Raw genomic sequence first — 57,671 nt, forward strand, 5'->3', positions numbered from 1 at the left:
CGACCTACTTGACCATTGAGCTGCATGTTCTCTTTGGCCCAGTTGAGATACGTCTTAGACATATCCACTGTTGTCGTTGAACGTGCACCACCACAAGCAGCATGTACCGTTGCTGAACCAGTGTAAGCAAACAAGTTTAAGAAATCTTTGTTATCTGCCATTTGGCCAAGGCGACGACGAGTCAGTTTATGATCCAAGAACAGACCCGTATCCAAGTAATCATAAAGATTGACTTGCAGTTTCACGCCATACTCTTGAACAACCATGGTTTCTGATTGCTGTGCCAATTTTTGATATTGGGAGGTACCTTTCTGTTTCTCACGAACCTTCAGTACTACTTTGTTCGCATCCATATCCAACACTTGGATTGCAGCACGAATAATATCGGTTAAACGGCGTTTTGCTTTCTCTTCAGGAACGTCTTTAGGAGCCGCGTACTCTTGAATAACAAGGCTATCTTGATAGATATCGATCGCAACGTTGTATTCAGGTAAATCGGCATCGTAAATACGGTAACACTCTAACCCTTCACGTTTGGCCCATTTTCCGATCTTTGCTACGTTTTTCTTCAAACGGTTAGCAAAGTCCGGAGCCACTAAGCTTTGTGTTTGATTCAGCTCATTCTGTTCACGAACAGCAATCGTGTAGTTCTTTTGGTGACACGGTAACGCACCGTTATTCAATTTAAACTGTTTGTCGGCACGCATGCGCAAGCAGCTTAGTAACTCGTCAGAGCTTGAGAAGATAGAAGCTTGGCAGCCACCAAATTCGGCTTTCAACTGACCGCCAAATGCTGTGTATAGTGCGATCAAGCCTGGATGCGTACCAAGACGCTCACCATAAGGCGGGTTACACACGATAACACCATTATCAAATCCTTCTGGACGAGCCAATTTCGCGGCATCTGAAAGAGAAAAATCGATCAGCTCTTCAACCCCAGCACGACGGGCGTTATCACGTGCGGTTTGTAATACTCGAGGGTCATTATCCATACCGAAAAACTTAGCGCCAACATTCTTGACACCACGTCTTGCTTGAACATTTGCCTCAGCTTTAATCTCAGCCCATAGCTCAGGTTCAAAGTCTTCTAGCGCTTCAAAACCCCATTTTTGACGTTTCACACCAGGTGCCATATTGGCCGCCATCATTGCCGCTTCAATGACAATCGTCCCTGAACCACACATAGGGTCAAGAAGCGGTTTCGAGGCATCCCAACCACTACGCAAAATGATTGCAGCAGCGAGAGTTTCACGTAGTGGCGCTTTACCTGCTTCAGGACGATAGCCACGCATGTGCAAACCACCGCCTACCATGTCGATACCTAAAATGGCTCTTTCTTTGTTCAGACGCACGTGAATACGCAGATCAAATCGATCTTTATCGATCGAAGGACGTGGCAAGTTCTTTTTGGTGAAGCAGTCAACAATACCGTCTTTTACCTTCATTGCACCGTACTGGCTGTTACGAATTTCACGGTTAGTACCGTTAAAATCCACCACAAATTTCTTTGAGCTATGGAAGTGATTGACCCAATTCACTGCAGACGTCGCAAGATATAAGTCCATATCGTCTTGGCAGTTAAACTCACTCACGATGCGAACAAAACGTGAAGCTAACCGGCTCCATAAACAGCAACGATAAGCTTGTTCATTTGATGCAGTAAAACGCACCCCTGCTTGAACAGGTTTTGCGTCAGAAATTCCTAATTGGGTTAGTTCTTCAACTAATAGGTTCTCAAGTCCGTTTGAGGTAACCGCCAGATACTGATTCATAGTGCTCTTTGACTGGTAAAAATGGTCTGTGATTATAACTGACATTGGTAACCATTCCTAAATCTAACTGACGCTTTTTACTAAAAAACCCGCTAATTGCTTAACCAAGCATCAATTCATCTCCACCAACAAACAAATCGCCTTCCTATAAAAATAACTACCCATTTATAAGGCTCAACCGGTAAGTGAATACTTATTCACACTATCATTTGGTCTATACCAGACGTTAAAAATAGCTGTAATTAACCTACATTTTTACGCAAAGGGGGAATTTTTGGGGGCAAGATCAGCTAAAACGAGTGACAAACGTGTCACTTTTGCGCGGGGAATGACCGATTAATTTGCACAAATCTCACACAATGAATGCGGTTCTGCGGCAAAAAATCTCCTTGAGGACGTCTCATTTGCTAGACGCGATAGTAGACTGGCGGTTTAACAGACAAAAAAAATCGGCGTTAAGCCGATTGGAAAATAAAACAAAGGAACGAAATGACTTAGGGAAAAGACCTCAACCTTAACCAACCATGGCTATGGTATGAGGAATAAGTACGTGGTTTGCACAGGCCATTCTATCGTGCATCACTTTAATGACCTGACCGAATTCTAAGGATTTACTCCCGTTTAAACTAAATGGCTCTAGATCGACCAACGCCACTAGGCTAGCGTTTTCCCCTACTTCAAGCACAATGAAATGCCCGTGGTTGTAGCTGTTAGTCAAACTGACCACATCACCGATATCAGGCTCATAACCATGACCTTGATAATCAAAGAACCAACTCTTTGGCTGGACAGGCTTGTGAAAACGTTTCGCAGCCACACAGTAAAGGCCTAATTCCGCCTTACGGGGCTCACTTAAAGGCAAATAGGCTATCTGCTCTTTGTAGGTTTGGTAATCTGAAGCATCGTCAACTGAGAATGGGTGACGTTCGAAAGCACAATCAACCAATAGATTACGACTAAGGTTGGTTCTAAACACCATATCCTCGTCCAGGTCTAGCATCAGATAGCCTTCACTATCTGAGTAGTACCAAGTCCATTTGTCACTGGGTTTAAGCATTGTGCCCTCTCTATACGCTCTTCATTTTTAGAATTTAGGTAAACGCTTAATTACCTTTGCCAACGAATAGAGGTAATTTTATTAGTGAGTTAGGAAAAAAAAAGAGGAAATGAATCACTCATTTCCTCTGAAAGTCACCCTGTCACATTCATTCAACGATCGAATAATATGTAGTGTTATATGATGGGATCTACAGATTAGTTACGATATCACGTACTAAACCCGGGCCTTTATAAATAAAGCCACTATATACTTGGACTAACTTCGCCCCTGCCATTAATTTTTCTTTGGCTGAGACATAGTCATCAATGCCACCGACACCAATGATTGGAATTTGCTCACCCAATTCTTGATACAAGCATTTGATCACTTCAGTGCTACGCGCTGTTAAAGGACGACCACTCAAACCACCAGTTTCGGTCGCAAATTTCATTCCTTCAACCAAACTACGATCCAACGTAGTATTCGTCGCGATTACACCATCAATATTATTTTTAAGCAGTGACTGACAAATTTGGCGCAATTCATCATCACTTAAATCTGGAGCAATTTTCAGAGCAAGCGGAACGTACTTATCGTACTGTTTAGCCAATTCGGTTTGTTTAGCTTTCAGAGCTGCCAACAATTCATCTAATGCTTCACCGTACTGCAGCGTACGAAGTCCTGGAGTATTAGGAGAACTGATGTTAACGGCAATATAACCAGCACAGTCATACACTTTGTCCATGCAAATTAGATAGTCATCTACCCCATTTTCAATCGGTGTATCTTTATTCTTACCGATATTAATGCCGATGATGCCGTCGTATTTGGCTTTTTTCACATTCTCAACAAGAACGTCAACGCCTTTGTTGTTAAAGCCCATGCGGTTGATGATCCCTTCAGCAGGAATCAAACGGAACAAACGTGGTTTGTCATTACCTGGTTGTGGACGTGGCGTTACTGTACCTACTTCAACGAAACCAAATCCCATCGCACCAAATGCTTCAATGCACTCACCGTTCTTATCCAAACCGGCCGCTAAGCCAACAGGGTTTTTGAAGGTTAAGCCCATACATTCGACAGGACGATTAGGAAGGTGTTGACGATAGAAAAGATCAAGAGGAGTGCCGGTGAAACGTTTGAAATTTTGGATGGCAAGATCATGCGCCTTCTCTGCATCCAATTTGAAAAAGCCAGTTCTGGCTACGCGGTAGAGCATTGTGCCTCCGATAGAAAAAAGCCCCGATTAAACGGGGCGTTATTATTGACGCATTCGGCGGACAATTCAATTATTATTCCGCAACTTGACAGTTTAAGTTGAGCAACATCAACTCTCGCAATGCAACAGAGAATTTTGCAAACTCATGAACCGACCCAACTTTGAACTCATTGAGGATATTTTCCCAACGATGCAAAGAGGGTCCATTGAGTTTCAACCAGCTCTCTAAAGCGTTCATCACGTCCAACTCTTGCGGAGCACAACGACAAGACAGCACCTGCGCAGTTAATTGACGTTGCTGCCAATCGAGATCTTCACGAAATGAGGCTCGAGCTAATGCTTGCCAGTTGTTGTCCACTGCTTGACTGTTGATCTGTTTCAAGAACCAATGCAGTGATAGCCTGTCACCCAGCATGAAATAAACCTGGGCGGTTTTTTCCATAGTTTGACCTTTCTCTTTTGCCACACAAGAGATATCCAGAGCCGAATACAAGCTTGATAGTCGCGCCACATAATTTGCAGTATCACTATCAATACCCTGCTCAACCCAACGTTTGGCACTCTCATTGTGTTCTGCAACTTCTTCAGCCACCAACACTTTGTCGAGTTGCGCAGTTAACGTTTTCACATCCACTTGGAAACGATCGATCAACTCTTGCACCGATTGTTTACCCGGACGATTACGCAGCAACCAACGAGTTAAACGTCTTAATGTTCGGCGCACCGAGAACATCACATCATACTGCGCTTTAGCGGTTGCTTGGTTATCAAGCAGACGCACCTTTTTCAAAACATCGGCGAAGCTGAAGATTTCCCGCGCAGCTGCATAAGCATTGGCGATATCGACCACGTTAGCACCGGTCTCATCATGCAAACGGGTAATAAAGTTACAGCCCATTTCATTGACCATCTGATTGGCCAGCGCCGTTGCGATAATTTCAGCACGCAGTGGATGATTGGGCATGTGCGCTTTATAGTGCTCACGAAGTTCAGTTGGGAAATAGTTCACGAGTTGCTGAGCATGGTAAGCATCATTAGCGATGCCTTCGCAAGCCAACTCCTCTTTCAGGACCATTTTTCCGTAAGCAACCAATACCGCAAGTTCTGGACGAGTCAGGCCAATGCCTTGTTTTTCACGTTCTAGCAGAGTTTCATCATCAGGGATGTACTCCAAGCCACGATCCAAATGCCCCGCTTTTTCCATAGTATGGATAAAACGGATCTGCTCTTTCATCACCGAGACGCCTTGATGCTCAGTCACTGAGATCGATTCAGATTGACAGTAAGCATCATCGATAACGATAGCACCCACTTCATCTTCCATTTTTTCCAATATCTGGTTGCGCTGCTTCATAGTGAGATCACCATTGGCCACCAGCGTATTCAGGAAGATCTTAATGTTCACTTCATTATCGGAACAGTCCACACCGCCCACGTTATCTACAAAGTCGGTATTAACCCGTCCACCTTTCAGTGCGTACTCGATACGACCACGCTGAGTCATACCTAAGTTACCACCCTCACCGACAACCCGCGCATTCAAATCTCGCCCGTCAATGCGCAATCCATCGTTGGCACGATCCCCCACATCGGTATGCGTTTCTACCGATGATTTCACATAAGTACCGATCCCACCATTCCACAACAGATCCACTTCCATGCGCAAAATGGCTTTAATCAGATCATTAGGTGCCAGAGAGGTCTTTTTCACGCCCAGCATTTTCTGTACTTCGGTCGATAATGGGATCGACTTGGCTTTGCGCGAGAAAATACCACCACCTTTAGAGATCAAATCCGCTTGATAATCTTCCCAACTGGATCGTGGCAATTTAAATAGACGATCCCGCTCTTGCCAACTGGCTTCTGGGTTCGTCGGATTAGGATCAAGGAAAATATGAATATGGTTAAAGGCCGCCACTAACTTAGTGTGCTTAGATAAAAGCATCCCGTTACCGAAGACGTCGCCAGCCATGTCACCAATACCAATTGCGGTAAAATCAGTGGTCTGTGTATCAATGCCAATTTCACGGAAATGGCGTTTTACCGATTCCCAACCACCTTTTGCGGTAATCCCCATCGCTTTATGGTCGTAGCCATTTGAACCACCGGAGGCAAAGGCATCCCCTAACCAGAAATGGTACTCAGCCGATACCGAGTTTGCCAAATCAGAGAAAGTAGCCGTCCCTTTATCGGCCGCTACCACCAAATAAGGGTCGTCTTCATCATGGCGAATCACCTGCTTAGGTCCGACTACTTCACCTTCGATGATATTGTCTGTCACATCGAGTAACGCACGAATAAAGCGTTTGTAACAGCGCTGACCTTCTGCAAAGATTTCATCTCGCGTACTGAGTAGTGGCTGCTTCTTACACACAAAACCACCTTTAGCACCCACAGGTACAATAACGGTGTTTTTCACCTGTTGCGCTTTTACTAAGCCCAAGATTTCGGTACGGAAGTCTTCTTGCCGATCAGACCAACGCAGACCACCACGTGCGACTTTGCCACCGCGTAAATGAACCCCTTCCATATCAGGTGCATAGACGAAGATCTCATACACTGGCACAGGCGCTGGAATTTCCGGAATAGCGCGCGGCTTCATTTTAAGAGCTAGCCAAGGTTTAGGCCGCTTTTGTTCGTCAGTCTGATAATAGTTGGTACGTAGTGTCGCTAAGATCATGTCCATGTAGCGACGAATGATCCTATCGTCATCCAAGCTCTCAACGTTTTCGAGTTGCTCAGTCATCTTATCGATCAACTCTTGCTGACCTTTTTGCGCTCCTTTGTATTTAGGATCAAAACGGCGCACAAACAGATCAACTAGTCCCTTAGCGAGATCAGGATAATGAGTTAAGGTGTCTTCGATGTATTGTTGACTGAATGGGAAACCTACTTGGCGCATATAACGAGCATAAGCACGTAATATCGAGACTTCTCGACCAGTCAAAGAGGCACTCAACACCAAACGGTTAAAGCCATCGCTCTCTAATTCTCCAGCCCAAACCTGAGCAAAAGCTTGTTGGAAACGATCGCGAGCCTCACGTAAATCCACGTCGGTGTCGCTCTTATGAAGCATGGAGAACTCTAAGATCCAATAAGTCTGCAGATTGGTTTTCACCACTTCATATGGTGATTCACCAATCACACGCAAACCTAAGTTTTCTAGCATTGGCATCACATCAGACAGATGGATAGGCTCTGCACGGTGATAGAGTTTTAAGCGTACCGCTTTTGAGTCTTTGTTCTCTTCCTGTGGACGATAGAACAACATTCCCAAACGGTTATTTTCATCTAGTGCTTCTAGACGTTCGATGTCTGCCACAGCAGAACCCGGCATAATGTCTTCTTTGTAGGAGCGAGGGAAAGCACGCATGTACTCTTTCGACAGTGGCAGACCTTTACTCTCACCAAAGTTAGCAATGATCGCTTCAGACAAACGATCATCCCAACTGGTGGACGCTTCCATCAAGTTTTGTTCGATCTTATTGATGTTAATTTCCATATTGTTGTCATCTACCCTGACAATGTAATGGGTGCGAGCAAGCGGACTCTCTGAGAAGTAAGTCGTAAATTCTACTTCTTGTTGGCAACCAAAATAGCGTTTAAAAATACGCTGAGTTTGGCGTCTTAGCTCAGTGTTGTAGCGCTCTTTGGACACATACACCATACAGCTAAAGAAACGGCCGAACGGATCACGACGCACGAACAAACGCAGCAGATCCCTATCTTGCATCTGCACAACGCCCATTCCCACTTCCAACAACTCTTCTTCTGTTGCTTGTAGCAGTTCGTCTCTTGGGTAATTCTCTAGAATGTTATGCAAGGCTTTATGCGCGTAGGACGCTTGACGATAACCACTCGCCGCAATAATGCGCTGCACCTTTTCACAAATCAGTGGAATGCTCTCAACACTCTGGTTGTACACTGCCGAGGTATACAAGCCGCTAAAGCGATGTTCGCCAATCACTTTGCCGTTAGCATCAAACTTCTTAATGCCCACATAGTCGGTATAAGCGGGTCGATGAATCCGAGACTGTTTATTGCCTTTAGTGACAATCAGCAGGTAAGGTTTCTGCGCTTCTAAGCGAGCGGAATTTGGGAAGTGTGATAGCTTCACACCGCGAACTCGCGCAGGATCAGAAAAGAGTCCTAATCCTGCGGTTTTGGTTGGTCTGAGTTCATTTTCCCCGTCATTTTCGACCAAATCGAACTCTTTATAACCCATAAAAGTGAAGTTATGATTCCCAAGCCAGCGCAAGAACGCCACGGTTTCAGCAAAACGATCATCTTCGATCGGAATCTGCTTACGGTCTTTCTCCAGTTGATCAACGACTTGTTGTAATTGATTGACCATAGGTTGCCAATCTTTCACGACTAAAGCGGTATCAGCAAGAATCGACAGTAGCTCTCCTTGCAACTCATCCATCTCTTCTTGAGTGCTTAAACGATCCACCTCAATATGAAATAGGGAATGCAACTGCCCTTTGTTTTGATTGATACTGGCGATTGACCCCCTCTTGTTGCGAGCAATTTGGGTCGGGCCATTGAGCATAAGATGTGACGTCAAATCCAAACGACTCAACGCCATTTTTATCGAATCCACCAAAAATGGTGTATCGGGGACCACAATTTCAACTATGGTATGGGTGGATTGCCAACCTTGGCGACTGACTGTTGGGTTAAACACCCTAACAGATTGTTCTTCCGGTGATTTTTCACTGATGTGATGCCAGAGACTGACAATCGCACCATACAGATCAGACTCGTTCCGTGAGACTAAATCGTCCTGAGAGATATTACTAAATAGATGCTGAGCTAGCTGAGTCACTAAAGGCTGTTGGGCAAGCTCTATACGGTCTTGAATTAGTTGATACACCTTTTCAAGTAAAACCGGCATCAGAGTTTCACGCGCGGTCATAGGCAACTCCAAGATTACAATGACGTTTTGTTATTGGTGTGTTGTAAGCATAGCGCTTACATTGGATTATGCATGCCCATTGTAAATACTTTATTTACATTATGTTAACCACTTTAAATCATTTGTTAGAACAAATGTTTAAATTTGTGCGTTAGATAGGAATTTGTCGCTGGTGTGACTCGGGGATTTATAGAATATCTATCTGTTTAATTTTATTGTTTTGGTCAGTTATCAGCCTAAACCGCCCTCTTATCCCTAGTTGACTTAGGTATGGACGTAGACGAGCTGCGGGAAGTTGCAAACGTAGACCGTTTTCGGTGATAACAAGCACTGTCGACGCTTGGCCAGAATAGTGGCTGAGGAAAGTTTGGTAAGAGATGTTGAGAGTAAAAAAGTATTGATTCATAAATAAAAAAAGTGGCACCGAGATGCCACTTATTGTACGAAGTTATTGATTACGCTTCTAACGCTTTGGTCACTTTTTCGAACAGATCACGAGCCAAATTGTCCATCGCTTTCAACGCTTCTAGCTCTTGTTTAATCAAGGCTTGACGAGCTTCATCGTAGCGGCGGAACTTCAATAGCGGGTCGATAAGACGAGAAGCAACTTGTGGGTTACTGCTGTTCAATTCACGCAAAATTTCACCAGCAAAACGGTAACCTTCACCTGATTTTGCATGGAAGTTCACTGGGTTGTTATTGAAGAAACTACCGATCAAACTGCGAGTACGGTTCGGGTTCTTCAAGCTAAACGCTTTATGCTCCATGGTTTCTTTGATGGTTTTCAGTGCATTTCCTGCTGGGTTAGTCCCTTGCAGAATAAACCATTTATCCATCACCAAACCATCGTGAGCCCATTTATCACTATAGTCCGCCATGATCTCTGCGCGGCAAGCAAGTTGCGCATTATTTGCTGCACTCATTGCGGCCATCGTATCGGTCATGTTGTTAGCAGCTTGGTACTGCGCTTTCACTAGCTTGTTACCCTGCTCGGTAAACGCTAGGTAGCCAAGACAAGTATTGCGTAATGCTCGTTGACCAATCGCAGCATGATCAATGGTGTATTTATCTTGCTTCAATGTGTGGTAAGTCGCACTGAACTCATCTTCTAGTTCTGTAGCCAATTGAACTTTCATTGCGTGCAATACAGTGGCAATGGCATCTACATCCACACATTTATACCAACCAGACACCTCATTGTGACCCGGTAACGCAAGCATCTCTGCGACAAACGCAGGTTCAAGTTCATCACTCAATAGTACGCCACGGAAAGCATCGACTACGGTTTCAGGCAGTTCAACGGCTTCACCGTTTTGTACTTTGATCACATTGCTGCGGATATATTTTGCTAGCAGCATTTGACCTGCGTCCCAACGAGCAAACTCGTTACGCGCGTGAACCATCAAGAAGGTCAACTCGGCATCGGAGTAGTTGTATTCCAGTTTCACTGGCGCAGAAAACTCGCGCAGTAATGATGGAATAGGTTGCTCTGCTACGTTATCGAACACGAACGTTTGCTTAGCTTCTTTCACATCGAGTACGTGATGGACAGGCTTTCCGTTACGTTGTAACTCAATAACCGAACCATCAGCGGCATACAGCTCAATATCAAACGGGATATGTAGCGGTTGTTTTTCTTTCTGTTCGTGAGTCGGTTCAGTCACCTGCGCGACAGTGAGCGAGTAGGTTTTCGCTTGTGCATCGTATTGGCTTTCAACTGTAACCGTTGGCGTACCAGACTGGCTGTACCATAAACGGAATTGTTTTAGATCCACGCCTGATGCATCTTCCATTGCCGCAACAAAGTCTTCACAGGTTGCAGCAGTACCATCATGACGTTCAAAGTATAACTTCATGCCTTTTTGGAATGCCGCTTCACCTAGCAAAGTGTGCATCATGCGAATCACTTCACTGCCCTTTTCGTACACGGTTACCGTGTAGAAGTTGTTCATTTCAATCACTTTTTCAGGGCGAATTGGATGAGACATTGGGCTTGCGTCTTCAGCAAACTGAGGACCACGAATCACACGTACGTTATTAATACGGTTAACCGCGCGAGAGCCGAGATCGGAAGAGAATTCTTGATCACGGAAAACGGTTAAACCTTCTTTTAGGCTTAGTTGGAACCAATCGCGACAAGTCACACGGTTACCAGTCCAGTTATGGAAGTATTCGTGACCAATCACGGATTCAATGCCAAGGTAATCGGCATCAGTCGCAGTTTGGTCATTGGCTAGCACATATTTAGAGTTAAAGATGTTCAAGCCTTTGTTTTCCATTGCGCCCATGTTGAAGAAGTCAACGGCAACCACCATGTAGATATCAAGATCGTATTCAAGGTCGAAACGTTCTTCATCCCACTTCATGGCATTGATGATAGAGACCATCGCATGGTTTGCTCGATCCAGGTTACCTTTATCAACAAACACTTCAAGTGCAACATTGCGACCAGATTTCGTTTGGTATTGGTCACGACGCACATCAAAGTCACCTGCAACCAAGGCAAATAGATAACATGGTTTTGGATGAGGGTCTTGCCATTTCACCCAATGGCGACCGTTATCGGCTAGGCCTTCTTCGATGCGGTTACCGTTGCTAAGCAAGAATGGGTAAGCGGCTTTATCAGCAATAACAGTGGTTGTGTATTTTGCTAGAACGTCAGGACGATCTAGATAATAGGTAATGCGACGGAAACCTTCCGCTTCACACTGAGTACAGAAAGCGCCGCCAGATTTGTACAAACCTTCTAAAGCGGTATTCGCTTCAGGATTAATCAAAGTCACAATCGTCAGTTCGCACTGCGATGGCAATTCACGAATTTCCAGGCTTGATTCGTCAGCGGTATAGTTCGACCAATCAGCACCGTCCACTTTTAATGCTTCGAGTGTCAGTCCTTCACCATCTAAAACCAGAGTTGTTGAATCACCAAGCTGCTTAACGTAAGAAACAGCAGTTACAGTCGTTGCCGTATCGTGTAAGTCAAACGTCAGTTCGATATCAGTGATGGTGTGGGAAGGCTGTTTATAATCTTTTCTGTATTTGGCTTGTGGAGTTTGAGCCATTGCCGTAATCCTTTTGACATAATGAAATGTGACTAAATGCCAACAACCTAAGCGACGATACAAATTTTTGCATCATGAGCAAACGTATCAAATAACTAATGAACTTAGATTAAGTTGGTCTTACCGATCTTAGGCTTGTTAGATTGAATAACAACCCCTAGGCAGAAAAAAACGAGGCATTTGCAGCAAATACCTCGTACTGTTTGGATAGAGTTTAATCAGTTGGACGGATTTATATCTGTTGCATAGGTGCTATTTGACGCGATCAAGCACAGCAAGCATGGCGCCATTTTCCACTTCAAGGGTGAGCTTGTTATCGGTCAATTTGTAACGCGTGTCGTGCTCACCTTGCTCATAAAACAAAACCAAGTGATCTTGCTCTGTGTAATAGACACCTTGATGAACCTTCTCTTCCCCTTTCGCATCAATCGCTCTGAATAAGAAGACAAAGTCCGGCTGGAGTAACAAATCGACACGAGTGACAGCGTCACTTAAATGACTATCATCACTGGTGACATATTCACTCGACCACATTCCCGCTAACGCGTTGGGCAGTGCCTTAGTGAAGTAAAGACCATTAACATAGAGCATGTTGTGATTGCCCTTGTAATGATAAATTTGCGGATGGTCATTGCCCATATCCATCAAAATCGTATCTTCAGTGGCAGAATAAAGCCCTTCCCAATGGTCAATTTCAAAGTCCTGCTTTTGCACATCGATTGAAAATTGATAGTTGGAATGGAAACTGAGCTTAATCGCAACAAATTTGTCAGGTGCATTTTCAGGATCTGGATTTAAAAAGTACCAGTCCCCCAGCAAAAGTGGCTGATCAAACTGGGTTAGGTCTTGGGAATTGTCTTCGTGACTCCACACCCAAGGGGCAAATACCAGAATGAAAGTGGAAAAAACTCGCTTAATCCATTTCATTGTTCTCTCCTTGTTAAGCATCGACTTAACTTAAGCGTAGGAGAGATCATGTTGTGCGCCCTACAACTTCAGGGTAAAACCTATTGCACAAGTCACACCATCAAATGAAATTGGTTGAAATACTGGGGCGAATGCCAAAATTTGGGTAGAAAAAAAGCGGGCAACGCCCGCTTTGACAATTTTTCTAGAACCCGATTATTTCTGATCGTTCACCATGTCGACAGTGATATCCACTGCTTCATCAAGGTACGCATCAGGTGCTTGATAATCTTTTGGCACATCTTGCAACGTTTTGAAAGTTGGCTTACCTGCCGCTTTCTCGCGTTCATTAATGCGCGTTAAACGCAATTGATCAGCTTCTTCAGTCTGTTGCTTACGTACATTTTCATTCAAAGACAAGGTATTATCGTCTTTCTCTGCTTTGTACTTGGCAATATCCTGAGCGATGAAACCAAACTCCATATCTTTTGCAATACGTTGTTTGTGCTGCGCAGTCAGTTCAACAATCAGTTTTGATTCGTCCTGCACAGGTTGGTAGTTCGCTTTATCAATGCTATCCCATGGCAGTGCGTTATCTTCAACACTTTCCCCAGTATCTTTAGGATCGATTGGGGTTGGGAACGGGATGTCAGGCACGACACCTTTATTTTGCGTACTACCCCCATTGATGCGATAAAACTTCTGGATAGTGTATTGAACATAACCTAGTGGTTGGTCAAACAGATCGTAAATATGGTTAAGCGAACGATGCTGTTGCACAGTACCTTTACCATAGGAGTTTTCTCCGACGATAACGGCACGTCCATAATCTTGCATTGCTGCAGCAAAGATTTCTGACGCGGAAGCACTATAACGGTTGATAAGCACCGTCATTGGTCCGGTGTAACTCTCTTTACCGTCCGTGTCACTGTTGACATTGACACGACCATAACTGTCGCGCACTTGTACAACTGGGCCACTGGTAATAAATAGACCGCTTAATGCTGTCGCTTCTGTCAGTGCACCGCCCCCGTTATCACGAAGGTCAACAACAATACCATCAACGTGCTTGGCTTTCAGATCGGTAATTAACTTATCGGTATCAGCAGCAAGGCCAACATAGAAGCTTGGTACTTCTAGTACACCAATCTGCTTACCGTCTTGTTTCATGATCTTAGATTTAACCGCACGGTCTTCAAGACGAATCTTGTCGCGAACAATTGTGACAACGTGACTTTTAGCATCTTTTCCATCAGGGATGACTTGCAGTTTTACCTTAGTCCCTTTCGGTCCTTTGATAAGCTGCACTACATCATCTAAACGCCAGCCAACCACATCGACGATTTTTTCACCATCTTGACCGACGCCGATAATTTTATCGCCTTCAGCCAGTTGTTTACCCTTCTCTGCCGGTCCACCTTTTACCAGTGAACGGACGACCGTGTAGTCGTCAGTATCTTGCAATACCGCACCTATCCCTTCGAGAGATAAGTTCATCTCTGTCTGGAATTGTTCAGCACTACGCGGAGAAAGATAGCTAGTATGAGGATCAATAGAGCGCGCGAAGGCATTCATGTACATTTGAAATACATCTTCGCTGTGGGTTTGAGTTAGACGTTTAATGGCATTGTCGTAACGCTTTGCCAACGTCTTTTTGATTTCTGGCCACTCTTTACCTGATAACTTCAGGTTAAGCGCGTCATATTTCACTCGCTTACGCCATAAATCATCAAGCTCTGCCACGTTTTGCGGCCAAGCTTCTTTAGAACGGTCTAACTCGATTGACTCATCGGTGTCGAACTTAATTTCATGATCAAGTAGAGATAACGCGTATTGATAACGTTCAAAGCGTTTTTTCTCAGACAAGTTATACAAATCAAACGCGATTTGGTTATCACCTGCCTTAAGTTGATCATCCAGTTCTGTGGACCAAGTTTTAAATGAATCAATATCCGCTTGGGTAAAAATGTTGTGGTTGTAATCCAACATATTTATATAGCGGTCAAAGATCTTCTTAGAAAACTCGTCGTCGAGATTGAAATGTTTGTAATGAGAACGGGTGAATCGAGAAGTCACTCGCTTGCTTGCAATTTCATGTTGAGCTTGAGGTGCAAGAACAGGCAGGTCTGATTCATGAATGGTGGCTTCGACAGCCTCAGCTGAAAAGGCTGCTAGCCAAACGCTAGCAGCAATCAGAGTCAATTTTGAACGGCATTTCATGCGTAGGAATGTCTCCTTTATGCGCGTAGATGCTCCACTTTCACAACCATTTGTAGGCCGTTGCCAAGCTGAACACGCACATCTTCCTTATTGATTTCAACGATGGTCGCAGCCATGTTGCCTTTGCCCATGTTGACATTCACTTGTTTACCGATGATCACTTCATCAGCATTCAAAGAACGAGTTTCCACTGGCTTTTCTGCTTTTGGTGCTGTTTTTACTTGTGGACGACGAGGCTGTTGTGGCTTTTTCGCTTTTGGCGATTTTGCTTTTGCTTCTTCACGAGCTTTTTTGTTCTGCTCTTTACGACGTGCATCAACACGAGCTTTGCTTTCTGCAAGTGCTGCTTGAGCATGATCAACATGTTCTTGCTCTAGTGCACCACACTCGTTTCCATCTAAGTCCACACGTACAGCACCAGGTTTAACACCGTGCAGATAGCGCCATGAAGAAGTGTACTGTCTTAACGCAGCACGCAGCTGAGTTTTGCTCACTTTCGGGTCGTCACTTAGGCGATCAGCAAGGTCTTGAAAAATACCAATTTTCAAAGGTTTTGCTTCACCATCTAAAGTAAAGCATTTAGGGAAACATTCAGCAATATATGCAATCACTTCTTTGCTGTTTTTTAACTTTTCAGTGTTTTCCATGAGGATTCCTGGTTTGTGCGGCTAAGTCCGCTAAACATTTTGACAAATATGTCCGGTATTATAGTGACCTGTCTAGGAAAAACCACAGGTAAACACCAATTTATGCGTTGTTAGCGTGTGAATTAAGCAGCTTTTCCACCTCAGTCATCAAATTGGTCAATCCTTGTTGATCAATTTCACTAAATCGGCCAATAGATGGGCTATCAATATCAAGCACACCTGCTACTTTGCCATTGATAGAAAAAGGAATAACCAATTCAGAGTTACTTGCAGCATCACAAGCAATGTGACCTTCAAATTCGTGTACATCGTAAATACGTTGCACGCTATTAGTAGCGACAGCCGTACCACACACGCCTTTACCAACCGGAATACGAACACAAGCGGGTAAACCTTGGAATGGGCCTAAAACCAATTCATCTTTATCCATTAAATAAAAACCGACCCAATTGAGGTCTTCAAGTTCCATATTTAATAGTGCGCTGACGTTCGCTAGGTTAGCAATGAGGTTAGGCTCTGACTCGACAAGAGAGACAGCTTGTTTGGTTAAACGTTGGTATTGTTCGATATTCATAAAAACTTCCGATTGAAAAAAACAAAGACTTCACTAAAAGGAGTTCGTACAATGTTGCCCTACTTATTATAAGGATGCACTCACTACTCTAATGACGTACTCCAGTGACACTATTAACGGTTCTTGGCTCATAACACAAGCGAAAAGACATAGGTCAAAGCTGATTTTAGCCAATATCATCGCCCTGCTTGCTACCGCAGTCAGCGTTCCTGTTCCCCTCTTAATGCCACTGATGGTCGATGAGGTTCTCATGCATAAGCCTGGTAAAGGCTTAGAGATCATGAATCAGGTTCTACCGAGTGCTTGGCAAACCGCCATTGGATATATCTTCTTTACGCTGTTCCTTGTTGTGCTCATGAGAACCATAGGCCAGCTACTTAATATCTTGCAAAACCGGCAATTTACGTTGGTGTCAAAAACCATCACGTATCAAATGCGCTGCAAGATGATCGATAAATTGGGACGAATTAGCATAAAACAATATGAGACTCGTGGGAGTGGTGGAATAAACGCCCATTTAGTCACAGATATTGAAACGATTGACCAATTTATCGGCACTACCCTAAGTAAATTTCTTATCGGCATTCTCACGGTAACAGGAACCGCTGCAGTTCTTCTCTGGCTTGACTGGCGCTTAGGGCTGTTTATTTTGCTGGTCAATCCCATCGTGCTCTACTTCTCGAAAAAACTGGGAAGTAATGTAAAGTCGTTGAAGAAGCGCGAAAACCAAGCCTTTGAATCTTTTCAAAATAAATTGGTAGAAACCTTGGATGGCATCTATCAACTGCGTGCAGCCAATCGCGAACGTGAATTTCTCCAACGGCTTAAAGAGCAAGCCAATGAAGTTCGTGCCAACGCTGACAAATACGCTTGGCAGTCAGAAGCCGCTGGTCGCCTCTCTTTTCTGCTGTTCTTAATGGGCTTTGAACTGTTTCGTGCCATGGCGATGCTGATGGTGCTATTTAGTGATATGACGATTGGGCAAATTTTTGCCGTATTTAGCTATCTTTGGTTTATGCTCGGCCCTGTTCAAGAACTACTGGGAATTCAGTTTTCTTGGTATGGAGCCAAAGCCGCGTTGAAGCGCATTAATGATCTCTTGGAACTCGAAGAGGAACATCGCCCAGTCTCCAAAGTGAATCCTTTCACCAACGAGCGTCATGTTGAGGTTCAAGTGGAGGATGTGTGCTTCTCTTATAACGGTGAAAATGCAGTGCTCGATCACCTTAGCCTAACGATTCCTGCAGGGAAAAAAGTCGCTCTTGTCGGAGCCAGTGGCGGTGGTAAATCGACGTTGATTCAACTTCTTATCGGCGTTTATCGGCAGAATTCTGGCACCATACGCTATAACGGTGAAGCTACTGACGATATCTCATTTTCTATCATTCGCGATAAAATTGCCGTGGTGTTACAGCAGCCGGTGTTGTTTAACGATTCACTGCGCAATAACCTCACTTTGGGTAATGACTATACTGAAGAGGCGTTATGGAATGCCCTTAATGTGGCTCAAATGAATGATGTGATTAAACAACTAACTAATGGACTAGACACCCAAATTGGTCGTAATGGCATTCGTCTTTCTGGCGGACAGCGTCAACGCCTGGCTATCGCGAGAATGGTGCTCTGTGACCCGCAATTTGTGATCCTCGATGAAGCGACGTCCGCTCTCGACACAGCTACAGAAGCAGCGTTACATCATGCATTAAGTGTGTTCCTTCAGGGCCGCACGACTCTGATTGTTGCGCATCGATTATCTGCGGTAAAACAGGCGGATCTTATCTATGTCTTAGAAGATGGTCGCGTCACTCAATCCGGTACGCATGGCGAACTGGTCAATCAAGAAGGCTTATACCAAACTCTTTATGGTACTGTACAATCCCCACAATAACTTAACGTCGGGGCGAAGCATGACACTAAGTAGTGACGTTGTAACACGAATGGATAAAAGAATTGCACGATAAAGATACACCTATATTTCAATCCTTTACCCCTCTAAATGACAAGGTTCGCTTATGTCAGGGGTGCGATTTGCCAATCCGCGTCCAACAAGAGTTACCTTACGGTAAAAATGCCTATTGCCCGCGCTGTGGTACCCAGCTAAGCCGGGGCGGAAGCCCATCGTTATCAGGTAACTTAGCTCTGGCGATCACCTGTTTACTGCTGTTTATTCCTGCGTTTATCTTCCCGTTTATTTCTATTCATTTACTTGGCGTCACTTTCAGCGCGACGGTTCCAGAGGGCGCATGGAATTTAATGAGCCATGGTTTTCCTTTGCTCTCACTGTTAGTGCTGTTTTGCAGTGTTATTGCCCCTATTGTTCTTTGTGCAGCTTTGGTGGTTTGCCATCTAGCATTACATAAACACTGGTTTACCGGCATGAAGCTTGGAACAACGATAATTTATCGTTTAAAACCGTGGGCAATGATTGATGTTTTTCTTGTCAGCGTGGCCGTCGCTTGCTTTAAATTAAAAGACTATTCCGACATTATTGTGGGTCCAGCTCTTTATGCATTGATAGTGCTGCAACTGCTCTCGGTGCTGTTGATCAGTCGAGTCAGTTTGCGTCGTTACTGGGAAGCGTGGCGACCAGAGCACACCTTTGAACATCAAAGCAAAGAACGTCACTGTATTTACTGCCATCTTTCGCAACCGGTTGGCACTCATTGCCAACGTTGCCATCAACCGCTGCATCATCGTAAGCCGCGCTCACTTGAACGCACACTGGCGTACCTTTTAGCTGCCAGTTTGGCGATATTTCCAGCAAACCTCATCCCAATCTCAATTTTGATCACCAATGGACAACGCTTGGAAGATACTATCTACTCCGGTGTGATTTCCTTGTTTAACAGTCAGATGCCTGGGATTGCGATTATTATTTTTGTTGCCAGTATTCTCGTGCCAATGGCAAAGATATTGGGCTTAGGTTATCTATTGGTATGCGCCCATTGGCGCAAAGAACGTTTTCAGCGCCAACGAATGAAAATCTATTTTGTGGTCAAGGTGATTGGCAAATGGTCAATGTTAGATCTGTTTGTCATCTCCATCATGTTGACCTTGGTCGACAGAGGCCAAATTCTCGATTTTGTGCCCGGCATTGGTGCCATCGCTTTTGGTTTAGTGGTGTTTCTCACTTTACTCGCCACTGAAAGTTTAGATTCAAGATTACTTTGGGATAATCACCCCAATTCTCCTACTTCTGGCAGGTCTATTAATGAACGATAATCCCTCTTACTCACCTGACATCAAACGCAGTCGTGGTATTTCTCCCCTGTGGATTCTACCCATTATCACCATGCTGCTGGCTGGCTGGTTGGTGTTTAAAGCCGTCAATGATGCAGGCGAACGTATTCAAATTCACTTTTCTAATGGTCAAGGTTTAGTCGCCGGACGTACGACAATCCGCTACCAAGGCCTCGAAGTGGGTATGATTCGAGACATAAAACTTTCTTCCGATTTAGAAAGTATTTACGTTGATGCTGAAATCTATCCAGAAGCCACCAAGCTTTTGTCCCCTGAAACGCAATTTTGGCTTGTTAAGCCGCAAGCGAGCTTGTCAGGCATTTCAGGATTGGATGCTTTAGTTTCAGGTAACTACATTGCCGTTCAGCCGGGCAATTTGGACAGTAACGATCATCCAAAGGAGTATCACGCTCTCGATAATGCTCCCACTAATCAAGTGTCCCATAACGGTTTGTTATTAAGCCTAAAAGCAAAAGATTTGGGCGGATTATCGGTAGGTTCTCAAATCATTTATCGCAAAATCCCCATTGGTGAAGTGCTTAGTTATCAACTCAATAAAGACAATCAATCGGTGTTGATTCAGGTATCCATCAAAGATGAGTACCAACAAATCATTACCAAACAGAGCCGTTTTTGGAATGTCAGTGGCGTCTCAGCTGATGTGGGATTTGATGGCATGGATGTTCGCCTAGAAAATATGAGTGCTCTCATTGGCGGTGCTATTGCAGTGGATTCACCCGACGGCGGAGAACCGGTTGAACAAAATGCCCAATTTATATTATACAAAGATGTGAAGACTGCTGGTCGTGGTATCCCTATCACTATCCAACTGCCAGATAATAGCCAAATTAACCCTAAGGGTTCGCCAATCGTTTATCGCGGCATCGAAATTGGCCAAGTAACCGATATCTCTTTTAGTAAAGATCGAAAGCAGCTCATCGCTGCAGCCTCGATTGAACCGGCATTTAGTGACATGCTTAATAGTGGCACTCATTTTGTGGTTGAAGAGCCAGAGTTGTCGCTAAATGGTATGCGTAACGTATCAAACTTGGTTAAAGGTAACTTTCTCTCTATCAAACCAGGCACTGGGGAGAGAAGTCGCCAATTCACTGCCCAACGGGCGCAGCTGACACCGGATGCAAAATCCATCAGCCTCACTTTAGAAGCGAGTGATTCCTACGGTTTAGAAGCCGGAAGTAAAGTGCTTTATCGTGGCATTCCTGTGGGTATGGTCTCTGCGGTGAGCTTGCAAGACGACCACGTGCTGTTTAATGTGAATATCGAAGAGCAATATCGCGCTTTGATTCGTCACCACAACCGTTTTTACATCACCGGAACAGCAAAGGCTGCTTTGGATGAAAATGGCGTAAATCTTACTGTCCCACCAATGAAGTGGTTATTGGCTGGCTCGATCAGTTTTATCAGCGAAGGCAAAGAAGGTAACGAGGCGCACTATCCTCTTTATCCTAATCAGTCGTTAGCGGAACTAGCACAATTTCATGAACAAGGTTCGCAAACCATCACGCTAACCTCACCAGCATTGCCTTCGGTGCAAATGGGAAGTCCACTGCTCTATCGCAATTTAAAAGTGGGCAGCATTACAAAATACGCTTTATCAACCGATGGCGTGACCATTGAAGCGAAAATTGACAATCAATATCAATATCTTATTACTCCGGACACGGTATTTTGGAACCATTCTGGCGTAAAGATTGATGCCTCATTGGCAGGTGTTTCCGTTCAAGCCGCTCCACTACAAAGTTTAATCAAAGGTGGGATCGCTTTTGATTCGATCAAAGGTGTAGAAAATAAAGTGGGTGAAAAATGGAAACTCTATGATAGCTACGAACAAGCCAGTCAGCATGGCAGTGCTATCACCTTAACCAGCTCATCCAATCCGGGAGTAAAAGTGGGCACTCCTTTGGAATACCAAGGCGTGAAAGTGGGTGAAATCAAACGAATCACGCCTAATTTTAAACAAAACAGTGTCGCCTTTATTGCGGAACTGAACCCTCAATACTCAAGCCACATTGCTAAACAGGGCTCGGTATTCTGGCTGCAAAAAGCGCAAGTCAATCTCAACGGCATTGATAATATCGACAAGCTCTTGCAGGCAAGCATTGCGGTAAAACCAGGTAAAGGCGAAGCGCTCACCCAATTCACTTTGCAAGATAAAGCAATGCAACCTAACGGTGTTCAGTTTGTACTGCAAAGTCGCTCTCGCGGTTCTGTTACCCTGGGGACTCCTGTGCTTTATCGCGATATTGAAGTTGGCCACGTCACCGATGTGCGTTTAGGGGATTTATCCGATCGCGTGATTTCAACCATTGAAGTTAAACCAGAATACGCGTATCTAATCCGCAGTAATACTGTGTTTTGGAACGCATCAGGCGTTGATGTCTCGATTGGTTTAAGCGGAGCCAATATCAAATCAGGCACTATGGATAGCTTGCTGCGTGGCGGCATCAGTTTTGCCACTCCACCAGATCTGCCACTAAAACCCATCGCCACAGCAGAGAGCAGCTTTTTACTGCATCGTTCCGTCGAAAGCGATTGGCTCACTTGGCAAACACCGATCCCTAAGCCATAAAGCATTAACTTCTGCTTTAATTAGGTTATTTCTCACAAAACCACCGCTTGCGGTGGTTTTATTTTGCTTGGTTAGATCTGCCACCGAGCCTTGTTTTAGGTATAATGCGCGCCAAGTTTAAAAATCGAGATACCGTTTTGCATTCCAATATCCAACTTCCAGATGCGTTTATCGCTGCCATGAAAAACTCCATGCCAGCTTCCCTTTCTATGGATGAGTTTATTGCTGCCTGTCAGCGACCTCTGCGCAAAAGCATTCGTGTTAATACGTTAAAAATCTCGGTGACGGATTTTGTAAAGCGTGCAGAAGAAAAAGGCTGGCAATTATCACCGGTTCCTTGGTGCGAAACCGGCTTTTGGATTGAAGCTGATGAATCTCAGGTGCCGCTGGGCAATACTGCAGAACACATGGCTGGTCTGTTTTATATTCAAGAAGCCAGCTCCATGATGCCACCCGCCGCCCTGTTTTTTAAACAAGACGATCATTTTGCTGCTGTACTCGATACAGCCGCCGCCCCTGGTTCCAAAACCACCCAAATCGCAGCCTTAATGAATAACGAAGGTGTGCTCGTCGCTAACGAATTTTCTGCCAGTCGCGTTAAAGTGCTGCATGCCAATATCGAACGCTGTGGCGTACGTAATGCAGCGCTAACCAACTTTGATGGCCGAGTCTTTGGTGGCTGGTTACCAGAGCAATTTGATGCGGTGTTGTTAGACGCCCCATGTTCTGGTGAAGGTACGATTCGTAAAGACCCTGATGCGATGAAAAACTGGAGCATCGAATCGATTCACTCCATTGCCCAGACACAAAAAGATCTGATTGAAAGTGCTTTCCAAGCGCTTAAGGTCGGAGGCGTGATGGTCTATTCAACTTGCACGCTCAGCGTGGAAGAAAACCAACAGGTTTGTCACCATCTTAAAACGTTATACGGTGACGCGGTCACGTTTGAATCTCTTGAAGGACTTTTTCCACAAGCAGACAAAACATTAACCGCAGAGGGTTTCCTACATATTTTCCCTCAAGTGTATGATTCAGAGGGATTCTTTGTAGCAAGAATTCGTAAGACAGCATCAGTTCCTACACCAGAGGTAAAGAAAAAGTTGGGTAAATTCCCATTCGAAAAAGCCTCAAAGAAAGTGGATCAAACCATTCGTGACCAACTGTTGGCAACTCTAGGTATTTCCCTGCCAGAAAGCGGTGTCATTTGGCTTAGAGATAACGACGTTTGGCTTTTCCCACAAGCGCTCGAACCGATGTTAGGTGAACTGCGTTTCTCACGTATGGGCATCAAAATCGCTGAATCTCACAGACAAGGCTATCGTTGGCAGCACCAAGTGGCAACCTGCCTCGCAATGTGGAATGAAGATCACAGCGTCGCACTAAATACTGAGCAAGCTCGTGAATGGTTTATGGGACGTGATGTTCGACCAGAGCAAGCATCAGGAAAAGGTGAAGTGATCGTCTGCTACGGTAAGGATGTGATTGGGTTAGGGAAATGGGTCGGAGACCGAGTTAAGAATGGACTACCTAGAGAATTAGTCCGCGACAAAAACCTATTCTAGCCACAAAACCATAAGCGATTTCGCCTGTGAGCGAAGTCGCTATTTCGACAGCCTGTACTAAACTTGAGTGTATGAAATAACGCTTCTTCGTATTAGCGCAGGCTCTTCGGAGCCATTCCCCTAGGCCCTTAACTTGTGAGGTTATGGGCCTTTTTTTAGGCTTTAGATCAGAGGCTTAGTTAGCTTTCACTAAACGAATGCCATCCGCTTCAATAACAAGAAGACCTTGTTTGTAAAGAGAACCAATGGTCTTTTTGAATGTACCTTTACTGGTACGGAACTCTGCGAAGATTGCTTCAGGAGAGGACTTATCAGAGAGAGGAAGAAATCCCCCTTTCTTTTCTAAAACTTCAATAATTTTAGAGCTTAAATCGTCCATCTTAGCCGTACCGACTTTTTGCAGAGCTAAGTCGATTTTGCCATCTTCACGGATGCTCTTAATGTAGCCTTTCAGCTTTTTACCAATAAAGAGCTTACCAAATACGTCTGATGGGAAAATCATGCCCCAATGGCTGCCATTGATAATCGCTTTGAAACCCAATTCTGAACGCTCAGCAATGATCAAATCCACCTGTTGATTACGCTCGTAACGCGCAGGAGATTTATCCAACCACTTGTTAAATTTGGTGGTGCCGACGATGCGTCCTGACGCTTTATCTGTGTAAACATAAACGAGAATTGTCTGACCTACCGTCAAACGACCACGTTGTTCACTAAATGGTATCAGCAGATCCTTGCCTTTGATTCCCCAACCGGCAAATGCACCTGTACTGTTAACGCCTTCGATTTTCATCAAACCCCACTCGCCTACTTGAGCAACAGGTTGTTCTGTTGTGGCAGCGATTTGGTTTTCTGAATCGAAATAGAGAAACACCTCTAACTGTTGGCCGACGTCAGTTCCTTCAGGAACGAAACGATTCGGTAATAAAGTGGTGCCATACTCTCCAGCATCTAAAAAGACGCCAAATTCAGCGATTTTAACTACTTCCAGGCGGTTAATTTGACCTACATTAATCATCTAAAACTGTCTCACATCAAATTTGCAGAGATTATACGTTATCTCTGATATCCTTTCTCTAAAGAAAAGAGAAATTTATAAGTTTTTGGGGAGTTTTCTTTGATCACGGTAGATAAACATGATGCAGTGACACTTAAAATGGCCACACAGGTGTCCGAGAGTAAAGAATTGGATCTCGATGTGTATCTGTTTGTTCCCGGGGAATTGGGTCTTGGCCCAGATATTCTCTCCGAAGTGGAGTTTTACCTAAGCGCGATTCACCAAAAGCGCGCTTATTTCAGTGACCAGATGCACCTTCCGTTGGTGCACAGCCGCTTAGCGCAGCGTGGTGGATTATCCAGCACTCAATACCGTGTCAGTTTGAGTTTGTATGCATACCAATATGTTGTTGCGTTGGATAAAGCGGTGAATCATCTCAAAGGGACCACAGATACCGAACTCTCCGATGAAGTCGATACAGTGATTGAACTCTCTATCGATATTCTAAAACGCCTGCGCCGTACTATTCCCTACGAAGAGAGCCTCAAGCGCTACTACGCCAATATTGATAACTATCTTTCGTGGTACACCGAACAGAAGTTTCTCTCGATTGTCGCCGACTTACCCCGCGACCAAGATTACACCACCATCAAAGAGCGTTTAATTACGCTTGCGGAGAAAGAGCAAGCCCATCGAGCTCTGAATCATTACAACAGTGATAAAGCCGACAATGACATCACGCGTCTCAGTAACAAAATGCGCTTGTTACGCCGTTTGATTGAACACCCGATTGTGCTCAATGAACAAATTATCTCGCTCGGTAAAAACGTCCAACGTATGGTTAAAGGTGGTGCTACCGGTTTTATCATGATCTTCGTGACTATCTTAGCGGTCACAGCACGTGACTATCTTGGTGAAATCACCGCATCCTTTATTATTGCCATGTCGGTACTCTATGCGATTCGTGAAATCTTTAAAGATGAGATGAGAGAATGGCTGTGGCGCTGGGTGCGTAAAGGAAAACCGAGATGGCGCCGCCACTATTTTGATCCCAGCACAGGGAAACAAGTCGGTCAAAAATACGAATGGCTTGATTATGCCAAGCTTGCTGAGCTACCCGATACCATTCAAGCGATTCGTAAAAAGCGCATCGTGCAACGGGAAGAGCAAATTTTGCATTATCACTCCAAAGTAAAAATGAGTACTTCGCGCTTTTTGAGTGGTTATGAACAGACAAAAGAAACCATGCTCTTTGACTTACGTGACATCACCCGATTGATGGACAAAGGCTCAAATAAGATTTACGTACTCAATAAAGGACAAGTTAGTCGTGAGCGCGTTGAAAAGCGCCACCTCATTAATTTCATCGTAAAAGAGAGTGACCATATCTCGCCACCGCGCTTTTATCGGTGGAAAGTGGTTCTCAACCGCAGCAAAATCGTTGATATCGAGGCTATTCCATTACCCGACAACTTGAATCCTATTGATAGTTAACGAGAAATTGTTTACAGCGCAACTCAACATCGTTAATAAAAAAACCAGAGGCTCGCCTCTGGTTTTTTTATTAATTCATTAACAATCGGTCGCTAAAAATTAAACAGACATGTCGTCGGTTGATTTTCTAACAAGTACGCCTGAAGCTTTGGATACTGATCCAGTGCAGTGGTCACAATCACCAAAGGTTTATTCGCTTGTTCAGCCGCTTTAGCTGCCATTTCAAACAGCAAGGTTACCGCTTCACTTTCTGGATTGTATAAGTGCTCTAGCTCAGGATTTTGTTTATCAATCCCCAAAGTACATTGAGTCAAGAGATCCCAGTCAATCACGACACCGTCAAAATATTTTAACAGGCGATCGGCCAGAAGAGCTGCCGATGGAACGCTACAGGTATAGGACACTTTCAAACCGTTTAAGCCGCGTGGTAGTCCTTGCTCTGCAAGACGGTCAATGATGGTTGCCGCATCACTTAGAGTACGCACAAATGGCACCACGATTTCAATATCGTGACCTTTCTCACGAAGTGTTTTGATCACTTTACACTCAAGAGCAAATCCCGCTGCATAAGCATTCGATGCGTAGCGAGCCACCCCACGTAAACCAATCGCTGGATTCACTTCACTTTTTTCTACGCTTCCACCAATTAATGCCTGAAAGTCATGGCTATCAGCATTGCTCAAAGAGACTCGGATTGTCTGTTGTCCAGAAATGGCTTGCTCGATTTGCGTCACAAGAGTGTTAACAAAATGCGCTTCAATGGATTGTCCAGCCAATAAAGCGGCCAGAGAGCTTTGTTCCAACTCAGTTAAGCCATCGGTTGAACCGGCTAAAGCGGGATGGTAGAACACACTCTCTGCAATCAGCTCGGACAGAGAGACAAACAGATATGGGCTGTTACCAGGTTGTTGATTGCCTGATAAGCTGTTTCCCAGAACCAATTGTTCGTGGATCATGCTTGGATGTTCAAAACTCATTACTGCTCCATTTATCGTTATGATGATATGAATGAAAATACCTATACCGCGCGCGAAACACAAGCACAAAATCAATATTTATTGACTTATACTGCATAAGTTTTCACTTTTACACTCTATGTACTAGTCAATTACACACAACAGTTTATTCCTTGCACTAAATTCGTTATCTTAAGCGCTTCGTAATAAATGGACAGGCACCCCCATGCCACTGAAAACAGATGAATTAAGAACCCGATCACTGGGTCCTATGCCAACACCGGCACAGCTAAGTGATACCTACCCTATTTCCGACGACGTCGCGCAACGGATTGCCAAATCGCGCCAAGAGATCGAACGCATTCTTACTGGACAAGATGACCGCCTACTGGTGATCGTCGGACCATGCTCTATTCACGATACTGATGCAGCGATTGATTACGGACGTCGTTTAAGTGAACTACAAACTCACTATAGCGAAGAACTCTTCGTGGTAATGAGAACCTACTTTGAAAAACCGCGTACTGTGATTGGTTGGAAAGGATTGATCACAGACCCTAATCTCGACGGTTCTTACGCGTTAGAGCAAGGCTTAAACATGGCTCGTCATTTACTGCTTAAAGTCAATGAAATGGGTTTAGCAACGGCCACTGAATTTTTGGACATGATCACTGGTCAATACATTGCCGATTTAATCAGCTGGGGCGCAATTGGCGCGCGTACAACCGAGTCACAAATTCACCGTGAAATGGCGTCTGCGCTCTCTTGCCCTGTGGGATTTAAAAACGGCACCAACGGTAACGTTAAGATTGCTGTGGATGCCATTCGTGCTGGGCGTGCGTCACACTATTTCTACTCTCCAGATAAACATGGCCAAATGACCGTTTATCAAACCAGTGGGAACCCGTATGGCCATGTTATCCTGCGTGGGGGCGATACAGGACCAAACTATTTCGCTGAAGATGTTGCACAAGCATGTCAGCGTTTAGCCGAATTTGACTTACCACAGAAGCTGATTGTCGACTTTAGTCATGCAAACTGTGAGAAAAAACATCGTAAACAATTGGATGTTGCAGCAAATATCTGTGAACAAATTCGCTCAGGTAGTGATAAAATTGCTGGCGTGATGGCGGAAAGCTTTATTGTTGAAGGTAATCAGTCCATGGACGATTTACAAAATCTAACCTATGGTCAATCCATTACCGACCCTTGTTTGGGTTGGGACGATACCGCAGACATGCTTGCGATGCTAGCAGAAGCAATAAAAGCCCGTCGCACTCGTAACTCACTAACAGGACAAAATTGATTTATGCCTTCTTTTGATATTGTTTCAGAAATCGATAACGTTGAACTACGTAATGCTGTCGATAATGCGAACCGTGAATTGTCGACTCGTTTTGACTTTCGTAACGTGCAAGCTAGCTTCGAGCTATCTGATAGTTCGGTAAAACTTTTGGCAGAAGGTGATTTTCAGTTAACCCAGATGATGGACATTCTGCGTGGCAATTTGGCTAAACGCGGTGTTGACCCTCGTTCTATGGATTCAAAAACAGCAACGCAATCTGGTAAAACTTGGCATAAGGAAGTGGTCTTCCAACAAGGTATTGAGACTGACGTTGCTAAGAAAATCGTTAAGATGATCAAAGACGCCAAACTTAAAGTTCAAGCGGCAATTCAAGGCGATAAAGTACGCGTAACTGGTAAAAAACGCGATGATTTACAATCTGTTATCGCTATGATCAGAGAATCTGATTTGGACTTACCATTCCAATACAATAACTTCCGCGACTAACTTTTCACAGGTTATACAAAAGCGTTAAAAATTTGAAAACCATTTAAACAAGAACCCCAGCCAACTGGCTGGGGTTCTTTTTATTGATGCTTAAAAAGGGTGTCACACTGATTAATTGACCCCAATTTCGTCAGCCAGCTCTTTCATCTGTTGCAGGTCTAATTGGTGAACATGAATCATTTGATCAAGCTGGCTTAAGCGCGCCTTGGCCTGATCTTGTTTGTCACAAGAGTCCGAAGTGGCATCCCAAGAGGTACCAGCCAGATAGACATCACACTCTTTTTTCAATGCTGCAATTTTTGGAACTAGGCTGTCACGCTCTTTTTGTAGTGATTCCAGCTCTTGTTTGGTCGTTAACTCTTTTTGAAACAACTCACGCGAACGCTCAAAAACACCAGCCTGGATATCGGTTTTACGCACAAGCTTAGTATTAGCAGCATCGGCTTTGGCCAATTCCTGCTTTTGATCAGTCACTTTGCTATCTAAAGTGGTATTCACTTTCTCAAGCTCTGACACTTGTTTTTCCAATTGCGCTATTTTTTCTGCCTGCTCTGCTTTTGCCTGCTTCACAGCCTCATCAATTTTTGCCTGCAATGCTTGATTGGCATTATCCAAATCAGACTGAGCTTGTTGGGTAAGGTCAGAATTGGTGCTCGTTAATTGGTGATACTTAGTTTCCAACGTATTGTAGGCACCCTCCCATTTAGATGAGGTCACCGTTGAGCCAATCAATCCACCTAATGCAAGCCCGAGCACAGCTGCAATACCAATGTATAAATAGCTGCGCTTATCACGCTGTTCAATGACGACGACATCGTCGTTTTCGTCGATATTGTTTTTTGGGTCCACGTTGTTCTCCTAGCTACTGTCTAATGCAGTAGCTCCATAATTACCACTGATACTGTATATATAATCAGGCCTGCAACTACAGTAATTACAAAGCCTTTTTGCAAACGAGCATTAGTACCATAACGAACCAATAAAAACGCCAATACGAGCAGCACAGCTATCGCGATGAGTCTGGTCATAATCAATGCTCCCAAGAGATTTACTATTTTATACCACTTAATGCTTAGAATAGGTCAGAGAAAAGTGGATTAAATGGCAAATTACCCCCTGATTTTTCTCTTCTCTCTAAGATTTGACAAAAGTTGAATTTGTAGATGACATCACATTGACTTTTGGTTAGTATGCGTAACGCAAATTATCTGAAATACAGATAATTGTTCCGTTGAAGACTGCAGGAGAGAGGATGTTAACCTATTTTTAACAATTAGGTTAGGCATACCCGCCGAAGAAGTAAATCTTTCAGGTGCATTATCCTTTAAAAAGGATAAGCGAGGACTGTAGTTGGAGGAACCTCTGGAGAGAACCGTTAAATCGGTCGCCGAAGGAGCAAGTCCCAATTTCTATTGGGGTGAAACTCTCAGGCAAAAGGACAGAGGAGAGAAAGGCTATGATTAGCTCGCTATTTATATTCAGCGGGTTTCTCGATCGTTTTTTTCGTGAACCACCTTTCCCTCTTCTCCTTAGATGTTGTTTATTAAGGGGAAAAAATGACAAATCTACAAAACATACTGCAAGCAATTGATAACTTTGTTTGGGGACCACCGCTACTTATTTTGTTAGTTGGTACCGGCATCTACTTTACATTCCGTCTTGGAATGATCCAATTTCGCCATCTGCCAACCGCACTCAAAATGGTGTTTAGCAAAGAAAAATCAGCACATAAAGACCAAGAAGGTGATGTTTCACCTTTCGCCGCATTATGTACTGCACTTTCTGCAACCATTGGTACAGGTAACATTGTTGGTGTCGCTACCGCGATTAAGCTCGGTGGACCTGGCGCCCTATTCTGGATGTGGCTAGCCGCCCTATTCGGAATGGCAACCAAATACGCTGAGTGTTTATTGGCAGTAAAATATCGCCAAGTCGATGATAAAGGCCAGATTGTTGGCGGACCAATGTACTTCTTAAAAGATGGCGTGGGTTCGGCACTGCTTGCCAAACTGTTCGCGGTGTTTGCTATCGGTGTTGCCTTCTTTGGTATCGGTACCTTTGCGCAAGTTAACGCGATTGTCGATGCAACCAACATCTCTTTCGGTGTTTCAAAAGAAGTGACGGCGGTTGTATTAACCTTACTTGTTGCTGTAGTAACAATTGGTGGTATTCAATCGATTTCAAAAGTAGCCAGCAAAGTGGTTCCAGCAATGGCACTGTTCTACATTGTTGCGTGCTTGAGCATCATCGTAAGTAATGCTGATCAATTAGTTGGTGCAGTGCAGCTCGTACTGACTTCAGCCTTCACCACCACCTCAGCAACTGGCGGTTTCTTGGGTGCGACCATCATGCTAGCTATCCAATCGGGTATTGCTCGTGGGGTGTTCTCGAACGAGTCTGGTTTAGGCAGTGCGCCAATGGCCGCTGCGGCAGCTAAAACCAACTCATGTGTTCGTCAGGGGCTTATCTCTATGACGGGTACATTCTTCGATACCATCATCATCTGTACCATGACTGGCCTTGCATTGATCCTCACTGGCGCATGGCAAAGTGACTATGCAGGTGCATCGATGACTACCTATGCATTTGCTGCAGGTTTGAATGCTCAGCAAGTTGGACCGATGCTGGTTTCTATCGGTTTAATGTTCTTTGCTTTCACTACCATGTTAGGTTGGAACTACTACGGCGAACGTTGTGTAGTATTTTTGATGGGCACGAAAGCTGTATTACCATACAAAATCATCTTTATCTGTTTGATCGCTTCAGGTGCTTTCCTGCAACTCGACCTCATCTGGATTATTGCTGATATTGTTAACGGTTTGATGGCTATCCCTAACCTAATTGGTCTCATCGTATTACGTAAAGTGGTTGCAGAAGAAACGCGCCTCTACTTCAGTCAGCAGGTTGAAAATAACTCTGCAGTATTAGAAACAAACTAATACTCTAGACCAAACGAAGTTAATTGCAGTATGAAAAATGGCGACCTTGTGTCGCCATTTTTATTAATGAAGACAACTCTCTGTTTTTTCGATTGTTTTTAAGCACTCCTGCCCATCTTTTAACGCAAATTTGGCTTACGTTAGACATCGCTTTTCTCTACGATATTTATCTTGTATCGCATTGAAATAATGGAGAATACAATGAATCGTAGCGGACATCATGCTACATCGGTCCTCACTATGAGCGTGCCGATTACTTTAGGGATCACTCATTCCTTACCTTGGTCTGTCATTATCGCGTCCGTTATTGGTTGCTGTTGGGGAGTGACTGCCCCAGATGACGTGGAAATTCGGTATACCACCGACAGTGAAACTGAGCGAAATGAGGATGGCAGCGAAACACAAGTATCCAAAACCCTACTCGCCCACCGTGGTGTGTCTCATGATGTACTGATTTGGCTGTGCTTATTGGCAGGTTCTTATTGGTGGTTATTCATTTCACCTTTCGCGTTAACAACTTGGTATCAACCCTTGTTAAAAGGTGCACTCTTTGGCGTGACTTATGGGGCAATTATCCATTTATTAGCAGATCTCCCCAACGGCAAAGGCATTCCCCTCTTCCCTTTTGGCCCGCGAGTATGTCTTCATCTGTGGAAAGCATCAGAGAATCAAGCTTTGATGTGTTTTTTGTTATTTATTGCAACTACTGCCTTATCGGTGAAGATCGGCATGGGTTACTTTGAGTTATCTATGGATTGGCTTATCACAATGAAACATCAAATCTTGCTGCATGCAGAACACTTCAGCCAATTTTTGATCAACAGTGCTGACCAGATAAATCTGCTATTTCATACCTATATTCCAGACCTACCACGATAATCACTGATACCCCAAAGAAAACCCACTCCACCGCGCGAGATTTCTGGTAAAATTCGCGCGCTCCAGGAATCACGTTGATTGTACTGGTATTTCGTAAACCCTAGGATTCACTTTGACTAATAATGAAGTTTTGCGTCTTGTTCGTTCAGCGCTTGTTTTAAAAGAAAGTCACCTCGTAAAAATCTTTGCTTTAGCAAACAGCAATGTTTCTGCTAATCAAATTGCTCAGTGGTTAAATAAAGACAACGACAGCAACGCTAAAATGAGTGACAGCAAGTTAGCCTCGTTTCTAAATGGCTTGATCATCCATAAACGCGGACCACGCGATGGTGAGCAGCCAAAACCAGAAACGCATCTGAACAACAATATGATTTTCCAAAAACTTCGCATCGCGTTGAACTTGAAAACCGAAGAGATGCTCAACATTTTAGAAACTGTTGGTCTAGAAATGAATAAGTACGATTTGGGTTCTTACTTTCGTAAGCCAGACAATAAACACTATAAACAGTGCGACGACGAGACCCTACGCGAGTTCCTTTTTGGTGTAAAACTGCAAAGTAACCCAGACGCCGATCTAGAAGAGTGATATAGGCATTCGCTATCTCGATTGGCTAAAACGTGAAGAGACAAAAAAGGCACCGTGATAGGTGCCTTTTGCATATAACAAGAGTGATTTAACGACGCTCTAACATCAATTTAATGCCCAAAGCAACCAGCACAAAACCGGTTGTTCCTTCCATCCAGCTCATAAAATGACGACTTTTTAGCAGATTCTTCGCTTTCGTTAACGCACCAGAGAGTGCACACTGCCAAACCATCGCAATCACAAAATGCACCGCCGCCATAAACAGAGACTGCAATAACGCCGAATGTTCTGGGCTAATAAACTGCGGTAGGAACGCTAAGTAAAACACGGCTGTTTTGGGATTCAGTACATTAGAGAGAAAGCCTTCACGCAGTGAGCGTCGTACATTAAGGTGCGAATTACTCAACGATTCAACATGCATACCATGGGTTTGTCCTTTTATTAACCCCTTCAAGCTGTTGTAACCCAACCAAATTAAGTACGCCGCACCAATCATTTTTACCACTTGGAACAGCTCTGCAGACGAAGCCAAAATCGCCGAAATACCAATGGCGGAACAAGTTGCGTGAACAAATAGCCCACTGCAAATACCAAGACTGGTCACACAACCATCGCTAATCCCTGCTCTTGAGGTATTGCGAATAACCAGCGCAGTATCAAGCCCTGGGGTTAACGTAAGAATGGTGATTGCTACAACAAACGCTTCAAAGTTCTGGATATACATATCATTCCCTGACAACAGCAAACATGAGATTTCTCAGGAGGTTATACCGCAAATGCTAACGAATGTCTTGAAGAGATTATCACTGAGTGGGAAAGAGTTAGTGACCGACATTGAAGAAGCGCAACTAATTCACTGCCTACATTCTTAAAGCGTTAGTTAACTTTGTTGCTGTCTCTACTGGTCTACTCTATTTTTCCCTTTCTAAACACTACCTTTTTAGGCAGATAAGGTGTGCTATCCGATTTCGAGGTTTTGTTAAAAACAAGTGTTTGCCCTTGTAGACATAATATCACATTGGCGTATTCGCTAAAAAATGCATCATATAACGTTGAAGTGTAACAACCATCATCAGATTTAATTAACATATAAACTTTAGCACCGCTTTCATTTATTTTATTTCCATTCATATGTATAAACGAGTACTTAAGATGTGTTTTATTTTGTATGGTTTTAATATCCAAATTATAAACGCTTTTTCCATTGTTAGATTGATAACCCCAAATGCCGTTTATATCTTCAGCCCATACACCAGAAGAAACCGCCATCAATAAAATAAGTACAGATTTCATCTCCCCCTCTCACTAACAAATAATATCATTTCCAATAGACAATTATTTAATATAATTTAAAATTCCGTTCAAATGAAGATGATAATACAAATGAATTACAAGAAAAACACACTGCCAGTGTAAACATTATGATTTCAATAATTATTCATACCCTTATATAAACAATGTAATTTTCGAGAAAAATTAAAATATTTCATATCATATATCTTAACTATTTCGTTAGTTGAATAGATTCTTTACGAAGCCACCTAGTTACTGTCTTTTCACCTGAAAAGGTGATATTTAACCAATCACCAACACCTTCATTAACAACTACTGAATCGCTTTTTACTAGATACATTCTGCTCTTAACAAAACTTCCATTTTCTTTTTTGTATAAATATACTTTATCATTTTTTATCTTTGCTAAAATTTTTAAATTTAAATAACCAGTTAGATTTACACGTTCTAAGTTTCTGAACTTTCCATCAAGAGCATAACAATAGCCATTTCCATTAGGAACTCTTGAATACACGTAATAATAATCTCTTTGATAATGAACAGTGTTGCAGTCCTTAGTATCACTAATAAAATAACTTATTGTTCCATTTGGTGTTACACTTAAAATCTGATCATTAATGACAATCTTTGCAGCTTCATCAACTTGATAGGTAATACCATTATTATCATTAATAACAAACTTATTGCTTTGCATTGTACTATTATCAATACACTCCAAATAAGTACCATTGACAAAATTAATCCTATGGACGCTATCATAATTTTTACACTCTTCCTCAATATCGTTACTGGCGGAGAAAACACATTGAGAAATAGTGATTAAAATAAATACAATTATAAACTTCATGATGTTACCCTATTTTTACTCCTATGAGCCAATCAACTATTGTTAAATATGTATCGTTTATCACGGATAACTACATGAACGTTCCAGTCATTCAAGGCTTCCGAGCACCTTACTTAAGTAATTTTCATCCATTTCGCAGCGCATTATCTTACACTGAATTCCGCCTTTCGTTAGCTCATGGCAGTCTTTCATCCAATTAATAAAGGCCGATGGGAATTCTTTCGGATTGAGTAAACCCACCAATCTTGCCACTGTATACCCGCTTAAAAATGTATAAGCGGATTCGCTAAACTGGTCTTGAAAAGGCTCCGTTTTTAATGCGAAGCCTCTAGAAGACAATGAGAATGATCTACATACCGATCCTTTATAAATGTAAACACATACTAGAAAGGTCAATAAAAATCGTGGTGATATAAAGAATTCTGTCCTTAATTCAGTACTTAAGAATCAAGGATGTTAATGCGGCTTGCCTAATTCATGATCCTTGATACATTCAAATACAGTTCTTACATACCTATTTTCTTTGTCATAATTCGATTTATTCTCAATGTCATCATATGATGACGAATGTTAAAAAAACACAAAACCCTATATTCAAGATTGAATATAGGGTAAATATTTATATCCTATTCTATACAACAGATAGATAGATTATAGCCAGTTACAACGTTCACCACTCCACTTATGAACTTGTTCTGGCCATTTGTGGCGCAATGGGTTAAACCACAAAGAAAATAAATGAGGTCTTACAATTAGAACAAAAGGTATCATGAAGATGTAATGACAAATATTTAGGAAAATATTACCTTCAAGCAACTTTCTTTTAAATCTAGGGACTCTTGGTCTTTGAGATAGTTCAAACCAAAGCGGTTCTTCTCCTGTCATATAGCGGCGAATATATTCCCACTCGCCATAAATGGAAGAGTGTTTTCCTCCCACATTTTGCAAAACTAAACGGCAATACTTTTGTCCTGATAAGTCTTTATTAATCGCATGCTTAGGGTTTAACCATAATGCTAAATCGTAACCATCGGATAAGTGTCCATACCCCATATTAGATTGCATAATCAAGGCAGAGATTTCACACTCTTGCCAAGGAATTCTATACAAAACCCCTTTATGCCAAACATACACTTCCTGATTACTTTTATGAAATCGAACAGGAGTCGCTAATGGTCTAAATAAATCAATCAGAGCAATACCTAACAGAACCCCGATAACAGCCCAATCGAGCCAAAATAAGCCAGTGTCACCATCTGAAAATGCCTTGGAGTTCAATCTTACTAAGATCCCACAAACTAGATAAATTGTCCCCAAAAATAAGGCTAGAAATACGCCTTTACCTCTAGAGTTAACTGAGCTAACTCGCATATCTAAAAATTGCTCGTGACCTCCGGCCGAATATTGCTCAAAAAATTCACCAAGATGTTTAGTTTCTTCATTAAGTTCGAATCCTATTATTTTATTATTAGGTTGTAAGGGTTCTTCTCGGACAAATGCCCCTAAAGGGTAATTTTTTCTACCATGATCTGTAACACAAAAATGTGGCTGATAACCATACTGGGCTGGAGCAGTCCAATGATTGGAGCCTACTTTTTTTATATTGCTAGCCAAAACTAACTCTCCACTTCAAACTTATTAAATGTTGCATTATCTAAAATGTTAAAAACCCTATATTGAAATTTTAATATAGGGTTTTTAACATTTACACGCTATTTCATACTAATGACAGGAGGTTATAACCAATTACAACGTTCACTACTCCACTTATGAACTTGTTCTGGCCATTTATGGCGGAATGGGTTAAATTTTAATGATAAATGATGAGGCTTAAAAAATAGCAATGCGGGGATTGATAAAATGTAGAACAATAATCCAAGAATAATTCCTTTAGAAAAAAAATCTTTGGCATCAAATGTCGCAGTCCTTGGCTCTTCACTAATTGGAAACCAAATCACACCATCTCCAGTCATATAACGGCGAATATATTCCCAATATCCATAAACTGAGGTGTGTTTAGAAGCCGCATTATGTAATACTAAACGGCGATATTTTTCATCTGATAAATCTTTATTAACCGCATGTTTAGGGTTTAACCATAATGCTAAATCGTAACCATCGGATAAGTGTCCATACCCCATATTAGATTGCATAATCATGGCAGAGATTTCACACTCTTGCCAAGGAATTTGGTACAAAACCCCTTTATGCCAGACGTACACTTCCTGATTTTTTTTATGGAACCGAACAGGGGTGGCTATTGGCCTAAATAAATCAATCAAAGCTATGCCTAACAAAACCCCGATAACAGTCCAATCAAGCCAAAATAAGCCAGTATCACCATCAGCAAAAGCCCTAGAATTCATTCTGACCAAAACGGCACAAACGAAATAAATCGCTCCCAGAAATAGAGCAAGAAATACGCCTTTCCCTCTTGAATTAACAGACTCGACCCTCATATCCAAAAAATTCTCGTGACCACTGGCTGCAAATAGGTCAAAAAATTCCCCCAAATTCTCTGTATCTTCGTCAAGATCCAAATCTATTCTTTTATTAAAAGGTTGTAGCGGCTCTTCACGTACAAAAGCCCCTAATGGGTAATTTTTTCTACCATGCTCTGTAACACAAAAATGTGGCTGATAACCATACTGGGCTGGAGCAGTCCAATGATTTGGTCCCACTTTTTTTATAGTACTCGCCACAATTAACTCTCCACTTTAAACTCATTAAATGTTGCATCATCAGAAAATAGCCATAAGAATGTGTTAGTATCATCTATTTCCACTTTCTTATAATCTAATACAACTGGATAACCTGATGGTGAAACATAAGAAAGATTAATTTTATATTTGGAAAAATAAAATCCCAAAGATTTTCATTTATATGAATCACGATTACTTTCTTGCTAAACAAGCAATTAATTAGTGAGAATAGAATTGGGAAACGGCTTTCAATGTTAAATTTTAATATAGAAAAAGGAGCTATCTGCTCCTTTTTACAAATTTTATCTATAATAATTTCTTTAGTTTTTTCCAAAAACTCTGCTCGTGAGTATCGTTATAGAGTTTTTCCCAAGAGCTTATATCTCCAAGATATCCGTGAGACCCCCAACCAGCGCCGTCATTAATCTCTATTGCTTTTTTATATAATGGTAAAGTGTATTTGCTAAATTGACTATCATCATAATCACTACGAATATAATCATATAACCGATCATCATTTGATAGATCGGAATTCCAATTTTTATATAGAATCATAGCATCGAACGCACCAATATTTCCTTTCTTAGCTAAATTATACATAAGCGTTTTTTGTTCTTTATCATTCAAACAAACTGGATAATTTCTTCTACTTTCATGAGTAAAACATTCTAAGTTAGGAACCGAACCTGCATACCAGGACTTTGCTTCTATTATTATATTTTTTGTGGATTTATAATAATATTCAGCATTTGACTTAGCTCCGGTTATTTTTTTTTCTTCTTGGCTTTTATAAAAATTATATAATTCATAACTGCACCTATAGCAACCCAAGCTGGTTCCTTCTTTAAGAATTTTTTCACCTTCAATAGATAACTCGTTACCATAGTTATCCTTGTAACCCCGGAATTTTGAGGTTTTAACAAAAGCTGAATAATACATATTTATAACTAGGGGATCTTTTCTCACCCAATCTAAATAAGCTTTTTTTAAAACATTTCGGTAACCATTTTCATCACATGCATTTTTATACTTATCCAAATCACAAACACGCTCTTCTCCATAGCTTTCCATTGCATAAGGATAGCCTTCTATACTTAGTTCTTTTATCATTTTCAATGCTGATGGAAACTTATATTGATATAAAATACTTAATGCATATAAGTATCTCATTTCAATATTATCTTTGTCTTCAATATATTTAGGGAAGTCTTTTAAGATTGAATCAGGAACCCCCTTACTAGTAAATAAATATATATCAAATCTAATCTGAGACAGCTCTTTTGGCGTTAATTTACTCGACCAAGCGGCTGAATTTAACTCAGGCAATCGATTTTCATCAGTATTGGCCAGACACAAATTACCAAATATCAAGCTTGATATAAAAATCATGATCGAAATAAATTTCATTATTTAATTTTCTCCATTAAATTTTCCATATCTACTTTATCCAAATAAGTTAGCGCATCGTTAAAAATTGATTTCACTTCGGATTCAATATCTTGTTCAATTTTTTGCTCTGCTTTCGAAATCTTTGAAATAATAATAATTAATTCCTTGAATAAAATATCTTTTATTTCATCCATTACTTTAGACGTTAGCTTATCTGTCGTATTCTTTAGTCTCTTTTGTAACTCCTCACGCCACTTTTTGTTATCTGTAATGAATTTCACAAATTCGTCTGACGTTTTTTCATATTCTTTAGGAAAAATCTCTTTTCTCGCCAGATGATAATAGCCAAAGTCTATCACATCTTGAACAGACACTTTCGCTCCGCTTACTTTCATCGTCACGTTATCATTTGATATTTCTATTGATTTAGCCGACTCATCATTTCGATAGTCACCTATATATACTGAGTACTTAATACCCCATTCAAACGTGTCTTTTTTTAGCTCATTACCCCAAAAATCATCCACATGATAATTAGAGATAAAACTAAATTCTTTTTCTCTATATCTCTTCACTGAGTAAAAATATTTTTCAAACCTATCATTCATTTCTTTTGCATTTTTCATTGTGTTTATTAACACAGGATCAAGAGTATTTATAATAGTTACTAAGTCTATAAATCTTTGCAAAAAACCCCTTATTTTCTCCCAGACAATTATTGGCATCACCTTATTACCATAATGGTTTGCCATCATCAATTTACCATCGGGATTAAACCTTGCAAAGCTTTCTTCTATTTGCCGATCTATTTCTTTATTATTTGAAATTTTTGATTCAGAATTAAACCAATATGTTAATAAATACATTACTGCTATTACACGATCATTTTCTTCCTTTAAAGTTAAAAGTACTTTATCAGTTTCTTCTTTAACTAATTTATCTTTCGCATCAATTTTAGCCATTAGTTTTTTATCAATGTATTTCGTCTCATTGACCAATGAATAAAGAAGCCGTCCCCGTGTTTCTGGTGGCAGGTGACTAAACCAGGCTTTATGCTGTCCTTGATTTTTTTTATTTCTCTCAAAAAAGCGTTTAATTTGAGTTGCTATTGTATCTGTATAAGTGTGAGAGATAAGCGCATTTTCACTTTTTATAGTTTCTTTGATGTCTAGTAATGCCAAGTTTGCTAAGTCTACACCCGTAACTAACGTCATGGTAATCAGAGTATTAAGCAATTTATAGCCACTTTGATCCGGTTCATTCTCATTTTCTGTGAAAATAGGTACACGGTGGAAGTCCTCTCTACCTAAGATATCCGTTAGTGTATTAACAATATCAACCAAATTTTCCGGATAGATAGCTACGGCGTAGCAAACTGTGCCACCAACACCATACGTTAAGCCTCCCTCGCATTCGATTATAAATTTTTTATTTATGTAACCAAATTTAAAATATCCCCGTAAGCCTACACCCACGCTTAATTCACCACGTGCACACAGTGAGCCAAGAACTTTCCAATCCTCATCTAAGTTACTGATTGGTGTCCTATCTTTGAATAGAGTCTCTCTTTGTTGTTGGTTTAATGTATCAAACCAATATTTATCTGTATTGCGATCTTTGGGCTTTGGTTTACACCATCTAACATCGCCACCAAAAGCTATTCCGGCTTTCGCTCCAGCGAAAAGGTCAAGCTGTCCTGTATAGGCTGGATTTCCAATGGTATTTGTTGTTGCGGGAATGACTGGCGCTAAAGCCAACCCCGAATCAACAGAATTGATTTCAAGTGACGCCGCCATAGCAAATCCAACACCAACACTGCCTTGAAAAGTCATATCGGTGTCGACACGCAAATCGCCCAAGTGGAAGTATTGATACTTGCTATCGTTATTAACAGAAGGAATTATCATTGATAATCCTTTTCTATCTGGCAGCATTTTTCGCGATTTTATGTAGCCAGCAAGTAAGTCAACACTCCCTTCTGAGTCCAAACTTATAAGCTGTGCTTGTTTTTGACTGATTGCATCTTTCAAATCTGCCAGACTTTCTGGATAAGTAGTATCAAATCGGAATCTATCTGCAGAAAACCTTAATAATTCAGCATGTGCTGTAACGGTATAATCGAGGTTATCGCCACCAGCCCATTGATAAGTGCCTTGTATTGCTGAGGTATAGTTGACAAATTTCTCGGTTGATTCATCAGGTATACCACTTGCATTAAGGTCTATCTCACCCTTTTTGTTTTTAATAGCCTGTTTTACTGCACTGCCGATTCCTTTGAGTAAATTGCTCTTAAGGTTATTCACTTCTGTTGCTGTCAACTTAGTCGGGTCTAAATCTACTTCAAGCAAATCTGCACTCTCTTTTACTTGAAGTTTCTTTATCTTATGACTTTTTAAAAGATTATCGATATCTGTCAATCTTGGACTCAGCATATAACGAGGTCTATTTTGCTCACTAGCTAGAAAATATTCTACGACATGTGTATCCGTTTCTTTCCACGCAAAATTATACTCATGTAAATTTATATCATCCGCTTTCCACAACACAGAATTTATGCTAATAAAAGAAGCATTTTTTATATAATCATTATTTGTCACACAGAATTTTAAATTTTCGGACTTTAGATTGCATTCACCTTGATACTTAAGATATGAAATCTGATATTCAATTGCTTTCAGGAAGTAAAACCCTTCACTCGCAAATCCTTCAACTGTAGCATTATTTCCCATAATGCCTTCAACAAACCCTTGTATATAGTTAGCGAGTTTAGCTTGCCAAAAGGAGTATAGATTCTGTAATTGATAAAATCCCATCGCGTCAATAAGGCTAGTACATTCGTCTAACAATTGATTATTTAATGTTTTATTATCAATATGAGAATTTTCGTATAATGGCTTTTGTGCAGATGGTAATGATGTAATAAATTCTTTAAATGACTTACCTTTAGCATGATCAAATACAATACTATTTAATGAAGTTTTATTTGTGATCTGAGCTCCCCAACTAAAAATTTTTTTCCTTGTGTTATCATTATACTCAGTTAATATTTCATTATATTTTTCAACTTGATTTTTATCCGAACCAAATATTTGTTCTTTAGTTAAAACTTGCTCTGGCAATACAAGACCTAACTTGTTCAATTTATAAAAGTAGTCATATAGATTTCCTGATATATAACTAACTTCATGAAGCTTTTTATTTTCTGGTATAGTTAAAACTGGAGCATTGTTTCCTAAACCTAACTCAATCATCCTAAATAGAAAATATTTAAAATCAGTTTCTACATTAACACTCTGATCTTCATAAAGATCTAAATATAATTTCGCTTCATCTGGTGATTTTTCATATATATTCAGAAATTTAGTTAATATTTGAAGATATGAGTTATATACATTCTCTATGTCCACTTCATCATTTTTCACAAATCTATATTTGCCAGTGATCGAACTCTTGTACCACGTATATCCATTTTCTTTAGCTGACTTTTTAGATTTCTCTTCAAATATTTCAATTTTTTCCAAAAAAAGATCTAGCATTTGTCGTTTATAATATGGCAATCGCTCTCTTGTAAAGCGAGACTGTCTAGGTACGCGATTAGCCTGAGCAACGTAGTGTTGCAATTCATCGATGCCCTTTCTAGCTTCAGCACCTTCAGTAATATCGGCAGCAGATAATCCTAACTTGTTTGCATATAGCTCTAAGTCACGATCATATAACTCTTTAACATCTTCAATTGTTGGACGTTTTTCAGTTGATTCGAAAACCTTAAAATAGGTTTTCATAAATTCATACATATAAACAAGCTGTGCGTACGTCTTTTTATCATTGATATCTTCTAGGAAAAACACACTAGATCGAGTTTTATAATTTTCTAAAATGCCCTTGGCATTGATTGCTTGTAATGCCGCGTTTTGTAAAGAATTGATCTGTTTCTTATCAAGATTATTTTCATAAAGCCCCAAAGCAAATTCTTTTACTTGATTATCTAAATCAGCAGCATCACTCGTTAACTGTTTTGCCAGATCACATGATATCAAATACCATGTTCTTCTTTGTGGTATGTACAAAACATCATTAAATGTTTTGTCTGTACAAATACTCTGACTGATACCATCATCTTCCACTTTAACTAACTCTACCTTATTGCTGTTAGTTAGGTCTTTCAATTCAATTGCCATAGCCATTATCCCGAGCACTGTATGCTTTTTTAAGCATTTCCCATTCAGGTTTATTTATTTTAAACCAAGCGACGTCTTTCTTATTTGTTAAAATGCTCATCTGAGCGTTATTTATTTCATTGTGAGTTTTATTAAAAAAATATTTTATAGATGAAATTGGTCCTAGCAGTAAATTTATCCGCTCTTGACCTATTTTGCTCAACCAGTTATGTAAATAAGCTGGTGTATAAAACCTTACTAGATATCCTTTTCCATCGGGACCTTTCATTAATATCAGGCTTTTAACATAACGTAAGAAATCTTGATCTTCTACTTGAGTGCAAAAAATAGGACAATCTGAGTAAATAGCTGGGAAATGCCCATCCAAACTTTTTACCTTTACCCAGACAGGAGATGCATCTAAAGCCTCTTCCAAAGCTGTTTCTTTATACCAATAATTGAACGGCAAATTTTCTAAACGCGCGTCTTTTTCTGCCTCTTTTGCCTTTTGCATATCAACAAGGAACCAATGATTTAAATAGACTTCACTCATTTTCTTCTGTTCCTTGGTCCTGATATCCGCATAAAGAACAACTTGTTTTTCCTCCGTCAGTTTCTTGTTTTAGACAAACACCAATAGCAATTAGGTTTTGTTTGACTGCTGCGATGATTGATTCCAATGGATTCGTGACTAGCTTACCAATATAACTGGTCACCTCCGGCGCCTCTAATCCTCCTGGTAACAAAGAAGCTAGTGCGCTGATTGCCGTACCACTCCCTGCGCTACCGCCAGAGTTGAGGTTAACGCCTGCGCCTGAAAGGTGAACGCCTGCAGGGTCGACTTTGACAAAGCTACCGCCGGCCGTCAGGGTGATTTCCGAGCCAGCTTCGATGACCACTTTTTGGCCTGCTTTAATGTGTATCTCTGTGGTGGATTGGTTTACCCACACCTTGCCTGCTTTAATATGCAGTTCACCATCTACGATCAAAGTACGGTTGCCTGTCACGCTAGTGCGGCTTTCGCCAGTCACTGTGGTATGACGGTCGTTGGTGATCTGCGTAAAGTGGTCGTTGTCGATGGTGAGATGTTTATCATGGTGAATCAAACGGTTGTGATCGTTCTCCACAATGCCATCATAATCTTTCTGTGCATGCAGGTAGATTTTTTGCTGTTCTGATTGATCCTCAAAACTCAGTTCATTGTAACCTTCGCCTTGATGGCTTTCGGTGCGGATCACAGTTTTTGTCTTGTTATCCGGCAATACATACGGCGGTATGTTGTTTGCGTTGTAGGTACCCCCCGTCACTATCGGCTGATCTGGGTCGCCATTAAGGAACGTCACGATCACTTCATGACCAATTCGGGGAATAGCAACCATACCGTATTGACTGCCCGCCCAACCTTGCGCAACACGCACCCAACAAGAGCTGAGTTCATCGCTGTTTGAATAGCGGTCCCATGGGAAATGGAGTTTGACTCGGCCATATTCATCACAGAAGATTTCTTCGCCGTCTGGCCCAACCACCACGGCAATCATAGGGCCATCCACTTGCGGTTTTGGTTGTGGTGTTGCCTGCCAAAGCTGCGTGCTTGGGATCAGTTCAAATTGGTTCGCATAAGTGGTTGCGCCACTGCCCGCCTCTTCTTCTAGAGCCTGCGGCTGTTTACCTTGGCAACTGAATGTCACTACTAAGTAGTCTTGGTTGAACTCTGCGTTAAGGTGCTCTTCCAAGCTAAACTGCATTGCACCTGCCAAGCCCATATGGTTACCTTTGCCGTGCCATGTTTTAGCTTCACGGCGCAGATAGGACAAACGAATGTCGTTATAGGCTTTACCGTTAATGTCATCTTTGAAACGCCCAGGAGCGTCAAAATGCTCATACTGGGTAAGTTGGTAATCTGCATCGGCCGCTTCTGCCGTCTGAGCAAAGCTGTAGGTTGTTTTTTTGAAGCTGTAGTCTTGAGAGGCAGCCGTTGTCACTTCAAATTGGCTGTTGGCAAACAGTTCGCTGATGTACTGTGTATCTGCAGCGCCACCAGCAATGGCGTTGTATGGAACGCTTTCACTGACAAAAGGAAAACTGTCTGTCTTATCGGTGAATAAGAGGGTGTGTTTACCCGTTTCGTGGGTAAAGCCATACACTAGCCCTTCTTGAGCGGCAATACGATGCAAAAAGGCCAAATCGGTTTCGCGGTACTGAACGCAAAATTCGCGCTGTGTGCACTCTCTTTCAACAGCAAAGGCAAAGTTAGTGATTTTCATCTCTTGCAATAACACAGAGATAATTTCAGGAACGGTCAGTTGTTGGAATATACGGCTGTTCTGACGCAGAGCAAGGCGCTCTAAGGAAGGAACCAAGGTTAATGAGTAAAAACTAAAATGATGACCAATATCACCCTGAGTAAAACTGCGTACGATACCATTCACTGTGCGCACCAGTTCTCCATCGCGATAGAGGGTTAACTCTGCACCTCGGTCTACGACCTGCTCAGCAGTGATATTCGATTGTCGACTTGCCAGTTCAATCATGTAGCGAAAACCATAGCAAGGCTCGCCATGAAATACGCTATCTGACACCGACTCATGGCCATCAAAGCCATGAACCACTAAGAGGTCGTCTTCTAAGCCATCAACTTGTATTTTGTAACTTAACGTCGCCATCCTGACCGTTCCTATAATATTTTTATATTTTATATATACGTCAAAACCTTAAGCACAAAACATCGACTCATTTTGGCGCTGATGCTCTGTGCTTAAGGTTTAATGTATCGCCCACCGAAGTGGGCGATAAAGCTGAAACGCGATTACGCTTCAACGGGTTTACGCCAGTCATCAGCACCTGATGTACCTGCGTTAACGTGATCCCAAGTGATCTTACGGTATGTCATAGACACAGTAAGGTTTTGAGTGAAATCAGATTTCGCTGGATCTTGACAGTGTGGCATTTCACATTCGATGTCGACGATAGACGCGTTTTCTAATTTAGTGGTAAAGAAGTTTTCTTGTTTACCTTCAATTGACGTACGGTACCATTTCAGTTCTACGCTTGTCATTTTCTCACCTGCCGCCAATGCGTTATACAGAAGAGGAACAGCTTTGTTTAAAGTTACTGTAAATTTGAAAGGTTTGTGTACACGTTGACCTGAAGGCTGACCTGATTGAGGGTCGGTTGGTACAGTGATGATGTGGTCAAATTGTTGAACCAACATTTCGTCTTCGTGACCTTCAACATATGAGTCACCAATTGAATCTGAAGTACATGCACCAGCAGTGATAAGACCTTGAGTTTGACCTTCAATTGAGATGTAACATGGAGTTGGCATTTTAAATTCCTTCTAACGTTGTTTGTAATAGCGCTTTGCGCTTGTTGTTATCTATAGAGCAAGGTCGATGCCAAAATTGGCATCTTTAAAATTCAATCACTTATATAAACTTAGTGCCAAATAAAGCAACAAACTGCCTGTCTCTGAGCAAAAACTTGCTCGACAGGCAAAGTTAAGCTCAATCAAACGCTTTGCTCGATGGAGTGTTGCTGAGCGATTTGCTACTATCGATGTTTCTTATCCTTTCTTTTATAGGTCAAGTCTATGAGTGCATTTGAAAAACTGGTTAAGCATTCCAAAAAAGTTTCCCATTTCCAGCATCTTTATTCTATCTCTAGCTGGGACCAAGCCTCAGTAATGCCCTCTGGTGGCGCAGAAGCCCGCGGTGAGGCGATGGCTGAACTCTCTGTTCATATCCATCAGTTGATGACTCAACCACAACTTGGCGACTGGTTTGATGCGGCTCAAAACGAATCACTTGACTCAACTCAGCAAGCTATTTTGCGTGAAATGAAACAGCAGTGGCAGCAAGCGACTGTTCTGCCTGACGAATTTGTCGAAGCCAAATCCCTTGCTGGTTCAAAATGTGAACACGCATGGCGTAAGCAGCGCACCGAAAACGACTGGGCAGGTTTTGCTGAAAACTGGAAAGAAGTCGTAGCGCTGTCTCAAGAAGAAGCGCAACGTCGCGCTGATGTCAGCGGCTTAACACCTTACGACGCCATGCTCAATCTGTATGAGCCGGGCACCACCAGCGCCTCACTGGATGGCGTATTTAACGACGTAAAATCTTGGCTGCCACAGATGATTGACCAAGCAATTGAAAAACAAGCTAGCGATATTGTGATTCAACCAACGGGAATCTATCCAGCGCAGACCCAAAAAGCGGTTGGCCAAGAAGTGATGAAGCTGCTGCAGTTTGATTTTAACCACGGCCGTCTTGACGAAAGTGTCCATCCATTCTGTGGTGGTGTGCCAACTGACGTGCGTATTACAACGCGTTACGATGAAAAAGAGTTTGTGCAATCCATCATGGGCATCGTACATGAAACAGGGCACGCTCGTTACGAACAAGGGCTACCACGAGCTTTAGCGGGCACGCGTGCCGGTGAAGCTCGCTCCATGGGTGTGCACGAATCTCAATCGCTATTTTTTGAAATGCAACTAGGTCGTAACCCACACTTTATTCAGCATCTTGCTGGTTTTACTGCAGGTCGCTTTGCCGATGCAACACCAGGGCTATTTTCGGTTGAAAACCTGCAAAAACTCTACACGCAAGTGAAGAAAGATTTCATACGTATTGACGCAGATGAGCTCACCTACCCTGCACACGTGATTTTGCGTTATGAGATTGAACGTGATTTGATGAACGGCAACATTTCTTATAAAGACGTTCCTGAGCTTTGGGACACCAAAATGCAAGCTTATCTCGGTATTTCAACTAAAGGAAATGACCGCCAAGGCTGCATGCAAGATATCCACTGGACCGATGGCAGTTTTGGTTACTTTCCAAGCTACACATTAGGCGCAATGTACGCGGCGCAGTTTATGGCCTCAATGCGTAAAACCATCAATGTCGATAGCGTGTTAGATAGCGGTGACTTGTCGCCTATCTTTGCTTGGTTATCTGAGAATATTTGGAGCAAAGGTAGCTTACTGACCACCAATGAAATTTTGACCGCAGCAACCGGTGAAACATTAAATCCGCAGTTCTTTAAACAGCATTTAGCAACACGTTATCTTTAAGCCGTTGAACACGATTGCCGATATGTCATCCGTAACAGCGTGAAATGAAGACAAAAAAATAGCCGATTAATATCGGCTATTTTTATCTAACGCTTTAAATCACGTCAGCTTATAGAAGGTTGATAGAAACTGTTAGCGAGTAAGTTTTCGCATTGTCACCATCAATAACGTAATTCATGAAGTTAGCACCGATAGACACTGGACCAAAAACTTCGTAGTCAGCGCCAACACCATACATAGTGTCGTAACCATCATCGCTGTCGCCATTACTGTATGACGCATCCCAACGATGCAAACCCGCTTTGCCGTAAACTTGCAGAGGGCCAAAGTTGATGCTTGGTTTTAACGCAACATAAGTGTCGTCAATTTTGGTATCGCCCATATGGTCGATATCTTGGAATTTGTTGTAACCAGCTTCAACACCAATAATAGGCAAAAGACCAGTCCCCACATGGACGTTGTAAGCTGTACCAGAATTGCCTTCTAGATCAACATTACCTACTGATGCGCCGCCGTAAATCCATGAATCGGCAAATGCGGTTGATGAAGCACCGATCAGTGCCAATGCTAATAACGTCTTTTTCATGATTAACCTTCTCTCAGTTGTACAACAAGGGAAAGAACCGGCCATCCCTTGCCGCAAGTAGCGCCAAATTATAGTGATATGTCAGTTAGATGCAAATACTATACCTGCTCTTTACTAACATTCATCAATCGCATTTTTCACTCGCTTATCCGAAACCGGATAAGGAGTGCCCAATTGCTGAGCAAAATAGCTCACACGCAGCTCTTCCAACATCCAGCGAATCTCTTTCACCTTATCTGGAATCGCCATTCCTTTAGGAATTTTGTTGAGCAACTCTTTGTAGTCATTCGCCACAGACTCAATTTTTAGCATGTGCAGACGATCTTTGTTCGGGTCGATCGGCAGCTTTTCCATCCGTCTTTCTATCGCTTTCATATAGCGTAGGATATCCGGTAAGCGTTTCCAACCACACTCGGTCGCAAAGCCTTTAAAAATGAGACCTTCGATCTGTGCTTTTACATCCGACAGAGCAAACGCCATAGTGAAATCGATTTTGCCCTTTAAGCGTTTGTTGATGTTGAACGCGGTCGTCAAAATGGTTTCCACTTGTTTAGCAATCTCTACCACAGTGTCACCGAGTTCTGCACGGACATACTCTTTCAACGCATCAAAAGATTCCGGTTGCCACGCCAAACCGCCGTGCTGCTCCACTAATTTATCCACGCCGCAGGCGATACAGTCATCAATCAAATCCAACACTTTACCGTAAGGGTTAAAGTACAGACCCAATTTCGACTTGTTTGGTAAGTTCGAGTGCAAGTATTTGATTGGCGATGGCACATTCAACAAAATCAAACGGCGTTGACCTTGACGCATGGCTTGAATCTGCTCTTGCTCCGTTTCAAAGAGCTTAATTTCGACACTGTCTTTATTGTCGACTAAGGCAGGATACGCACGCACTTCAAAGCCACTGCGTTTTTGTTGATACACTTGCGGCAATTCGCCAAATGACCAAGTATGCAGATCTTTCTGCTCGATATCGTCATCAGCAACTTTAGACAGAGTCTCTTGTACTTGCTCTTTTAAGCTCTCTTTGAGCGCGTAGAGGTCTTTGTTCTCTTTGATCTTACGCTGTTTATGGTCAGTAGCGCGGAAAGTCACTTTTAAGTGATCAGGCACTTGATCCAATTTCCAATCGTCACGCAAAATCTCGACACCACTCATGCGACGCAGCTCTTTCTCCATCGAGTCCAACAGTGGCAATTCCATTGGTGTGGCACGTGCTAAGAAGGCTTCGGCGTAGTTCGGCGCGGGTACAAAGTTTTTACGTAGCGTTTTTGGCAAAGACTTGATCAAACTCATCACCAATTCTTGGCGTAAACCAGGAATCTGCCAGTCAAACCCAGCAGGTTCAATTTGGTTAAGAATAGGCAGTGGAATATGAACGGTCACACCATCACTATCTTCACCCGGTTCAAATTGGTAGGTCAGTTTGAGTTTGATGCCATTTTGATACCAGAAGTTAGGGTAATCCAAATCCGTAATGTGGCTGGCATCCCCTTTTAACAACATCTCTTTTTCAAACGACAGTAAATCAGGCTGTTTTTGACTCGCCTTCTTCCACCACGTATCAAAGTGACGCCCAGAAACAACATCCGTGCCCACTCGTTGATCGTAGAATTGATACAGCTCTTCATCGTCGACCAAAATATCGCGGCGACGTGATTTATGTTCTAACTCTTCAACTTCGCTGAGCAAGGCACGGTTCTGTTTAAAGAACTCGTGTTTGTTGTCCCAATCGCCTTCAACCAAAGCACTGCGGATAAAAATCTCACGGCTCATCACCGGATCGATATTGCCGTAGTTGACCAAGCGTTTTGCCACAATGGGAATACCAAACAGCATCACTTTCTCGTAAGCCAACACCGCAGCGCGACTCTTCGACCAATGCGGTTCACTATGGCTACGCTTAATCAGATGTCCAGCGAGTGGTTCGATCCATTCTGGTTGGATTTTGGCAACGATTCGCGCCCACAGCTTAGAGGTTTCCACCAGTTCAGCCGACATCACCCACTTAGGCTGCTTTTTAAATAGGCCTGAAGCGGGGAAGATATTGAAGCGCGCGTTACGCGCCCCTTGGTAATCGTTCTTTTCCTGATCTTTAAGACCAATATGGGACAACAGCCCCGTTAAGATTGCGGTATGCACCCCTTGATAGCTGCCCGGTTCGCTGTTGCGTTTGAAATCCATCTCGCGCATGGCTTGATGCAATTGCAAATAGACATCTTGCCACTCACGAACACGTAAGTAGTTCAAGTAATCCAATTTACACTGACGGCGGAACTGGCTATTGCTCAACGCTTTTTGCTGCTCTTGGATGTATTCCCAAAGGTTAACAAAAGTTAAGAAATCAGACTCTTCGTGATGGAAACGACGATGCTTTTCATCAGACGCTTGCTGTTTATCACTTGGACGTTCACGCGGGTCTTGAATAGAAAGAGCGGATGCGATGATCAGCAGCTCTTTCAAACACCCTTGTTTTGGCGCTTCCAACACCATACGCGCTAAGCGTGGGTCAATCGGCAAGTTAGCTAACTGGCGTCCCATCGGAGTCAGTACTTTGACTGTGCTACCCGCTTTGGCTTTCTCATCAATCGCACCGAGCTCTTCAAGCAAACGCACGCCATCTTGGATGTTGCGTTTGTCCGGCGCTTCAACAAATGGGAATGCTTCGATATCACCTAGCCCTAGCGAGGTCATTTGCAAAATAACCGATGCCAAGTTGGTACGAAGAATTTCTGGATCGGTAAATTCTGGACGTGAATTGAAGTCTTCTTCGGAATAAAGACGAATACAGATACCCGCTTCTACACGACCACAACGACCTTTACGCTGGTTAGCGCTCGCCTGAGAAATGGCTTCAATAGGCAAACGTTGAACTTTGGTTCGGTAGCTATAGCGGCTAATACGAGCAGTACCTGGATCAATAACGTATTTAATACCCGGAACGGTTAGCGATGTTTCAGCCACGTTGGTAGAAAGGACAATACGACGGCCAGCATGGGGTTGGAAAATCTTATTCTGCTCACCAGCGGATAAACGGGCATAAAGCGGTACAATTTCCGTGTCACGTAATTTAAGCTTGGTCAACGCATCCGCGGTATCGCGAATTTCTCGTTCACCACTCATGAACACCAAAATATCGCCCAAGCCCTCATCGCACAGCTCTTCAACCGCTTGAATGATGCCTTCGATTTGATCGTGATCGCTCTCCGACTCTTCCGTACCACCCAGTGGGCGATAACGTGTTTCAACCGGATAAGTACGGCCTGATACTTCAATAATAGGCGCATTATTAAAGTGTTTAGAAAAACGTTCAGGGTCAATCGTTGCCGACGTGATGATCACTTTGAGATCCGGACGACGTGGCAGAAGCTCTTTTAAATAACCCAAGATAAAGTCGATGTTGAGACTGCGCTCGTGCGCTTCATCGATAATGATGGTGTCGTATTGGTTGAGGTAACGGTCGTTTTGAATTTCCGCCAGTAAGATACCGTCGGTCATCAGCTTGACTTGAGTTTGATCCGAAATCTGGTCACTAAAGCGGACTTTATAACCGACAAAATCCCCAATCGTGGTTTCCATCTCTTCAGCAATACGACTTGCCACCGAACGCGCAGCCAATCGACGTGGCTGTGTATGACCAATTAAGCCATATTTACCACGTCCTAATTCCACACAAATCTTCGGTAACTGCGTTGTTTTACCTGAGCCAGTTTCACCAGCCACGATCACCACTTGGTGAGATTCTATCGCTTTGGCGATATCCTCTTTTTTCTGGCTGACGGGCAGAAATTCAGGATAATCAATCTTAACTTGACGCTCCTGACGCTGCTGCACGACGAGCATAGACTGCGCAATATCCAGAGCGATTTCGTCAAACACAGCATGGCGAGCTTTATCATTTTTGATTTTACTGGCTCCGCTGATGCGTTTGTTTAGGCGAAAACGGTCTTTAATCAAACATTGGTTTAATGCTTTTTTCAGTGCGCCTGCACTGTTTTCCTGCGCTTTGGCAGGATTGCCTGAGTTGACCTGAGATTGAGTCAAAGCGTTTCCTATTGTTTCTTGTCTTAAAAATTCTGCGCGGATTGTAACACAGACTGAAACGAGCAGAACAACCCTCTCCAAGTTCACAGCCATTCAGCAACATTAAAATTTGTTCCCATGGAGAAAATTTGCCCAAATTTCCTTCATTTTATCCACGGGTTAACCGCTTTCTTACTAAAGAGACAAAGTTGTTCGTGTTCGTTCGATATTTTCGAACAAGTTAAGCAATTTTCCCTACTTAAGCTGCTGCTAACAGACCGCTAATATGACCACATCGAACAAGACCCCATTCAATGGATAAGGAAACTCTCTATGTCTCGCGTACTTGCACTTAAATCAAGCATTCTTGGTGAATACTCTCAATCAAGCAAACTTCTTGGCGAATACATCGCTAAATTTGACCAAGACCAACTGACTCTGCGTGATTTGGCTGCAAATCCAGTGCCTGTTCTAGATGGTTCTGTTATCGGTGCTTTCGGTGCAGCAGCAACAGGTGAATTGACTGCAGACCAACAAGCGGTTGTTGATCTTTCTAACACCCTGATTGAAGAGCTAAAAGCGGCTGACACTATCGTGATTGCAGCGCCTATGTACAACTTCACTATCCCAACTCAATTGAAAAACTGGTTCGACCTAATTTGTCGTGCTGGCATCACTTTCAAATACACTGAAAGCGGCGTTCAAGGTCTAATCGAAGGTAAAAAAGCAGTTGTTATCACAACTCGCGGTGGCATTCACAAAGATGCACCACAAGACATCGTCTCTTCTTACCTAAAAACCATCCTAGGTTTCATCGGTGTGACTGACGTTGAATTTGCATACGCAGAAGCCCTAAACATGGGTGATGAATACAAAGAGAAAGGCCTAGATTCAGCTAAACAACAACTTAGCTCAATCACTCTATAATCAGCCTAATTACTAAGCTCAACACGCTTTATATTTAAGAGTCATCTTCGGATGGCTCTTTTTTTGTTTACGTTTTAGCCACCTTACCTATTTTGTCGAATTTATTACCCAAAGTTTGCTCAATTAAACGTTTAGAGCTTATGTTTATTGAGTAATAGTCGATACAATGTCTCTTCTCTTGTTAAGTAAGCCAGATAATGTGAAAGCCTCTGAACTCAAAATGATTTTAAATACCATTCCTTCTGATCAAGACCCTGAATTAGTCACGGGAGAATGGTGGCTGCCTGAACAACTAGTCAATGCAACCCCGCATGATGAGTTTGTCTTTCTCGATTTTGATAATGCCCCAGAAGAAGAGCAAGGTGACGAAGAAGGTCGTGGATTTGTCGAACATGAGATAGAACTTATCAGGCAACAAATTACGCAAATATTACATGAAGATAGCGGACAACAAGCCAAAACTGAGGCACTATTAGCACTGATGATTGTCGCTCATGAGCGCTCTAGCTCAGAGTTTATTGAAATGCTTGGTGCTGTTCTAGATGAAGAAGATTAGGTATTGCTAGAACCTAGCCGCTAGGGAGGAACTGTTGTCGCCAAAGACTACTCTATCCACTCCGTTTCTATTAGCGGGTCCGATTGTCCGAAAATGTACTGCAAAACAGGTCGCCATCTGGTTGGCGACGTCCAAACCACTTCAAGGTCAATGTCGTTGGTGGAATAGCCAAACGGGCGAGACCATGACGCTGGATCTCACCACCGTCACTCAATATCAAGTGGGTACGCACGCTTGGGTGGTACTTATCGAGTTAAATGGCGATTTCGCTACGGGTTTCTACCACTACCAAATTTCAACTCAATATGGTGATTTAGTTGAGTTATACCCAGAGCTTAAATTAGGTGATGAATCAGCCCTCACCGTCCACCTCTCTGGTGAAGCAAACTATGTCATGCATGGGTCTTGTCGCAATCCAGGCGATCCCTGTAAAGATGCGTTAGCGGCGGCAGCGCGTAAAGTCGCCCATCAATCGATCGCAGAGCGCCCTCATTTACTGATGATGAGTGGTGACCAAATCTACGCTGACCATGTCGCAGGACCTCTATTGGCAGCTATCCACCGTGTGATTGATACGCTTGGCCTCTATCAAGAAGAATTTACTCAAGCCCCAGTCAGTAATAGTGCAGAGCTTTATGCCAGCGCACATTGTTACTACGGTCGGCAAGCGCTATTACCCCACTTTGATACGTCACAAACGCCTTTACGGCGCTCTTTCTTGTATCGCACTTTGTTTGGTCAGAAAAAAGAGGTGGCGGTGTTTACCTCCACCGATGCCGATAACCATTTAATCAGCTTTGCCGAATTTGTGGCGATGTATTTATTAGTCTGGTCGCCAACTCTGTGGCAAGAATGGCAGTTACTTGATGCGGTAAAGGATTGTCCTACAGAGCAAAACGCCCAGCGTGCTCGCTGGGAAACAGAATGGCAACACATTCATGATTTTGTAGAAGGCTTACATCCGGTACAAGCCATGTTAGCTCATCTTCCCACCTACATGATGTTTGACGACCATGACGTCACCGATGATTGGAACCTCACGGTCGGTTGGGAATACGCCGCAACCACGCAGCCTTTTGCGCGGCGCATTATCGGTAACGCCCTACTCACTTACTGGCTATTCCAAGGTTGGGGCAATGAGCCAAACCGTTTTGATGCGGGCTTTCATCAACACATGGCCCATTTTTGCTCTAGCCCCACGACCGAACATCACAATAGGCTGATTGATTCGCTCTACCAGTTTGAACAGTGGCACTACACCACTGAAACCACACCGAAAATGATTGTGCTGGATACCCGTACGCAGCGCTGGCGCTCAGAATCAAACATGAATAAGCCTTCAGGATTGATGGATTGGGAAGCCTTGATGGAATTTCAGCAAGCGATACTCAATCAAGACAAAGTATTGATCGTTTCCCCTGCGCCTATCTTTGGTGTGAAATTTATTGAAGCGCTGCAACGTGTGATGACCTGGCTGGGCAAACCGTTAATGGTCGATGCAGAAAACTGGATGGCCCATCCTGGTAGTGCCAATACCCTACTGAGCATCTTCACCCACAGCCGCACACCGACAAATTTTGTGATTTTATCCGGTGATGTTCATTACTCATTTGCTTACGATATTCAGTTGCGCTCGCGTAAATCGAGTCCAAATATCTTCCAAATCACCTGCAGTGGCTTTAAGAATCAATTCCCAGAACCACTGCTAACTTGGTGTGATTATGCTGATGGGCTTTTGTATGGACCACGCTCGCCACTTAACTGGTTTACCAAACGTAAACGGCTCAAAATCCGTAAACGTCATCCGCAAGGGAAGCATCTACGCCATTTGGTCAATCACGCGGCCATTGGCGAACTGACACTGCATCCTGACGGCACACCCAATATGGTGGCCATTTTAACCAGCGAGGGTAAAGAGGTGATGTTTCCGGCCACAAAAGCAGCGCATCCGTCAGAATCGAGTTAAAAAGTTGACATTGGCGTTGCAAAATGGCGCTGCGACCACTATTTAACACTTATTAGGTTGAGATTCCGAGTCGAACACAAAGAAGGTTCAACCCAAAACCATTTTAACCAAGGACAACAAGGGTATCGTTTTATGTTTAACGCCTTACATTCTCTCTTCAAACAACTGCTGGAGGGAACCGATCTTAGCCAACAAACACAAAACCCCAATTTTGCCATCGCCTGCTTGCTGGCCGAAGTCGCTGGTGCAGACCACGATATCAGTGACCAAGAACACCAAGCGAAACAAGCCCTGTTACAAAAGTTGCTAAGCATCAATGAGCAGCAAGCACGTGAGCTGATCGTCGAGGCTGATGAACGGATTAAACATGCTGCTTCTTTATATGAATTCACCACCCAGCTTCGTGAATTATCCCAAAGTGCCCGTTTTGATTTGATCAAAGCAATGTGGGAAGTGGCTTTGGCTGACGGAGAAATTGACCCGTTAGAAGACGCCGTTATTCGTAAAGCCGCAGAGCTTCTGTACGTGGACCACGGTGAGTTTATTCGTGCCAAATTGATGGTGACCGAGAAACGCTAACTGGGCTTAAGCAAGCACGTCGTTGTGAGCAGAACATCGAGATAAAAAAAAGCGAAAGCGCATGATCAGTGCACTTTCGCTAAAGCCAGTAAATGGGATCTTATTATAATGTCACTCTGACGAGATGCGTTTACGGTAACGATTAACTGTGTCGTTTTGATTAACATCTCAAGTCAA

Annotated in this window: 42 protein-coding genes and 1 riboswitch (1 of these 43 cut by a window edge); of the genes, 16 read left to right on the forward strand and 26 right to left on the reverse strand. The window is 42.6% G+C overall.

Annotated features, from left to right (window positions below; all coding sequences use genetic code 11):
* The 10 genes from rlmKL to OCV11_RS08290 form a co-directional block, all read right to left on the reverse strand.
* Window positions 1–1,772, reverse strand: the 5' portion of a protein-coding gene (gene rlmKL / locus OCV11_RS08245; protein WP_261896181.1) for a bifunctional 23S rRNA (guanine(2069)-N(7))-methyltransferase RlmK/23S rRNA (guanine(2445)-N(2))-methyltransferase RlmL. 346 nt of this gene lie to the left of the window's left edge; the window shows 1,772 of its 2,118 coding nt (coding positions 1–1,772); the start codon lies at window positions 1,770–1,772; its stop codon lies off the left edge, out of view.
* Window positions 1,773–2,286: 514 nt separating this feature from the next.
* Complete coding sequence (locus OCV11_RS08250) at window positions 2,287–2,829, reverse strand: cell division protein ZapC (RefSeq protein ID WP_261896183.1); 543 nt, start codon at window positions 2,827–2,829, stop codon at window positions 2,287–2,289.
* Window positions 2,830–3,019: 190 nt separating this feature from the next.
* Window positions 3,020–4,030, reverse strand: a complete 1,011-nt coding sequence (gene pyrD, locus OCV11_RS08255) for a quinone-dependent dihydroorotate dehydrogenase (protein WP_261896184.1) — start codon at window positions 4,028–4,030, stop codon at window positions 3,020–3,022.
* A gap of 73 nt (window positions 4,031–4,103) precedes the next feature.
* Window positions 4,104–8,948 (reverse strand): NAD-glutamate dehydrogenase, encoded by a 4,845-nt coding sequence (locus tag OCV11_RS08260; protein ID WP_261896185.1) that lies wholly within the window; start codon window positions 8,946–8,948, stop codon window positions 4,104–4,106.
* Window positions 8,949–9,135: 187 nt separating this feature from the next.
* Window positions 9,136–9,354 carry a DUF2835 domain-containing protein gene (locus OCV11_RS08265; RefSeq protein ID WP_261896256.1) on the reverse strand — a complete coding sequence of 73 codons (219 nt, stop codon included), beginning with the start codon at window positions 9,352–9,354 and terminating at the stop codon, window positions 9,136–9,138.
* 49 nt (window positions 9,355–9,403) lie between these two features.
* Window positions 9,404–12,010, reverse strand: coding sequence for an aminopeptidase N (gene pepN, locus OCV11_RS08270; protein ID WP_261896186.1), 2,607 nt, complete (start codon window positions 12,008–12,010; stop codon window positions 9,404–9,406).
* Window positions 12,011–12,262: 252 nt separating this feature from the next.
* Window positions 12,263–12,937 carry a hypothetical protein gene (locus OCV11_RS08275; protein ID WP_261896187.1) on the reverse strand — a complete coding sequence of 225 codons (675 nt, stop codon included), beginning with the start codon at window positions 12,935–12,937 and terminating at the stop codon, window positions 12,263–12,265.
* Window positions 12,938–13,132: 195 nt separating this feature from the next.
* Complete coding sequence (gene prc, locus OCV11_RS08280) at window positions 13,133–15,136, reverse strand: carboxy terminal-processing peptidase (RefSeq protein WP_261896188.1); 2,004 nt, start codon at window positions 15,134–15,136, stop codon at window positions 13,133–13,135.
* A gap of 17 nt (window positions 15,137–15,153) precedes the next feature.
* Window positions 15,154–15,783 (reverse strand): RNA chaperone ProQ, encoded by a 630-nt coding sequence (gene proQ / locus OCV11_RS08285; RefSeq protein ID WP_261896190.1) that lies wholly within the window; start codon window positions 15,781–15,783, stop codon window positions 15,154–15,156.
* Window positions 15,784–15,883: 100 nt separating this feature from the next.
* Complete coding sequence (locus OCV11_RS08290) at window positions 15,884–16,357, reverse strand: GAF domain-containing protein (protein WP_261896191.1); 474 nt, start codon at window positions 16,355–16,357, stop codon at window positions 15,884–15,886.
* 91 nt (window positions 16,358–16,448) lie between these two features.
* On the opposite strand from OCV11_RS08290, the gene OCV11_RS08295 reads away from it, so the two are divergent.
* The 4 genes from OCV11_RS08295 to rsmF all read left to right on the forward strand — a co-directional run bounded on the left by OCV11_RS08295 (window position 16,449) and on the right by rsmF (window position 23,749).
* Window positions 16,449–18,245, forward strand: a complete 1,797-nt coding sequence (locus OCV11_RS08295; protein ID WP_261896192.1) for an ABC transporter ATP-binding protein — start codon at window positions 16,449–16,451, stop codon at window positions 18,243–18,245.
* 83 nt (window positions 18,246–18,328) lie between these two features.
* The gene (locus tag OCV11_RS08300; RefSeq protein WP_261896257.1) at window positions 18,329–19,579 is read left to right on the forward strand and encodes a paraquat-inducible protein A; all 1,251 of its coding nucleotides are present in this window, start codon (window positions 18,329–18,331) and stop codon (window positions 19,577–19,579) included.
* Entirely contained in the window at window positions 19,569–22,187 is a 2,619-nt protein-coding gene (locus OCV11_RS08305; RefSeq protein ID WP_261896193.1) for an MlaD family protein, read from the forward strand. The genes OCV11_RS08300 and OCV11_RS08305 overlap by 11 nt, the downstream gene beginning before the upstream one ends.
* 137 nt (window positions 22,188–22,324) lie before the next feature.
* Window positions 22,325–23,749, forward strand: a complete 1,425-nt coding sequence (gene rsmF, locus OCV11_RS08310; RefSeq protein ID WP_261896258.1) for a 16S rRNA (cytosine(1407)-C(5))-methyltransferase RsmF — start codon at window positions 22,325–22,327, stop codon at window positions 23,747–23,749.
* Window positions 23,750–23,924: 175 nt separating this feature from the next.
* Here the strand turns inward: rsmF and OCV11_RS08315 are convergent, their stop codons facing one another.
* A complete protein-coding gene (locus OCV11_RS08315; RefSeq protein ID WP_261896195.1) occupies window positions 23,925–24,767 on the reverse strand; it encodes a CvfB family protein in 843 nt (280 codons plus the stop codon).
* A 99-nt stretch (window positions 24,768–24,866) separates the two neighbouring features.
* Here OCV11_RS08315 and OCV11_RS08320 point away from each other — a divergent pair, with 99 nt between their 5' ends.
* A complete protein-coding gene (locus tag OCV11_RS08320; protein WP_261896197.1) occupies window positions 24,867–26,240 on the forward strand; it encodes a hypothetical protein in 1,374 nt (457 codons plus the stop codon).
* Window positions 26,241–26,332: 92 nt separating this feature from the next.
* Here OCV11_RS08320 and OCV11_RS08325 read toward each other — a convergent pair whose 3' ends face one another.
* The gene (locus OCV11_RS08325; protein WP_261892093.1) at window positions 26,333–27,217 is read right to left on the reverse strand and encodes a putative PEP-binding protein; all 885 of its coding nucleotides are present in this window, start codon (window positions 27,215–27,217) and stop codon (window positions 26,333–26,335) included.
* Between the two features lie 205 nt (window positions 27,218–27,422).
* On the opposite strand from OCV11_RS08325, the gene OCV11_RS08330 reads away from it, so the two are divergent.
* Together OCV11_RS08330 and OCV11_RS08335 are read left to right on the forward strand one after the other, a co-directional pair.
* A complete protein-coding gene (locus OCV11_RS08330) occupies window positions 27,423–28,502 on the forward strand; it encodes a 3-deoxy-7-phosphoheptulonate synthase (protein ID WP_261892095.1) in 1,080 nt (359 codons plus the stop codon).
* A gap of 3 nt (window positions 28,503–28,505) precedes the next feature.
* Window positions 28,506–28,988, forward strand: a complete 483-nt coding sequence (locus OCV11_RS08335) for a YajQ family cyclic di-GMP-binding protein (RefSeq protein WP_261892097.1) — start codon at window positions 28,506–28,508, stop codon at window positions 28,986–28,988.
* Between the two features lie 111 nt (window positions 28,989–29,099).
* On the opposite strand, the gene OCV11_RS08340 is transcribed toward OCV11_RS08335, so the two are convergent.
* Together OCV11_RS08340 and OCV11_RS08345 are read right to left on the reverse strand one after the other, a co-directional pair.
* Entirely contained in the window at window positions 29,100–29,837 is a 738-nt protein-coding gene (locus OCV11_RS08340) for an HlyD family secretion protein (RefSeq protein WP_261892099.1), read from the reverse strand.
* Between the two features lie 20 nt (window positions 29,838–29,857).
* Window positions 29,858–30,016, reverse strand: a complete 159-nt coding sequence (locus OCV11_RS08345; RefSeq protein ID WP_261892102.1) for a hypothetical protein — start codon at window positions 30,014–30,016, stop codon at window positions 29,858–29,860.
* Between the two features lie 324 nt (window positions 30,017–30,340).
* A riboswitch (glycine riboswitch) is annotated at window positions 30,341–30,440 on the forward strand.
* 104 nt (window positions 30,441–30,544) lie between these two features.
* On the opposite strand from OCV11_RS08345, the gene OCV11_RS08350 reads away from it, so the two are divergent.
* From OCV11_RS08350 to OCV11_RS08360, 3 genes are all read left to right on the forward strand, one after another.
* Window positions 30,545–31,927 (forward strand): alanine/glycine:cation symporter family protein, encoded by a 1,383-nt coding sequence (locus OCV11_RS08350; RefSeq protein WP_261892104.1) that lies wholly within the window; start codon window positions 30,545–30,547, stop codon window positions 31,925–31,927.
* A 201-nt stretch (window positions 31,928–32,128) separates the two neighbouring features.
* Window positions 32,129–32,806, forward strand: coding sequence for a metal-dependent hydrolase (locus tag OCV11_RS08355; RefSeq protein ID WP_261892106.1), 678 nt, complete (start codon window positions 32,129–32,131; stop codon window positions 32,804–32,806).
* 112 nt (window positions 32,807–32,918) lie between these two features.
* Complete coding sequence (locus tag OCV11_RS08360) at window positions 32,919–33,392, forward strand: YehS family protein (protein WP_261892108.1); 474 nt, start codon at window positions 32,919–32,921, stop codon at window positions 33,390–33,392.
* Window positions 33,393–33,480: 88 nt separating this feature from the next.
* Here OCV11_RS08360 and OCV11_RS08365 read toward each other — a convergent pair whose 3' ends face one another.
* The 3 genes from OCV11_RS08365 to OCV11_RS08375 form a co-directional block, all read right to left on the reverse strand.
* On the reverse strand, window positions 33,481–34,116 hold the full coding sequence (locus tag OCV11_RS08365; RefSeq protein ID WP_261892110.1) for a LysE family translocator: 636 nt from the start codon (window positions 34,114–34,116) through the stop codon (window positions 33,481–33,483).
* Window positions 34,117–34,298: 182 nt separating this feature from the next.
* Window positions 34,299–34,685, reverse strand: a complete 387-nt coding sequence (locus OCV11_RS08370; protein WP_261892112.1) for a hypothetical protein — start codon at window positions 34,683–34,685, stop codon at window positions 34,299–34,301.
* Between the two features lie 211 nt (window positions 34,686–34,896).
* Window positions 34,897–35,532 carry a hypothetical protein gene (locus tag OCV11_RS08375; protein ID WP_261892114.1) on the reverse strand — a complete coding sequence of 212 codons (636 nt, stop codon included), beginning with the start codon at window positions 35,530–35,532 and terminating at the stop codon, window positions 34,897–34,899.
* A 74-nt stretch (window positions 35,533–35,606) separates the two neighbouring features.
* On the opposite strand from OCV11_RS08375, the gene OCV11_RS08380 reads away from it, so the two are divergent.
* On the forward strand, window positions 35,607–35,732 hold the full coding sequence (locus tag OCV11_RS08380) for a hypothetical protein (protein WP_261896331.1): 126 nt from the start codon (window positions 35,607–35,609) through the stop codon (window positions 35,730–35,732).
* Between the two features lie 451 nt (window positions 35,733–36,183).
* On the opposite strand, the gene OCV11_RS08385 is transcribed toward OCV11_RS08380, so the two are convergent.
* From OCV11_RS08385 to OCV11_RS08415, 7 genes are all read right to left on the reverse strand, one after another.
* Complete coding sequence (locus tag OCV11_RS08385; protein ID WP_261892116.1) at window positions 36,184–37,146, reverse strand: hypothetical protein; 963 nt, start codon at window positions 37,144–37,146, stop codon at window positions 36,184–36,186.
* A 122-nt stretch (window positions 37,147–37,268) separates the two neighbouring features.
* The gene (locus tag OCV11_RS08390) at window positions 37,269–38,234 is read right to left on the reverse strand and encodes a DUF6708 domain-containing protein (RefSeq protein WP_261892119.1); all 966 of its coding nucleotides are present in this window, start codon (window positions 38,232–38,234) and stop codon (window positions 37,269–37,271) included.
* Window positions 38,235–38,540: 306 nt separating this feature from the next.
* Window positions 38,541–39,641 (reverse strand): hypothetical protein, encoded by a 1,101-nt coding sequence (locus tag OCV11_RS08395; protein WP_261892120.1) that lies wholly within the window; start codon window positions 39,639–39,641, stop codon window positions 38,541–38,543.
* Window positions 39,641–43,801: a hypothetical protein gene (locus OCV11_RS08400; protein ID WP_261892121.1), complete on the reverse strand. Its 4,161-nt coding sequence runs from the start codon at window positions 43,799–43,801 to the stop codon at window positions 39,641–39,643. Before OCV11_RS08400 ends, OCV11_RS08395 begins: the two co-directional genes overlap by 1 nt.
* Window positions 43,791–44,333, reverse strand: a complete 543-nt coding sequence (locus OCV11_RS08405; protein ID WP_261892122.1) for a DUF4123 domain-containing protein — start codon at window positions 44,331–44,333, stop codon at window positions 43,791–43,793. The genes OCV11_RS08400 and OCV11_RS08405 overlap by 11 nt, the downstream gene beginning before the upstream one ends.
* Window positions 44,326–46,443 carry a type VI secretion system Vgr family protein gene (locus tag OCV11_RS08410; RefSeq protein WP_261892124.1) on the reverse strand — a complete coding sequence of 706 codons (2,118 nt, stop codon included), beginning with the start codon at window positions 46,441–46,443 and terminating at the stop codon, window positions 44,326–44,328. The genes OCV11_RS08405 and OCV11_RS08410 overlap by 8 nt, the downstream gene beginning before the upstream one ends.
* A gap of 143 nt (window positions 46,444–46,586) precedes the next feature.
* Window positions 46,587–47,105, reverse strand: a complete 519-nt coding sequence (locus tag OCV11_RS08415; RefSeq protein WP_261892126.1) for an Hcp family type VI secretion system effector — start codon at window positions 47,103–47,105, stop codon at window positions 46,587–46,589.
* Window positions 47,106–47,369: 264 nt separating this feature from the next.
* Between OCV11_RS08415 and OCV11_RS08420 the strand changes: the two genes are divergently transcribed.
* The gene (locus tag OCV11_RS08420) at window positions 47,370–48,851 is read left to right on the forward strand and encodes a carboxypeptidase M32 (RefSeq protein ID WP_261892127.1); all 1,482 of its coding nucleotides are present in this window, start codon (window positions 47,370–47,372) and stop codon (window positions 48,849–48,851) included.
* A 109-nt stretch (window positions 48,852–48,960) separates the two neighbouring features.
* On the opposite strand, the gene OCV11_RS08425 is transcribed toward OCV11_RS08420, so the two are convergent.
* Window positions 48,961–49,437: a porin family protein gene (locus OCV11_RS08425; protein WP_261892128.1), complete on the reverse strand. Its 477-nt coding sequence runs from the start codon at window positions 49,435–49,437 to the stop codon at window positions 48,961–48,963.
* A gap of 114 nt (window positions 49,438–49,551) precedes the next feature.
* Window positions 49,552–53,487, reverse strand: a complete 3,936-nt coding sequence (gene hrpA / locus OCV11_RS08430) for an ATP-dependent RNA helicase HrpA (protein WP_261892130.1) — start codon at window positions 53,485–53,487, stop codon at window positions 49,552–49,554.
* A gap of 312 nt (window positions 53,488–53,799) precedes the next feature.
* On the opposite strand from hrpA, the gene OCV11_RS08435 reads away from it, so the two are divergent.
* The 4 genes from OCV11_RS08435 (at window position 53,800) to OCV11_RS08450 (ending at window position 57,494) form a co-directional block, all read left to right on the forward strand.
* Window positions 53,800–54,393: an FMN-dependent NADH-azoreductase gene (locus tag OCV11_RS08435; RefSeq protein WP_261892131.1), complete on the forward strand. Its 594-nt coding sequence runs from the start codon at window positions 53,800–53,802 to the stop codon at window positions 54,391–54,393.
* 199 nt (window positions 54,394–54,592) lie between these two features.
* Window positions 54,593–54,949 (forward strand): VC1380 family protein, encoded by a 357-nt coding sequence (locus OCV11_RS08440; RefSeq protein ID WP_261896260.1) that lies wholly within the window; start codon window positions 54,593–54,595, stop codon window positions 54,947–54,949.
* A 34-nt stretch (window positions 54,950–54,983) separates the two neighbouring features.
* Window positions 54,984–56,915, forward strand: a complete 1,932-nt coding sequence (locus OCV11_RS08445) for an alkaline phosphatase D family protein (protein WP_261892133.1) — start codon at window positions 54,984–54,986, stop codon at window positions 56,913–56,915.
* Between the two features lie 132 nt (window positions 56,916–57,047).
* On the forward strand, window positions 57,048–57,494 hold the full coding sequence (locus OCV11_RS08450) for a tellurite resistance TerB family protein (RefSeq protein WP_261892135.1): 447 nt from the start codon (window positions 57,048–57,050) through the stop codon (window positions 57,492–57,494).
* Window positions 57,495–57,671: the final 177 nt, after the last annotated feature.

The sequence above is a fragment of the Vibrio porteresiae DSM 19223 genome (assembly GCF_024347055.1).
Taxonomy (GTDB): Bacteria; Pseudomonadota; Gammaproteobacteria; order Enterobacterales; family Vibrionaceae; genus Vibrio; species Vibrio porteresiae.

Coding starts and splice junctions, on each gene's coding strand:
- OCV11_RS08250 (WP_261896183.1), bottom strand. CDS start 2,829: ATGCTTAAACCCAGTGACAAATGGACTTGGTACTACTCAGATAGTGAA.
- pyrD (WP_261896184.1), bottom strand. CDS start 4,030: ATGCTCTACCGCGTAGCCAGAACTGGCTTTTTCAAATTGGATGCAGAG.
- OCV11_RS08260 (WP_261896185.1), bottom strand. CDS start 8,948: ATGACCGCGCGTGAAACTCTGATGCCGGTTTTACTTGAAAAGGTGTAT.
- OCV11_RS08265 (WP_261896256.1), bottom strand. CDS start 9,354: ATGAATCAATACTTTTTTACTCTCAACATCTCTTACCAAACTTTCCTC.
- pepN (WP_261896186.1), bottom strand. CDS start 12,010: ATGGCTCAAACTCCACAAGCCAAATACAGAAAAGATTATAAACAGCCT.
- OCV11_RS08275 (WP_261896187.1), bottom strand. CDS start 12,937: ATGAAATGGATTAAGCGAGTTTTTTCCACTTTCATTCTGGTATTTGCC.
- prc (WP_261896188.1), bottom strand. CDS start 15,136: ATGAAATGCCGTTCAAAATTGACTCTGATTGCTGCTAGCGTTTGGCTA.
- proQ (WP_261896190.1), bottom strand. CDS start 15,783: ATGGAAAACACTGAAAAGTTAAAAAACAGCAAAGAAGTGATTGCATAT.
- OCV11_RS08290 (WP_261896191.1), bottom strand. CDS start 16,357: ATGAATATCGAACAATACCAACGTTTAACCAAACAAGCTGTCTCTCTT.
- OCV11_RS08295 (WP_261896192.1), top strand. CDS start 16,449: ATGACGTACTCCAGTGACACTATTAACGGTTCTTGGCTCATAACACAA.
- OCV11_RS08305 (WP_261896193.1), top strand. CDS start 19,569: ATGAACGATAATCCCTCTTACTCACCTGACATCAAACGCAGTCGTGGT.
- OCV11_RS08315 (WP_261896195.1), bottom strand. CDS start 24,767: ATGATTAATGTAGGTCAAATTAACCGCCTGGAAGTAGTTAAAATCGCT.
- OCV11_RS08325 (WP_261892093.1), bottom strand. CDS start 27,217: ATGAGTTTTGAACATCCAAGCATGATCCACGAACAATTGGTTCTGGGA.
- OCV11_RS08330 (WP_261892095.1), top strand. CDS start 27,423: ATGCCACTGAAAACAGATGAATTAAGAACCCGATCACTGGGTCCTATG.
- OCV11_RS08335 (WP_261892097.1), top strand. CDS start 28,506: ATGCCTTCTTTTGATATTGTTTCAGAAATCGATAACGTTGAACTACGT.
- OCV11_RS08345 (WP_261892102.1), bottom strand. CDS start 30,016: ATGACCAGACTCATCGCGATAGCTGTGCTGCTCGTATTGGCGTTTTTA.
- OCV11_RS08350 (WP_261892104.1), top strand. CDS start 30,545: ATGACAAATCTACAAAACATACTGCAAGCAATTGATAACTTTGTTTGG.
- OCV11_RS08355 (WP_261892106.1), top strand. CDS start 32,129: ATGAATCGTAGCGGACATCATGCTACATCGGTCCTCACTATGAGCGTG.
- OCV11_RS08365 (WP_261892110.1), bottom strand. CDS start 34,116: ATGTATATCCAGAACTTTGAAGCGTTTGTTGTAGCAATCACCATTCTT.
- OCV11_RS08370 (WP_261892112.1), bottom strand. CDS start 34,685: ATGAAATCTGTACTTATTTTATTGATGGCGGTTTCTTCTGGTGTATGG.
- OCV11_RS08375 (WP_261892114.1), bottom strand. CDS start 35,532: ATGAAGTTTATAATTGTATTTATTTTAATCACTATTTCTCAATGTGTT.
- OCV11_RS08380 (WP_261896331.1), top strand. CDS start 35,607: ATGAACGTTCCAGTCATTCAAGGCTTCCGAGCACCTTACTTAAGTAAT.
- OCV11_RS08395 (WP_261892120.1), bottom strand. CDS start 39,641: ATGAAATTTATTTCGATCATGATTTTTATATCAAGCTTGATATTTGGT.
- OCV11_RS08400 (WP_261892121.1), bottom strand. CDS start 43,801: ATGGCAATTGAATTGAAAGACCTAACTAACAGCAATAAGGTAGAGTTA.
- OCV11_RS08405 (WP_261892122.1), bottom strand. CDS start 44,333: ATGAGTGAAGTCTATTTAAATCATTGGTTCCTTGTTGATATGCAAAAG.
- OCV11_RS08410 (WP_261892124.1), bottom strand. CDS start 46,443: ATGGCGACGTTAAGTTACAAAATACAAGTTGATGGCTTAGAAGACGAC.
- OCV11_RS08415 (WP_261892126.1), bottom strand. CDS start 47,105: ATGCCAACTCCATGTTACATCTCAATTGAAGGTCAAACTCAAGGTCTT.
- OCV11_RS08420 (WP_261892127.1), top strand. CDS start 47,370: ATGAGTGCATTTGAAAAACTGGTTAAGCATTCCAAAAAAGTTTCCCAT.
- OCV11_RS08425 (WP_261892128.1), bottom strand. CDS start 49,437: ATGAAAAAGACGTTATTAGCATTGGCACTGATCGGTGCTTCATCAACC.
- OCV11_RS08435 (WP_261892131.1), top strand. CDS start 53,800: ATGTCTCGCGTACTTGCACTTAAATCAAGCATTCTTGGTGAATACTCT.
- OCV11_RS08450 (WP_261892135.1), top strand. CDS start 57,048: ATGTTTAACGCCTTACATTCTCTCTTCAAACAACTGCTGGAGGGAACC.